Annotated in this window: 37 protein-coding genes and 1 riboswitch (2 of these 38 cut by a window edge); of the genes, 7 read left to right on the top strand and 30 right to left on the bottom strand. The window is 43.7% G+C overall.

All coding sequences use genetic code 11. The annotated features are described in order from the left end of the window. Positions 1 to 458: the 3' portion of a Crp/Fnr family transcriptional regulator gene (locus AC1DRQ_RS05130; RefSeq protein ID WP_477422622.1), read on the top strand. 82 nt of this gene lie to the left of the window's left edge; 458 of the gene's 540 nt are visible here — the last part of the coding sequence; its start codon lies off the left edge, out of view; it ends in the stop codon at positions 456 to 458. 130 nt (positions 459 to 588) lie between these two features. Beyond that, the gene (locus AC1DRQ_RS05125) at positions 589 to 1,554 is read left to right on the top strand and encodes a quinone oxidoreductase family protein (RefSeq protein ID WP_477422620.1); all 966 of its coding nucleotides are present in this window, start codon (positions 589 to 591) and stop codon (positions 1,552 to 1,554) included. A gap of 343 nt (positions 1,555 to 1,897) precedes the next feature. Here the strand turns inward: AC1DRQ_RS05125 and AC1DRQ_RS05120 are convergent, their stop codons facing one another. The 10 genes from AC1DRQ_RS05120 to AC1DRQ_RS05075 all read right to left on the bottom strand — a co-directional run bounded on the left by AC1DRQ_RS05120 (position 1,898) and on the right by AC1DRQ_RS05075 (position 17,458). Beyond that, positions 1,898 to 4,564, bottom strand: a complete 2,667-nt coding sequence (locus AC1DRQ_RS05120; RefSeq protein WP_477422618.1) for a glycoside hydrolase family 2 protein — start codon at positions 4,562 to 4,564, stop codon at positions 1,898 to 1,900. 10 nt (positions 4,565 to 4,574) lie between these two features. Next, a complete protein-coding gene (locus AC1DRQ_RS05115) occupies positions 4,575 to 5,429 on the bottom strand; it encodes an ROK family protein (protein WP_477422616.1) in 855 nt (284 codons plus the stop codon). Then, the gene (locus AC1DRQ_RS05110; protein ID WP_477422614.1) at positions 5,422 to 6,675 is read right to left on the bottom strand and encodes an MFS transporter; all 1,254 of its coding nucleotides are present in this window, start codon (positions 6,673 to 6,675) and stop codon (positions 5,422 to 5,424) included. Before AC1DRQ_RS05110 ends, AC1DRQ_RS05115 begins: the two co-directional genes overlap by 8 nt. A 217-nt stretch (positions 6,676 to 6,892) precedes the next feature. Further along, on the bottom strand, positions 6,893 to 8,749 hold the full coding sequence (locus AC1DRQ_RS05105; RefSeq protein ID WP_477422613.1) for a carbamoyltransferase family protein: 1,857 nt from the start codon (positions 8,747 to 8,749) through the stop codon (positions 6,893 to 6,895). A gap of 6 nt (positions 8,750 to 8,755) precedes the next feature. Beyond that, entirely contained in the window at positions 8,756 to 8,905 is a 150-nt protein-coding gene (locus AC1DRQ_RS05100) for a DUF5989 family protein (protein ID WP_429397066.1), read from the bottom strand. 12 nt (positions 8,906 to 8,917) lie between these two features. Further along, the gene (locus AC1DRQ_RS05095) at positions 8,918 to 9,316 is read right to left on the bottom strand and encodes a hypothetical protein (RefSeq protein WP_477422610.1); all 399 of its coding nucleotides are present in this window, start codon (positions 9,314 to 9,316) and stop codon (positions 8,918 to 8,920) included. Beyond that, positions 9,300 to 11,354: an SGNH/GDSL hydrolase family protein gene (locus AC1DRQ_RS05090; RefSeq protein WP_477422608.1), complete on the bottom strand. Its 2,055-nt coding sequence runs from the start codon at positions 11,352 to 11,354 to the stop codon at positions 9,300 to 9,302. The genes AC1DRQ_RS05095 and AC1DRQ_RS05090 overlap by 17 nt, the downstream gene beginning before the upstream one ends. 120 nt (positions 11,355 to 11,474) lie before the next feature. After that, entirely contained in the window at positions 11,475 to 12,758 is a 1,284-nt protein-coding gene (locus tag AC1DRQ_RS05085) for a glycoside hydrolase family 99 protein (RefSeq protein WP_477422607.1), read from the bottom strand. Positions 12,759 to 12,862: 104 nt separating this feature from the next. Continuing rightward, complete coding sequence (locus AC1DRQ_RS05080; RefSeq protein ID WP_477422605.1) at positions 12,863 to 14,392, bottom strand: RagB/SusD family nutrient uptake outer membrane protein; 1,530 nt, start codon at positions 14,390 to 14,392, stop codon at positions 12,863 to 12,865. Between the two features lie 39 nt (positions 14,393 to 14,431). Next, positions 14,432 to 17,458 carry a SusC/RagA family TonB-linked outer membrane protein gene (locus AC1DRQ_RS05075; protein WP_477422603.1) on the bottom strand — a complete coding sequence of 1,009 codons (3,027 nt, stop codon included), beginning with the start codon at positions 17,456 to 17,458 and terminating at the stop codon, positions 14,432 to 14,434. A 305-nt stretch (positions 17,459 to 17,763) separates the two neighbouring features. Here AC1DRQ_RS05075 and AC1DRQ_RS05070 point away from each other — a divergent pair, with 305 nt between their 5' ends. Next, the gene (locus tag AC1DRQ_RS05070) at positions 17,764 to 18,327 is read left to right on the top strand and encodes a Crp/Fnr family transcriptional regulator (RefSeq protein ID WP_477422601.1); all 564 of its coding nucleotides are present in this window, start codon (positions 17,764 to 17,766) and stop codon (positions 18,325 to 18,327) included. Between the two features lie 72 nt (positions 18,328 to 18,399). Then, complete coding sequence (locus tag AC1DRQ_RS05065; RefSeq protein WP_429397052.1) at positions 18,400 to 18,726, top strand: DMT family transporter; 327 nt, start codon at positions 18,400 to 18,402, stop codon at positions 18,724 to 18,726. 265 nt (positions 18,727 to 18,991) lie between these two features. Here the strand turns inward: AC1DRQ_RS05065 and AC1DRQ_RS05060 are convergent, their stop codons facing one another. Beyond that, positions 18,992 to 20,659 (bottom strand): hypothetical protein, encoded by a 1,668-nt coding sequence (locus AC1DRQ_RS05060; protein ID WP_477422599.1) that lies wholly within the window; start codon positions 20,657 to 20,659, stop codon positions 18,992 to 18,994. Positions 20,660 to 21,245: 586 nt separating this feature from the next. Between AC1DRQ_RS05060 and AC1DRQ_RS05055 the strand changes: the two genes are divergently transcribed. Further along, entirely contained in the window at positions 21,246 to 21,650 is a 405-nt protein-coding gene (locus tag AC1DRQ_RS05055) for a VOC family protein (protein ID WP_477422597.1), read from the top strand. An 832-nt stretch (positions 21,651 to 22,482) separates the two neighbouring features. Here the strand turns inward: AC1DRQ_RS05055 and AC1DRQ_RS05050 are convergent. The 12 genes from AC1DRQ_RS05050 to AC1DRQ_RS04995 all read right to left on the bottom strand — a co-directional run bounded on the left by AC1DRQ_RS05050 (position 22,483) and on the right by AC1DRQ_RS04995 (position 43,097). Continuing rightward, positions 22,483 to 23,889, bottom strand: coding sequence for an efflux transporter outer membrane subunit (locus tag AC1DRQ_RS05050; RefSeq protein ID WP_477422595.1), 1,407 nt, complete (start codon positions 23,887 to 23,889; stop codon positions 22,483 to 22,485). 23 nt (positions 23,890 to 23,912) lie between these two features. Further along, positions 23,913 to 27,080, bottom strand: a complete 3,168-nt coding sequence (locus AC1DRQ_RS05045; RefSeq protein WP_477422594.1) for an efflux RND transporter permease subunit — start codon at positions 27,078 to 27,080, stop codon at positions 23,913 to 23,915. A 37-nt stretch (positions 27,081 to 27,117) separates the two neighbouring features. Continuing rightward, positions 27,118 to 28,326, bottom strand: coding sequence for an efflux RND transporter periplasmic adaptor subunit (locus AC1DRQ_RS05040; RefSeq protein ID WP_477422592.1), 1,209 nt, complete (start codon positions 28,324 to 28,326; stop codon positions 27,118 to 27,120). A 151-nt stretch (positions 28,327 to 28,477) separates the two neighbouring features. Then, complete coding sequence (locus tag AC1DRQ_RS05035; protein ID WP_429397040.1) at positions 28,478 to 29,077, bottom strand: 2OG-Fe(II) oxygenase; 600 nt, start codon at positions 29,075 to 29,077, stop codon at positions 28,478 to 28,480. Between the two features lie 118 nt (positions 29,078 to 29,195). After that, a complete protein-coding gene (locus AC1DRQ_RS05030) occupies positions 29,196 to 31,181 on the bottom strand; it encodes a response regulator (protein ID WP_477422591.1) in 1,986 nt (661 codons plus the stop codon). Between the two features lie 291 nt (positions 31,182 to 31,472). Next, positions 31,473 to 32,615, bottom strand: a complete 1,143-nt coding sequence (locus AC1DRQ_RS05025; RefSeq protein WP_477422590.1) for a DUF5074 domain-containing protein — start codon at positions 32,613 to 32,615, stop codon at positions 31,473 to 31,475. Positions 32,616 to 32,656: 41 nt separating this feature from the next. Next, positions 32,657 to 33,595, bottom strand: a complete 939-nt coding sequence (locus tag AC1DRQ_RS05020) for a cell surface protein (protein WP_477422588.1) — start codon at positions 33,593 to 33,595, stop codon at positions 32,657 to 32,659. A gap of 30 nt (positions 33,596 to 33,625) precedes the next feature. Then, positions 33,626 to 34,768 (bottom strand): YncE family protein, encoded by a 1,143-nt coding sequence (locus tag AC1DRQ_RS05015; protein ID WP_477422586.1) that lies wholly within the window; start codon positions 34,766 to 34,768, stop codon positions 33,626 to 33,628. Positions 34,769 to 34,772: 4 nt separating this feature from the next. Further along, positions 34,773 to 36,806 (bottom strand): TonB-dependent receptor, encoded by a 2,034-nt coding sequence (locus AC1DRQ_RS05010; RefSeq protein WP_477422585.1) that lies wholly within the window; start codon positions 36,804 to 36,806, stop codon positions 34,773 to 34,775. A 144-nt stretch (positions 36,807 to 36,950) separates the two neighbouring features. Next, a riboswitch (cobalamin riboswitch) is annotated at positions 36,951 to 37,151 on the bottom strand. Positions 37,152 to 37,499: 348 nt separating this feature from the next. Further along, on the bottom strand, positions 37,500 to 38,444 hold the full coding sequence (locus AC1DRQ_RS05005) for a sugar phosphate isomerase/epimerase family protein (RefSeq protein WP_477422583.1): 945 nt from the start codon (positions 38,442 to 38,444) through the stop codon (positions 37,500 to 37,502). Between the two features lie 9 nt (positions 38,445 to 38,453). Then, a complete protein-coding gene (locus AC1DRQ_RS05000; protein ID WP_477422581.1) occupies positions 38,454 to 39,314 on the bottom strand; it encodes a sugar phosphate isomerase/epimerase family protein in 861 nt (286 codons plus the stop codon). Between the two features lie 342 nt (positions 39,315 to 39,656). Further along, positions 39,657 to 43,097 carry a ThuA domain-containing protein gene (locus AC1DRQ_RS04995; RefSeq protein WP_477422580.1) on the bottom strand — a complete coding sequence of 1,147 codons (3,441 nt, stop codon included), beginning with the start codon at positions 43,095 to 43,097 and terminating at the stop codon, positions 39,657 to 39,659. A 368-nt stretch (positions 43,098 to 43,465) separates the two neighbouring features. Here AC1DRQ_RS04995 and AC1DRQ_RS04990 point away from each other — a divergent pair, with 368 nt between their 5' ends. Beyond that, positions 43,466 to 45,361: an AAA domain-containing protein gene (locus tag AC1DRQ_RS04990; RefSeq protein ID WP_477422578.1), complete on the top strand. Its 1,896-nt coding sequence runs from the start codon at positions 43,466 to 43,468 to the stop codon at positions 45,359 to 45,361. A 162-nt stretch (positions 45,362 to 45,523) separates the two neighbouring features. After that, on the top strand, positions 45,524 to 46,558 hold the full coding sequence (fbp, locus tag AC1DRQ_RS04985; RefSeq protein WP_429397019.1) for a class 1 fructose-bisphosphatase: 1,035 nt from the start codon (positions 45,524 to 45,526) through the stop codon (positions 46,556 to 46,558). 388 nt (positions 46,559 to 46,946) lie between these two features. Here fbp and pckA read toward each other — a convergent pair whose 3' ends face one another. The 7 genes from pckA to AC1DRQ_RS04950 all read right to left on the bottom strand — a co-directional run. Then, positions 46,947 to 48,545, bottom strand: coding sequence for a phosphoenolpyruvate carboxykinase (ATP) (pckA, locus tag AC1DRQ_RS04980; RefSeq protein WP_477422576.1), 1,599 nt, complete (start codon positions 48,543 to 48,545; stop codon positions 46,947 to 46,949). Between the two features lie 281 nt (positions 48,546 to 48,826). Then, positions 48,827 to 50,932 carry a CehA/McbA family metallohydrolase domain-containing protein gene (locus tag AC1DRQ_RS04975; protein ID WP_477422575.1) on the bottom strand — a complete coding sequence of 702 codons (2,106 nt, stop codon included), beginning with the start codon at positions 50,930 to 50,932 and terminating at the stop codon, positions 48,827 to 48,829. An 18-nt stretch (positions 50,933 to 50,950) separates the two neighbouring features. Then, positions 50,951 to 52,027: a cellulase family glycosylhydrolase gene (locus AC1DRQ_RS04970; RefSeq protein ID WP_477422574.1), complete on the bottom strand. Its 1,077-nt coding sequence runs from the start codon at positions 52,025 to 52,027 to the stop codon at positions 50,951 to 50,953. Between the two features lie 3 nt (positions 52,028 to 52,030). Further along, entirely contained in the window at positions 52,031 to 53,218 is a 1,188-nt protein-coding gene (locus AC1DRQ_RS04965; RefSeq protein ID WP_477422572.1) for a sialidase family protein, read from the bottom strand. A 6-nt stretch (positions 53,219 to 53,224) separates the two neighbouring features. Continuing rightward, positions 53,225 to 54,262, bottom strand: a complete 1,038-nt coding sequence (locus AC1DRQ_RS04960) for a family 43 glycosylhydrolase (RefSeq protein ID WP_477422571.1) — start codon at positions 54,260 to 54,262, stop codon at positions 53,225 to 53,227. 29 nt (positions 54,263 to 54,291) lie between these two features. Continuing rightward, positions 54,292 to 56,295 carry a beta-L-arabinofuranosidase domain-containing protein gene (locus AC1DRQ_RS04955; protein ID WP_477422569.1) on the bottom strand — a complete coding sequence of 668 codons (2,004 nt, stop codon included), beginning with the start codon at positions 56,293 to 56,295 and terminating at the stop codon, positions 54,292 to 54,294. Positions 56,296 to 56,381: 86 nt separating this feature from the next. Continuing rightward, on the bottom strand, positions 56,382 to 57,671 hold the 3' portion of the coding sequence (locus AC1DRQ_RS04950) for a glycoside hydrolase family 2 protein (protein WP_477422568.1). It continues 552 nt past the right edge of the window; only the last 1,290 of its 1,842 coding nucleotides appear in the window; the start codon falls outside the window, past its right edge; the stop codon is at positions 56,382 to 56,384.

Below are 57,671 nucleotides of genomic sequence, written 5' to 3'. Positions count from 1 at the left end.
GCGACGTTTCAAAAAAAGCTTACTTTATTGAAAAAGGTTGTTTGAGGGCTTGGTTCAATAATAAAGGGAAGGATGTAACCTTTCAGTTCTTTTTTGAAAATGACAGTGTATCATCTATTGAAAGTTTCAGGAGAGGCAAGCCGAGTTTATGTACCATTGAATCCATAGAACCATGCATACTTCACTGGATCCATAAAAAAGACTTTGATAATATCATGAAAGAATTAAACGCAATCCCCGAAATTTGTGAGCAGCTATCAGATATATTTCTTGACCGGCAAATCAATTACATGAGCCATTTTTTGTCGTTCATCAGGGATACTCCGAAGGAACGTTACCTGAATTTATTGAAAGAAAAACCCCACATAATAAGACGAGTACCGCAACACTATATTGCCTCTTATTTAGGCATCACCTCGGTGTCCTTAAGCCGGATCCGTAACGCGGCAAATAAATGATTATTGAATTATTGAATTATAAAAATCAATAATTCAGTAATTCAATAAATAGTCTCCTGTTTCATTTATTAACAATTGTTATCGTGGCCTTGCCCGCAGMCACCGAACTTTGTTAAAAATTAAAAAAAAAATGAAAGCAGCAGTATTATACAAAGCAGGAGAAACTCCTCAATATGAAAATTTTACAGAACCAGTTCCTCAGGAAAATGAGCTGTTAATTCAAGTAAAAGCCGCCAGTATCAAAAACCTGGATAAGGGAAGGGCCAAAGGTGTTCATTATGATCAACACGAAAAATTCCCGGTGGTAGTTGGGGTTGATGGAGTTGGAGTATTAGCCGATGGGGTACGCGTTTATGCAGGGTCGCGCGCAGGTATGATGGCCGAAAAAGCCGTTATTAATAAAAACTGGTATGTTCCTGTGCCCAGCGGGATAGATGATGTAACCGCGGCAGCCATACCCAATCCCGCTATTTCGGCATGGCTATCATTGGTATATAAAGGAAAATTAAAAAGGGGCGATACCGTATTGATATCAGGCGCAACCGGCATCACCGGAAAACTGGCTGTTCAAATAGCACGCCACCTGGGTGCAGGCAGAATTATAGCTACAGGCCGTAATGAGGCTATCTTAAACACGCTTGACGCCGATCTGACCATCTCACTCAGCCAACCCCACGAAGCCATTAAACAGGCGCTTAAAGCCGAGGCATTTCAACATCCATTTGATATAGTGATTGATTATTTATGGGGCAAACCTGCCGAACTGGTTCTGGAAACGTTAACAGGCCACGACATCAATTTAACAGCCGATCATATAACCCGTTTTGTACAGGTTGGTTCAATGGCGGGCCCTGATATTAACCTGCCTGCAGCAACACTTCGCAGCGCACCTATTGAGCTTGTGGGTTCAGGCGGCGGAAGCATATCAAAAGAGATGATGGCTAAAATTCAAACAGAAATATTGCCTGAAGTATTTAAACTGGCCAGTGAAGGCAAACTCACCATAGATACTTTAGCCATCCCCTTAAAGGATGTTACCGAAGCCTGGGAACGCGAGGACACACAGGGTAAAAGAGTGGTTATTACAATGGAGTAACTAAGTGGCTGGAGTTATTCAGTTGCATGGCTCACAGTCGACTCACCCCGCCTGCGCTTCGCGTGGCACCCCTCTCTGCTGTGCAAAGAGGGGATACAAAACTCACCTGTCTACTCTAAGCGCCATTGCGATTGCGAAGCAAGGAGCCTCACCCAACCCTCTCCAAAGGAGAGGGCTTTAAAATGCTTTTAAAGTCTCCCCTTTTGGGGAGATTTAGAGGGGGCTTCGCAATGGCAATGGCGCTATTTTTAATTCCCTCTTTCCGCCGCAGGCGAAGAGAGGGTGATCGAGCATAGCGATGATCGGGTGAGTCTAATCGTCAACTTTGTTTAATGACATTGCTTTATTTGTCGGGTAACCCTTCCTCAAATCCCCCCTGCTGCTCGCTGCTGCTCTTTGCAGTATCCAGGTTCCAGGCCGAGGTAAGAAAATACGGGGTGGCATTCACCGCATCTTTATTGCTATAAGTGCAGGTTAACACCCTTTTTTCGCCGGGAGCCAATGATATATAGTTATCACTGAATATTACAGGCAGTATATCATCACCATCCTTGCCTTTTAAGGCACGCAGGTGTACAAAAAACGCTACCGATTTGCCCGTATTGGTTATGGTAACCATATGCGTGGTGCTATCGCCACTGGTAGTTTCTTGATTATGGCTAAGTTTAAGCGCTGTTTTGGGTATCTGTTGCAGGGCCGAATAATCTGCATAAACAGATTCAGGCGTGGTATACCAGTTTGATTTTTTCCAGTTCAGTACCTCAGCCCTTTGCGATAACCAATACCAGTTAATACTTTGCAGATCGCCCTTGTTATCAGAAAGCTGCAACCTTACAAAATATGTTGACGACAAGCCAGCAATTGGTGGCAGGGTAAGGAACATTTTAGAGGCATCAGCATCAATAGCAGCAGGTACGGTTTTAGTATATTTTACAGTGCCATCAATGTTGTATACCGTTGCCTTTATTTGCAGCCCTGTGAACTTTTTAAGATACGAATTGATGACACCTACCTCGTTCGATTTATAGGAGTACATGACATGTAGCGGCTCCATTGATTTTTTCATACCGAAGTAAGTGCCAGCCGGATATAGGTAATAATCATAGGTATGCCAAATGATGCCCGGCCATGGGTTACTCAGCATCCATTGCACTACGCCGGTGGCTGTATTGTATTTTTTTAAGCCATAGGCTTCCATCATAGCCCGGTGCGCCTCGTAGTTTTGGGCCTGTGCTTTGGCTACATAGTTTTTAATAGAGGTCGATTCACCATAACGCTCTGTTAATGCTTTATCAAAAACTTTTGTTGTGCCGAATGAGCCGGTACCGCAATGGTACAACCACGCAGGCGAAGTAGTGGACAGCGAATCTTTTGGAATAAATTTGATCAGGCTTTCATACGGTGGTATGGATGGCCCGGGCGATATTTCTGTAGCAAAACTCCAGGCGCCGCCAAATTTGTGTGTACTGTCCGTTTCCCAATAAATGGGTGGCACCCATTCATAAGGACCAAGCATTTTAACCCCGCTGTAGCCCGATACTTTTGATTTACGGCCGTCGGCTGTAGCGATAACCGGATTGGGCCATTTCAAAGCTTTTTCAATTTTCAGGTAATCGCGCTCAACTGAGGTATCGGTTGGTGGCATATCGCTCCCGTTGAGCCATACCATTAAACTGGCCTTATTACGCAGCCAGTACATCACGCTGCTGTCTGATGTCATAGCCACATTGCGTTCGGCTGCATCCCAGTGTTCGGGATGTTGCCATACGCCGCAGCACATCCAACCGGTCATGACCAGCATACCATACTGATCGCACAGGTCATAAAAATTATCATCTTCCATTTTACCTTCTGAGCGGATGATGTTCATATTCATATCACGTACCAGTTTAACTTCCTGCTCCTGTCTTTCGGCCGACCGGCGCTGAAAAATATCAGGCGACCATGCCGCTCCCCGAAGCAAAATGGGTTTACCATTTACTATAAACTCTCTTGACTCATTATCAAGCAGCCTGGAATCCATCTGGCGGATACCAAAATTTTCAGATAGCGTATTACTCACCTTGTCGCCCACCACTGCCGAAAGTTCAATACGGTTCAATTCGGGTTTGCCGTATTGCCATGGCCACCAAACCCGCGGGTTCTGTATGTTCAGTTGTTTAAAATTTTCGGGGGTAAACGTTATATTTTTTGATTCTTTAGGGAGTAAATGCACCTTTTGTTCAAAGGCGATATTGCTATTGATGTGGCCTTTTATAACGGCATCCTGCGCGGCGTTGGTATAGTTGGTTACCTGCGCGTCGACAGTTAAGTGGGCTATACTTAACGATGGCAGATCAAACCTGGTGGTAACCAATGGGTACTGCACTCCTACTTTATCATAGGTTTTTATTTCAACATTATTCACTATCCCGCCATTATAATCAGGCGGATAAGGTATCCAGTCGGCATAGTCAATAGCCAGATCACCTTTTGCTTTGTTGGGGGTAAATGGCCTCAGTATCTCCAGCGCAAGCACATTGTTACCGGTATAATTGACATGGCCGGTCACATCCAACTGAATGATCCGGAAAGGCCCTTTTACCTTTGTCGAATCGGCAATTTTAACCCCATTGAGCCATACGTTTGCCTTGTAATTGATGCCATGCAAGCGAAGGATTACGTTTTTCCCATTCTCCGATGTTGGCAAAGTAAACTCCCGCCTAAACCACCAGGGTTTATCCAGCCGGGCATCTTTTAGCTTTTGCAGGTTACGGCCCATAAAAGGATCAAAATCATACACTTTATTAGCCAGCAAACCCGCTATAAGCGTTGTTGGCACACTTACCTTATACCAGCTTTGTGTATCAAAATTCTCTTTGGATATTTTATCGGCAGGACTTACATCTGTTACCGCCGACTGCATTTTCCAATCATCTTTTAGAATCAATTGAAAATTTTCCTGCCTGGTCTGGCCAAATGCCTGGTAAAAGCACAAAGGCAGAATCATGATTAATATGAGTTTTTTCATGATATGAAATTTATAATTGACTATCATAATACAAAGCCGCAGCGCCAATAATACCACTGTTCTCCAGTTCAGATACTTCTACTCTGATTCGTTCTGCAGTTTTTGTATAGACAAATGTTTTGATCTCCTGCCACATGCTTTGCTGAAAAAATCCGTAGGCATGCCGAACAGAGCCGCCCAACACAATTAATTGCGGATCATAAGCATACATTACCTGCTTTATGGCATGGCCTATATGTGTACCCAGTTCCTTATATAGCCCTAATGCTTTGGCATCACCGTTTTTCGCATCATCAAACACCTGTACGCCATCAAGCCCGTACACATTATTAAAGAACGACCCGCTGCAATAATATTCCAAAATGTTATCGAGGTAAGGAAACAAGCCAAATTCGCCTGCACCACAGTTAAAACCAGGATATAAATGCTTATTGATCATGACACCGGCTCCCAAACCTGTCCCCAATGTTAAACCGATCATAGAATCAGCGTTACTGCCTTTGCCAAAATAGTATTCACCCACAGCAAAGCAATTAGCATCGTTATTCACATAAACCGGAATGTGGTAACGCGCCTCCATCAGTTGCTTTAAATGCACCTCTTTCCACGATGGTATGTACTGCACATCATATACAATACCTTCAGCTACATCAACCACACTGGGTACACCTATGCCTATGGCCGCTACTTTATCTGTTTGCAGTAAAGCATCAACAACCTTATAAATATCATTCAGTACATCCTCAACAGAGCCATCACTTTTTATTTTTTGCGACACGATATCAGATAAGGAGCTGCCGTGTACAATAGCACCCCGTATATTGGTTGCTCCCAGATCAATCCCTATAACTTTGGTATTATTCATGAGTTGATTTCTTTTTTATGTCGATGGTTTTATTGGTGATAAGGGGTTTTGCCCAAAAGCCCACGCTTAAAATGTAACCGAGGGTGATATACAAAAAGAACATTCCCGCCCGTAAGCCAAATGCATCACCCAGCAAGCCGATAACTGGTGGTATTATGGCGCCGCCAATGATGGCTGTAACCAGCAAACCGGCAAAAGAACCATGGTCTTTATTAACAGAATTAAGTGCCAGCGAGAATATAATAGGATACATAACCGAAGCAAAAAAACCCACCAACGGAAATGCCGCTAAGGCTACATTAGTTGGCCCGAACAAGCCTGCCGTTAAGCAAATCAAAGCCAGTATGGTAAAACTGATCAGCACTTTGCGGCTATCCATTATCTTCAATAAAAGCAATCCGAGGAGGCCTCCGGCAGTCATCAGGCCCCAAAAATAGGCAACGGTATCAGCACCTTTGGTTTGCGGATCCAGGCCATGATAAGTGCTTAAAAATTGTGAGATCCAATTGGCAATACCCTGTTCAGTACCTACATAACAAAACATAGCCACCAAAAACAGGATAACGATGGGTTGTTTAAATAGGGAGAAATGAGTTTTTAAAGAGCCCACTTGCTCATCTTCCTTCAATTCGACCTTAGGGAATTTTGTAAGCGCCAGCAAAATGACCATCGCGAGGCAAATTACCGTAAAGAGCCAGTAAAGCGAAATCCAGGGCAAATTATCAGGCACCAGAGAGTGCAATAGCCCCATTATTCCGCCGCTGTTATCTTCTTTTAAGGCTTTAACCATATAAGAGTAAACCAGTGGACTGAGGAAAGAGGCCAACCCGAATATCAGCTGGGCGAGTACGGAAGTAAAGGCATAATTCTCTTCGCCACCCGATGTTCTTAACAAAGGATTGATCACTACCTGCAGCATGGCCATGCCGCAGCCTATCAAAAATAACGACACTATGGCGCTTAGATAATTAGGAACCATAGCCAATAAAAGCGAGCCTAAAAAAGCGACAATAAATGCCGCTACCATTATCTTTTTCTCTTTAAAGGTTTCCAGCATAATAGCCGATGGAACTGACATAACGCCATAAGCGATAAAGAATGCCAGCGGCAACACACCTGCCATGGTATAACTGAGATTGAATACTTTAATAATATCGGGTATCAGCGGCCCTATTACATTGGTTAAAAACGAGATAACAAAAAAGATCAGCATGATCAATGCTACAATGTAGTAGTTACGTTTCATGGGCTATAATTAAAGGTTCATGATTTTGATTGCGTTAATATCCGTATTAAAATCATTTAAAAATGCAACTTATTTAAATTGTTACAATAACTTTTTAAATAATTTTATAAACTATAAATAGAGCTAAGACCCACCCTGAATGTCATTTCGAACAGAGAGAGAAATGACAGTTAATAAGCCTTAACAAATATACATGATGAATTATTCAACAGCCTGCTTAATCAGGAGCAAAGTTATTTTGCAGGGCTTTTGTAGGGCTGTATTTTTGAAGCCTTTTATCAAATAAATAATTGCCGAGCACCAAATAATCCATATCGGTACGCATAAAACCCAAATAAGCATCTTGTAATGAACATACTATAGGTTCACCCCGCACATTGAACGAAGTATTGATCAGCATACCACAACCTGTTAATGTTTTAAAATCGTTAAGGAGCTGCCAGAATTTAGGATTGGTTTCCCGGCTTACCGTTTGTATCCTGGCCGAATAATCAACATGGGTAATCGCGTTAAGGCCTGAGCGCTGGTGATATAAACGGTCGTAAATATGAAGTTGATCATAACCCGGAGGTTCGGGATACCGCAGCTCATCTTTAAGCGCCTCAATGAACAGCATATAGGGCGATGGCTGTGTTGTTTTGAAATACTGTTCTGCATCTTCCAGCAAAACACTGGGTGCAAAAGGGCGAAATTCCTCCCTGCCCTTTATTTTAAGGTTAATGCGTTTCTGCATTTCGGGGTTACGCGGATCGGCAATAATACTCCGATTCCCCAAAGCACGCGGACCAACCTCCATCCGACCCTGGAACCAGCCTACTACCTTACCATCAGCTATTATTTCACTCAATCCTTTTGTCAGTTCATCAAAACTGTCAAAATGGGTATAGGTGGCGTCGTATTTATATATCAATCCCAAAATATCCTGATCATGATACTCCGGCCCCAGGTATGCGCCCTGCATGGCATCACCGGCACCGATAAATCGCCTTTCTTCGCCATAAACAATATGATGTGCGGCAAAGGCCGCGCCAAGGGCTCCGCCGGCATCGCCTGCGGCCGGTTGTATCCATACCTCATCAAACAACATGGTTTGCCTTACCTTGCTGTTGGCAATACAGTTTAAGGCCACCCCGCCGGCCATAACCAGATTTTTGCAATTGGTGAGTTGATGTGCAGTGCGGGCCAACGCTATTACAACGTATTCTGTTACCCGCTGTATGGCAAATGCCAGGTTCATGTGCTGCTGACTGATCTCAGACTCAGGCAGCCTGCGGGGGAAACCAAAAAGCTTTGCCCAACGCTTATCATCGGTCATGGTTAGCCGGGTAGCAAACCTAAAATATTTCATGTTCAGGATAAAAGAGCCATCCTCCCTTACATCTATTAGTTCTTTTAGTATTTTCTGCTCAAACTCCAGGGTTTGTTGCACGGCAGCATGTCCGTAGGGCGCTAATCCCATCAGTTTATATTCGCCGCTGTTTACCTTAAAGCCCAGATAGTAGGTAAATGCCGAATATAAAAGGCCCAGTGAATGCGGAAAACGGAGCTCTTTTAAGATCCTGATATCTTTGCCTTGTCCGTGACAAATGGTGGTGGTTGCCCACTCCCCTACACCATCAATGGTTAATATAGCAGCCTCATTAAATGGTGATGGATAATAGGCACTTGCCGCGTGCGACAGGTGGTGTGCAGGAAACAGCAGTGGAATATTACCATTACCCAACTGCTTTAATTGCTTACGCAGCAGTTTCTTCATAAAAAGCTTTTCCTTTATCCAAACAGGAATTGCAGATACAAAGCTGAGGACCCCGGCTGGGGCAAAAGCATGGTAGGTTTCTAAAAGTCGTTCAAATTTAAGCAGGGGTTTATCATAAAATGCTATCGCGGTTAAATCGTTTAGTTCGAGCCCTGCCTGTTGCAGCACAAACCGGACAGCATTTATGGGGAAACCTGCGTCATGTTTTTTACGGGTAAAGCGCTCTTCCTGCGCGGCGGCTATAATTTTACCGTTCACGATAATTGCCGCCGCGCTGTCATGATAATAAGCGGATATGCCAAGTATAGCCGTGCGCACCTTATACTAAAATAAGGCGTAAATAAATGGCCCTATGGCCGGTACACTGCTCAGGATAATGAGTACTGAAAACAGCAGCAAAATCACAATAAGCGGAACCAGCCAAAACTTTTTCCTGGTTCGTATAAAAAGCCACAGTTCGGTTAAAAATTCCATATACTTTTCCTGTTAAAAGGTATGCAAAAGATCGGTTTTGGTGTAAGTATGGTTTATATCGGTCATTACAGATTGCCTGCCTTTTTTAAATTGCTTTAACTGCAGGGTATCCCGGACTGTCATCCGTCTGAATAAACCAACCGGGGTTACCACTACAAAAAACAAGATAAGCATAATAAGCCACGAGCTAATAAAACTCACCCGGCTGATAATGACAAACCAGATCACAGTGAAGGGATAAAAAACAAATGGCCACAAAATAATTAGCAGCGTGGCTATCAATGCCGCCACAAAAAAGTACCGCTCTTTAAAATGCAAGCCGGCATATATAGTTGCCAGTACAACCAGCAAGCCAAATTCAAGGCATTGCCGTTTGGTAACCTGTGTAAATATTTTATTGATGCCTGCCATTGTTTATCTGTTTAGTTTTGATCTGCGCCAGCAGTATCAGGGCTTCGCTATTTTTACTATCGGCTTTCAATACTTCTTCGGCATACTTATATGCACCATCGGTATTGTCCATTTTATAATAAGTTTGGGCAATGCGGTTTAAAATGGGTATTGCCAAAGGACTTGCCGTATAGGCTTCTTTAAGGTGGATGATCTGTTGGGTGTAGTCCTTAACTGCCTGCAGGTTAAAGCGGCTTGTGTTGTTACTAATGGCGTAATCAATATAAGGGAGTGCATCCGTTGGCCTGTCCAGTTTTAAACAGAGCACAAACAGATACCGGGCTTTATCAAATGATGGCGACAGGTCAAATGCTTTTTTAAAGTAAAACACGGCATCGTTATAATCCTTAATTTCACCACTGAGCATGGCAATTCTTTCATAAAGCGCGGTATCCATAGGATTTTCCAAAACCAGCGTTTCCAGCACTTTTTTGGCGCTTACCAGCTGACGGCTATTAAAGTAAACATCAAATAATTTACCCATAGTTTGGGGCCAGCTTACGTTTTTAAATACGTTACCGGCAGCCAATTTTTCCTCAGCAGTAATTGTATCAATAGCGGTGTCGGTGGTATCATTATAGGGCCAGCGCTTTTTAAGATTTTTGATCCGATATGTGCCCGCAAGGGAGTCAACCCGGGTTACCGGCATATCCTGTAAAAGCTGTTTAAAGTCCATTGCTTTGGTTTTATCTACYGTGATCAGGTGATTGCTCACTATTGATCTGTAAAACGCATCGGCCATGAGCGCATAACCCATCAGGTTAGGGTGCACATGATCAACCAGCAGTTCATTACCAATGATATGATCGGTTGTATAGGCTTCAAATGCGGCTTTAGTATCAACCAAATGTGTACCGGGATATTTACTGCATAGCTCAGTGATGATCTGGTTAAACTGATCGGGCGCCCTGAACCTTAATCCATCCAGATCCTTTGCCTTTGAAAAAAACCGCCGGGCCTGTTTAAGATCACCCTCCTTATCAAAAACTGCCCCAAGGTAAAAGTTGCAAAGTGCATGGCCATCAAACAGCTCATTAGCCGCGCTAAAGTATTTTTCGGCAACGGACAAATTATTAACGTTAAAAGCATTTAATCCCGTTGCATAATTTTTTTGAAATAGGGGATATTTTAAACTCCCCGGTTCCAGACTTATAAATGGTTTAAGATCTTTTTGGTTGCTTACCAGGTTGCTTAAATAAAGTGGGATCTGTTTTTTGCTGAACAAACTTACCACTTCTTCCATATTGGTGGCAAACTGCTTCAGCCCTTTTTGGTACAGATCAGACTGGTAGGGTATTTCCTGATCTCCTACCATCAGTTGCATCCTGCTTGCGCCTAATCGTTCATGGGTGTCAAAGGCCTTATGAATGCCTCCATATACATTGGTAAGYAGCTGCCATATTTTAAACTGGCGTAAATATAATACCAGCTTAACGGTACGCGGGTTGCTGCCTATATTTTGGGTTGAACCAACACCCAACGCCCCATAATATTCATTATGCCCGGTGTATATAAACACGGCATCGGGCTCATAATTAACTACTTCTTTAGCAAAACCCGCTACTGTGTATGAATTAACCGCTGTTAGTGAAAGATTAATGATCTCGAGCTTTTTATCGGGCAGTTCGTGCATTAGCCGGTATTGCAGCCACCTGTGGAATGATCCGTTATGGAAAAACGGGTATCCGATAGTGGTTGATTCGCCCAATACAAAGATCCTTAGCGTATTTGCATCTTTTTGCTTTTTAAAGGGTTCGCTGTTGCCGGTTGTGGCAATATCCTCATCGGTAAAATACCTCTTTGATGCATCGGGGTTAAAAACGAGGTAATTGCTATTGCTTTTGTAATCAACAAACAGGTTAAGGTTATGTCCGTAATGCACCAGTCTTAATACCATCTCCAATAAAAATAAAACCAATAAAGGTATCAGTATGATACTGATACCCTTAAACAACATGATCCTGCTTTTTGAAGGTGCTATGTTTTGAGTTGAAGACATTGTTTAAAAAAGGTTTTTCGGGCTTGTGCGATGGATGGGTGTGTTCTTTTCAAACTTATAACACACCCCTGCCACTTCACAACTCTCCGCGCCCCCTCTCAAGAGGGGAATTTTTTATTACTAATTACCACGTACAGGCAGTGTATAGCTTAATGGCTTTTCATTCCTGAGCATTTTTGCAGCTTCGCCGGTTAACCATAAGTAATGATCACTGGGTTTGCCATCCATATCAATAAATTTGGCGCTATTACTTACTGGTGGTTTATCGGTCACTTTAAAGATAGCTGTTCCTTCGTTAACCTCATCAAACATGGCTACATAAAGCATTTGTGCACCGGCCTGCAGGGCAGTTGAAATTTGCTGCCAGTAAAAACGCCCACCCTGCCGGGGTATGGATGCCACCGGTTTTACATCATCAGGAAATTCATAGGTACTCAGGTTATGCCAGCTAAAACCCGGATAAACGCAGGGTACATACTCCACATGATTGGTTTTGCACCATTGCATATCGCCAATCAGCAAATCGCGGTAACGATCCATATCATTATGCAACAACGGCGAAAAACGCTGTACTGTCCAGGGTAAAACAATATCGGCTTGTTTTATAACTTCATGTAAAAAGGGATCATTCAGGCAATCTGAATTCAGATCACGCCAAAATGTAGGTACACCCAGCATTACCGCACAGCCACCATAAACAGGGTCGTTCTTTAAAAAATCTATCAGTTTTAAGATACCAATGTTGCGGGTATTATACGGCCTGTCAGGAAAACCAAGTCCCCAGATAGCCACAACAGGTTTATTATTGTTGTTTAAATAGGTTTTAGTCCCCGGCTGGTTGGTTACTTTTAATGAATCAACCAAATATTTCCAATCGTTGATGATAGCAGAGCAATCCTCGCCTGATGCGTTAAGGCCCGACAGGTCATACATGATGGCTATTGCCCTGTCGTATTTTGAAGCGGCTTCCAACGCGTTTTTAATGACTACACCTGTTCCCCTGCGCGCACGGTCGCTTTTAATAGATCCCATAAAGCGCTGCATAAAAACCCCGTCGACCCCATACTCCTGCATCCATTTAAAATGCAGGTCGACAGTGCTTTTGTCATAGGAACTAAACAATTTTGCATTACTGCCATCGGCCAGTTTAAAAGGTGTTGTATAGGTGTTTTTATACTCACTTACATCAGGCCAGGCATCAACCCCGCAGCGAGTTTCGCTGGCAAAATAATGACTAAAGCCCGATTTTGTGCCATCACCCTCGGCCCGGAACCAACCCTGGTAACCGGCCATAACCAAACCATGATAGGTTGGGTATTTTGTAACCTTTGAATGTTTATTTTGAGCGTTAACAGCTACACTTAACATTAAAAAACACATTATGGAAAAGTGTATTTTTTTCATAATCGCATGGGTATATTTTATAGGTTTTTAATTAATACTAAAGAAAGCCTGACCATGCTTACACATGGCCGGGCAATTCTTTAATTGTGACAAGGATTGTTTTTTTAGTATCCCGGATTTTGCGTCCAGGCCGGGTTACGGTACATTTCATTTTGCGGAATGGGTGCAATGTACCTTTGACTTATATCACCCGTGAAGTTTATAGGGTTTTCCTTATTGCCACGGGCGGCAATTATCTCGGGTAGCATTTGCAGGCGTACAATGTCAAACCATCGTATACCAAATTCGCCGGCAAACTCATAACCACGTTCATTCACTACGGCTTTTTGAAAATTGGTTGCCGACAGGCCAGGTGTTAAATTTGGCAATCCGGCGCGTGTACGTACTTGATTAACAGCAATATAAGCAGCAGCGGATGGACCACCTGTTGCCATAGCCGATGCTTCGGCATAATCCAGCAGTACAAGCGGGTAACGGATAATATCGGTTGTTTTGTTGGTGCTTGGATTAATGGTTTGGATAGTTGTCGCGGTTTCAATAACACCATCATTAAGCCCCGCTCTGAATTTTTTATAGTATGGATGGCCGGCATGTGTTTCGCTGGAATTCCATGGCACCAGTTTAAAGCTTTTATCGGCCTGTATTAATTTAAGGGTTGTATAAAAAGTGGCGTCAGTACGGGCGCATTTTGGAGCATTCAGGAAAAAATTGATCTCAGGGTAATAATCATCCCAACCGCTTGAGCCATTGCTGGCAACCTCATCAAGCGGAACACTTGACGATCCGAAGGTACGGTTTGGCGATCCACCGCCTACATTAAACTGTATAGCAAAAACCGACTCTGAATTATTGTTGGTTGTAAAAACCGCGGCATAATCATTCATCAGGCTATAGGTACCTGTTTTAATTACCGAATCGGCCTCGGCAGCTGCTAAGGCATAGTTTTCCGTTTTTTTAAGCGGCCAGCCTGCCATAGTTAAATACACATCGGCCAGCATAGCTCTTGCCGCCATTTGGTTTGCCCGGCCCGGCTGACCGGGAAACGAAGTTGGCAAAAGACGTTTGGCAATTTTAAGATCATTAACTATTAAACCATACACACTGCTTACATCACTGCGCGCGGGCCTGTCATCTACCGGTATTACTTTATCAATAAGTGGTACCGGACCAAACGTTCTTACAAGGTTGTAATAGCCCCAGGCCCTTAAAAAATATGCCTGGCCAACCGATTGATTTTTTAAAGTTTCGGTTGAGTTAACCTGATTGTAATTGGTAATTACATTATTAGCCTGGTATATGGCTGTCCAGGGGCCGTTCCACTCAGCGTTCATGCTGCTATTGGAGCTGCTACMGTTTAACTGGTCAAACGCCCGCATATCGCCCTTATTTAGTCCGGGATCTGTTGTAAGGTCATCGGCCCCAAAGTATGATGTACTTTTACTGGTAAAGGCATATGCCCCATCTACCGCGTACATGGCATAAATTGAAGTTACCGCAGCGTCAAGATCAGCCTGTGTTTTTAAATAATTCACTGGTGTTAAGTTTCCCTTAGGATCCTCGGTAAGCTTTTTTTGACATCCAAAAAACGATGCCAGTACAATGAATGCTAATGGTATAGAATATCTTGTTTTCATCTTTTTATCTTTTATATAGAAAGCAAATAATTTTATGATTTATAAAGTGGCTCTTAATCCAACGGTATAAGTTTTAGGATTCGGGATAACGCCCGTTTCTAAACCCTGGGTAATGGCATTGGTTGAATTGGAAACTTCGGGATCATAACCAGGGTATTTGGTAATGGTCCAGATGTTTTGCCCGCTTACATAAACCTCCAAACTGCGGATCTTTGCCCGGCTTAAAATGCCTGTTGGAATAGTGTAGGCCAATGAAAGGTTTTTAAGCTTAATGTAACTTGCATTATATACAAAGCGACTGCTGTTTATAAAATTCTGGCTGGTACTGCTAAAAGTTGGATTGTTGGTTTCGTTGGTTGGTGTCCAGATGTTTAAGGCAGTGGTTGAAGTAGCATTACGTGCATCGCCTAAACCGCCAAGGGTATAAGGGATGGTTCCGCTATAGATCTGGTTGCCATGGGTGCCCTGGAACATAAAGCTTAGTGTAAAGTTACCATAGCTCACATCATTGATAAACCCAAAGCTGTATTTAGGCGATCCGTTGCCAATAGGCATCAGGTCGGCACCGGTATATTTATGGTCGCCATCAACATCGGTGTATTTGGCATCGCCTGGTTTCATACCAAATAACGCGGCCTGCGCGGCTTCGCTTGTTTTCCAGGTACCTAAAAACTGGTAGCCGTAAAATTCGCCAAGCGGTCTGCCAACCTTTAATATAGCAACACCAGTTTGTGCTGATCCAATATTGTTTACAACAACATTATCCAAACCGCCCAGATCCACTACCCTGTTTTTGTTAAACGAGATAGTAAAATTAGTGTTCCACCGTACCTTACCCGCTAAAGGAGTTCCGCCTAATGCAAACTCAATTCCTTTATTATCAAGGCTGCCAATATTAACCTGGTATAAACCACCGCCTTGATAATATGGCGCCTGTTTATTGTACAATAAGTTGGAGATCTTTTTGTGATATGCGTCAACAGTAAACGTTAACCGGCCTTTAAGAAACGACATATCCAAACCGGCATCGGTAGTAGTTGTAGTTTCCCATTTGAGCGTATTTGATACCGGGGACCCTAATGGTGTACTTACAGATGGTGTAGAACCATCAAAATAGTATGCAGGTCCGCCGCTGGTATATTGCGGTATGGTTGCGTATGCGCCTACTGCCTGGTTGCCGGTTTTACCCCAGCTGGCACGAAGTTTTAAGTCAGAAAAAACATTCAGTCTTTCGATAAAACTTTCATGTCCCGCGTTCCACCCTACAGCTAATGATGGGAATGTGCTGTACTTTTCGGTTAAATGGGATGAACCGTCAGAACGTATACTGGCAGTTAACAGGTATTTATCTTTATAAGAATAATTAACCCTGCCCATAAATGATTGTAAAGCATCCTGCCAATAGCCGGATGTGGTAAGCTGGGTTTTGCCCAAACCTAAATTGTAATAACCAAGCGCGTATGACGACAGGTTTTTAGCCTGCGCGTTTACATTGGTATTTTGCCGGCTTTGAAACTCGTACAACGCGGTTACCGTTAATGAATGATCGCCCAGCTTTTTCTTATAGGTAAGGAAATCACTTGTTTGGTATGAGCGGTATTTGCTGTTACCAATAGAGGCATAATCGCCGCCAACCTGACCTAAGCCCGTTTCAAGGCCGTACAATGTTTGCGTCATTTGCGATTGTGTTTCGTAGGTGTTATTTGATGTAAGGGTCAGATCATCAAGGATGCGATAAGTGAATATACCTGTACCTGTTATGTTTGTAGTACTCACATCAACCTGCTGGTTATTAGCCTGCGCTACCGGGTTAACCTGATTAGAGGCATATTTAGATTTTAAAATATACTTTCCGCTTGCATCCTTAATAGGCGAGGTGGGGTCCCACTGAAATGCCTGAGCAAACGGATCGGTAATATCACCAGAGTAACCAGTATTGCGGCTTTGAGGCAACAGGGTTGTCAGGTTAACCTTAATGTCCATCCTGTCATTTAATTTGATGCCCAGGTTTGCCCTAAGTGTGGATCTTTTATAATACTGATTTAAAATTAAACCGGGCTGATCAAGATGATTAAATGATACCAGGTAGTTAACGTTTTCTGATCCGCCCGAAACATCGGCCTGATAGTTTCTGATCCAGGGCTTTTGTTGAACAGCTTTTTGCCAGTCGGTTCCCGGATTATTTTTAAAATTAGCCAGCTCGGCATCTGTAAACGCGGCCGGATTGCCTGTTGTGGCAAACTGGGCATTTACCGTGCGGGCAAAATCATAAGCATTCATTAAATCAAGCTGTTTTGGTACGCTTGCTTTACTGAACCAGGTACTGATATTCACGACCGGTTTGCCGGTTTTCCCGGTTTTAGTGGTAATAAGCACTACGCCATTTGCACCTCTTGAACCATATATCGCTGTTGCTGATGCATCCTTCAAAATCTCCAGTGACTGGATATCGCCCGGGCTTATTGATTCAATATTACCACCTATGTACCCATCAATAACATACAAAGGGTCATTGGAACCTGTAATAGAGTTTGCCCCCCTGATACGCACGCTTAAACCAGCACCCGGCTGACCGCTGTTACTGGAAACCGTAACACCAGCCGTTGTACCCTGTAAGGCTTGCTCAACCCGTACTAATGGCCTTTTCGCGATCTCTTTAGCGGTTACCGTGCTGGTGGCCCCGGTTACATCCCGCTTTTGCTGTATACCGTAACCAACAGCAACTACTTCGTTTAGTCCGATGGTTTTTTCAACCATGGTTACATCAAGGGTGGTTTGCCCGCTCAGGGTTATTTTTTGATCCTCAAAGCCTACGTAGGTAAATATAAGTGTAGCGCCGGCCGGTGCATCCAGCTTAAATACGCCATTTATATCTGTAAGGGCAACAGTAGTGCTTCCCAGTACTTTTACCGAGACCCCGGCCAGCGGAATGCCTTTATCGTCTTTAACTTTCCCGGTTACCTGGGCTGCAAACCGGACGTTTTTATGCACTTTTAAATGTGTAGTACCTGCATAACCAGTTAATGTTATACAGCATGCTAACAACATAAATAGAAATCTTTTCATGCTTTATTAAATTAGGGTTTATTAAAAATTGGTTCGTTTATAAAACAGGAGTAAAAAAATGAGGAATTATTAATAAATTCTTAATAACAGATTAATGCGCAAATAATTAACAATTAATAAAAACAAGCATTTGACTATCAACACATTGGATAATCACTATGTATAACTTTTGTGCACTAAAACGCGTACTTTATGCATAAACAGGTATGCGTTTTTATCAAAAAAGTGCCGTAATTTTCCTTTATTATTGCTAAAATGAGCGGGTTTAACGCGAAAATGCGCGTTAAAATAACAAATCAGTTAAGGTGGAAATCGAACAAATCATTAATCAGATCTATACCATCCCTGAAACATCGGGATTAAAATTACAGCAGGTAATTGAGGAGATCACTTTGCCCAAAGGGCATATTTTGTTCGAGGCCAACAAAATTGGCAGAAGCGTTTATTTTATAAAAAAGGGTATCGTACGGGCTTACTTATTTCAGCACGATACCGAGGTAACCTTTTGGTTTGGCCGGGAGGGCGATACCATTATCTCCATGAAAAACTATGTGGAAAATAAACCCGGCTACGAGAATATTGAGCTTTTAGAAGATTGCATACTGTACCGCATCAAAAACCGCGACCTTCAAAAGCTGTTTACCCAAGACATACACATTGCCAACTGGGGCCGGAGGTTTGCCGAGACCGAGCTGATAAAAGTGGAGGAAAGACTAATCTCCAGGCAATTCAGTATGGCTGCAGACCGGTATAAGGAATTACTTACCCATAGCCCCGACCTGATCCAGAGGGTACAACTGTTTCATATTGCCTCCTACCTGGGCATTACGCAGGTTAGCCTAAGCCGCATAAGATCAGAAATCAGATAGCGCCATTATTTATCCTATGTTAATTTTTAGGCTGTTTATCCTCGCCACCTTTACAGTCAAATAATTATCATTATGAATTGGATCATATTAATCATCGCAGGTTTATGCGAGGTGGCATTTGCCTCCTGTTTGGGCAAAGCAAAAGATACCACAGGTACCGAAATGTACCTTTGGTATGGCGGTTTTTTGGTGACCATGACGCTCAGCATGGTACTGCTTCTTAAAGCCGCCCAAACTTTACCCATTGGAACAGCTTATGCCGTTTGGACAGGGATAGGCGCCGTGGGTACCGTATTAGTTGGCATCCTGGTGTTTAAAGACCCGGCCAACTTTTGGCGGCTGTTTTTCCTGAGTACTTTGATCGTCTCTATTGTTGGGATCAAGTTTGTTTCTGAATAACTATAAAACAGAACCGGCGATCTGGTATGGCCGCCGGTTCTGTTAAACGTGGTCCGGGATAAGAAATGAGTAGCATATACAACAAAAACCATGTCATTTCGAACGAGGTACGAGGAGAAATCTTATACAATACTTTATTATGAATAACATTGAGTATAAGATTTCTCCTCACCCCACCACTTTACCCGGCACTGTTCGTCGAAATGACATTTTGAGTTTAGTTTCTTACTCTTAACTCCCATTACTGACCATCAGACCTAAAGCCTTATTGATTTATCCTGAACGATTCTGTAGCGGTTATGGTAGAACGTGTACAGGTCATGGCCTGGGTTCCTCCTTCGCTCGAAACGTATTTCCCGTTGTTCCCTCTGAATGAAATGGTTCCGTCTGCATTGAAAACCCAGTCGAACTGCTCCCAGGGACCAATTGCGGTGCGGTTACAGTTAATGGCCTGTGTTCCGTTTTCTGAGGATACATATTTGCTGGAATTTAACAAGGCTACTTTTCCGCTTCCCGCGTTAACAACAGCAAACTGCTCCCATCCCTGTGCTACCGGGCGATTACAGTTCATGGCCTGGGTACCATTTTCAGAACTTACATATTGGTTGTTTGAACCTTTTATGGTAACCGTTTGTCCGAAGGGCACCGTGCCGGTACCACCTACTACCGGCGGGGTTGGCCGGGTGGCTGTTAATGCGATTTGCCCTTTGAGCATTTTACCACCGTCGCCGGTTAAGCGCAGGTAATAATCTGCCGAACATATGGTACCGTCCTCATCCAATGATAAAAAGTTGGAGCCTGCCGGAACAAATGAGGAGTTTTCAGTGGTTTTAGCGATCTGGTTCCCCTCGTTGTATTCATCAAACATAGAGATATACAAACCCTGGGCACCTCCCCTGATCAGGTTATAAAACTGGGTCCACATCAGGTCGCCATGCGCCCGTTGATGTAACTGCAGGTCACCTGGCAACACACAAGGCTGGTAGTCGATACCATTGGCATTACAATAGGTCTGGTCGCCGGCCTGATGATCGTTATAGAAGTTATTAGCTTCAGTTACATTACTTATTTTACCGATCATCCATGGCGATATCATATTCAGCGCAGTAGCAGTTGGTAAAAAGTTGGGCTGTATATCAGTCGCATTGGTATCGCGCCATGAGGCCGGTACCCCACCTATCACATAACAACCCTGGGCTTTAAACCAATTGATCACATCTAAACAAACAGCCGAAGAAAATGGATGGTTAGCATCATTAAAACCCAGTCCCCAGATACATACTACCGGTTTCCCATTTTGTTTGGCATAGGCTGATGATGAGGTATATGCCGACATTTTATTAGTCCAATCAGTTTTGATCTCCGATTGCATATTCGTCCACCCGGTTATATCATACATGATATAAAATTTACGACCAGTAGCCTCGGCCGCAGTTTTTACCTTAGCGGTTATCGCGTCGCGCACCGGGCCTTCCCCACCAGTAGGATTAAAGCGTTGCAGGGCGGCACAATCTATATTGTTTTGCTGCATCCACTGAAACTGTACGTTTACGGTTTGGTCATTAAAAGATGAGAATAATTTTGCCGGACTTCCATTATTTAAATTAGCAAAACCTGTTTGATACGAACTGGTATACTCACGCATATCAGGCCATGATTTGATGCCTATATTATTTGTTGATGGGGCCTGGCCTGCATTCGGCGCCCAATGCCACCAGATGTTAATTGGCGAACCATCGCCTATGGCGGCAAACCAGCCCTGGTAGCCCACGGTTACCTTCCCTACCACATCACCCACCGGCGATGCAAATGTTTGTTTGTTTTTTCCATCGGGGGCTATTGATGAATTGCTTTTAAGATCTTTTTTTGAACAGCTGCTTATTATGGCAAATACGGCTAATAAAAATATAGCTTTAATACTTTTCAGATTCATAATTTAAATGTTTAATAATTGGTTTGATGTTGGTTAATACTCCGGAATAGACGCATTTAACCCTAAGGGGGTACAAAAACATAAATTTTCATAGTTAATAGTTAAATAAAACCTAAAGCTTTTTTGAGGACAAAGCTTCTCAGTTACAATTGGTTATTAACTATAAATTAAGCGCGTTGCTATTAAAAAAAACTTAATAATTGCTTAATGGATAAGTATTATTCAATTTATAATTAATCAGCAAGCTGATTTTTAAGCTTATTAAAAAAATTTAATATGTTATTGTAATAATATAGGAGATAACATAATACCGATAGATTCAGCGCCGACTGATGGCTCAATTACTTAACAATCAGACATTTTTGGTTTACGTGGATAAAATTTAAAATTGCCACCAGCACAAATAAAAGATTTGAAAACAGATTTGGTAATGTCCAAAAATAGATGGAAATTGCTCAAAAGGTTGTGCATAAAGAAACACTTAACTGGCGTTAAATATTCTTTTAAAAAGAATGATTGTCAATATAATACACAACTTTTTCTTCCATTTTTATATCAATTTTTAATCGTACAACACATTTTAAATATGAAAAAAGTAACGGGCCTTGGCGGCGTATTTTTTAAATGCAATGATCCGAAAGGTATGAACGAGTGGTACGCCAAAAATCTTGGATTGGCTACCAGTGAATACGGAACAACGTTTGAGTGGCGGCAGGACGATGATCCGTCAAAAAAAGGATCCACATCCTGGTGCACGTTTCCGCAGGATACCAAATATTTCAATCCGTCGGCAAAGCCTTTTATGATCAATTACCGGGTAGAAAACCTCCTTGCGCTGGTTGACGAGCTAAAAAAGGATAATGTGACCATTGTTGATGAGATTGCAGAATATGAATATGGCAAATTCGTCCATGTGCTTGATCCGGAAGGGAACATTATTGAGCTTTGGGAACCAACAGATGATTCGGATCAGGATAACGTAGCAGGGTAACCCGTAGGTAATATATTTTCCGGGTCGGCTTTTTAATCGCACAACGCTTTAAATAATTAAATAAGTCATGCCGAATTTATTTCGGCATCTCACTTGCAAAGCCGCTTTTTTGAACCTGCTGATGGGCGCTGAAACAAGTTACCCATGACTTGTTTGTTTTCATCAACAGCAAACCCCATCGGGGTATCGTGTTTATAGGATAATAATATCTGAGCATTAGCTCCATAGGAGCTTCCTGATCAAGTGTCAATAACATTAAAGGAAGCTCCTATGGAGCTGATATTTACTCAATATTTCTATTAACACGATGCCCCGATGGGGCGTGGATAAGCCTTTGCCCACTATGCTTCGACAGACAGCATGACGTATTTGTTTTTAGTTCCCCTCTTGAGAGGGGGCGCGTAGGAATCGAGGGTAGCAGGGGTGTGTTTATACGTGCGATGAAAAGCCCCCTCCACCCCTCTCAAGAGGGGAATAGCTCATCAAAAGACAGTCGAGTTATTTGGTAGATAAAATTCCCTCCTTGGGGAGGGGCGCGATGGTTTGTGTAATGGCAGGGAGGGGTTTATTCGTGATGTGGGTCGCATAAACCCCTCCCTACACCCTCCCGTCGGGAGGGAATCGCACAGGCCAACATTTTAAAATTTAATCTTATCAAACTTTGCGGAGAAATAGCACCACCCACAGTTAACTCACCCGGTCTACGCTTCACCGGACCACCCGCTCTCCAGCTTCGCCGCAAAGAGGGTAAAGGAAAAAAATGTTGTCACCCCTCTTTACGCTCCGCGTAAAGAGGGGTGACAAGCGCAGCGATGTCGGGGTGAGTCGATATTTACCTCCATCCGCCGCCCAGGGCGCGGTACAGGTTCACAATGGCCTGTAACTCCTGCAGCCTGTCGTTAACGCCGCTTAACTGGGCCGCTAACAGATTTTGTTCGGAGGTTAATACATCGGTATAATTGGTTGCCGAACTGTACCTTAATAGTTCCTGTGTAAAGTCAACAGATTTTTGCAGCGCTATGATCTGTTTGCTGCGGGCATCTTCTTTTTCAATGGCTGTTTGATGGGCATATAAGGCATTGGAAACCTCCTGCCCTGCCACCAGCAAGGTTTTTTGAAAACTATTCAGGGCTTCCTGCTGCTGTGCCTGCGCGGTACGCAAACGGGCCTTGTTTATCCCCTGGTTAAAAATGGGTTGGGTTAAACCCGCCGCTGCATTATAAAATATAGATTTATTAAAAAAGTCCTTTAAACTTAAAGTGGATAATCCGCCGGAAGCGGTTATTGTAAACGAAGGATAAAAGTAAGTGCGGGCCAGGTTGGTATTTTCAAACGCCGCCCTGAAAGCATATTCACTTTGCTGCACATCCGGGCGGTTGGTAAGCAACTGGGTTGGTATGCCAGCCTGCAGTTCATTCACCATTTTCTGATCGGCCAGGTTGCTGCGGCTAACGGGGCCTGGTGGACGTGAAAGCAGAATATCCAGCGCGTTTTCTGTTTCGCGGATGCTGCGTTTAATATCAGGAATGGTTACCTCGGCAGCATAGCGGTTAGCCTCGCTTTGTACTACGGCAGCGCCATTTACCACCGCGCCTTCTTTAAGCTTCTTCATGGTTTCCACATCCGTGATCCTGTTTTTCAGGGTTTGCTGGGTTATTTCCAGTTGCTTGTCTAAAGCCAGCAGCGAGAAGTAATTATTGGCAATATCCGCTATCAGCTGGGTTTGTACAGCTCTTTTGGCGGCATCGTTTTGTAAAAAGCCGGCAAGGGCCGCCCTTTTAGTGCTGCTCAGTTTACCCCATACATCAGCTTCCCATGAGGTGCTTAAACCAGCCTGGTAGGTAGTGGTAAGCGTGTTAATATTGATGCCCGGAGGGAAATTTAACCCTGCCTGTGATTGTTTTGACCGCGACACACTTGCATTACCGCTTAAGCTCGGCAAAAAGGTTGCTTTACTTTGTTGTAATGCTGCCTGTGCCTCCAGTATTTTTTGCACAGCGGTTTTCAGATCAAGGTTGTTATTCAGACCTTCCTGTATCAGCGATTTTAAAGTGGTATCTGCAAACAGGTTTTGCCAGGGCATGGAAGCAAGCGTTGCGGTATCTGTTGACTGCTGGTCACGATAAAGACCATTGGTATTTACATCGGGCCGCTTATAGCTTTTGGTTATTCTGCAGGATAGCAACGCCCCCGAAAGCAAGGCAAATAAAAATATATATTTTAAACAATCTCTGTTCATAATTGATCTTTTTAACTGATGAATTAATGAGCACCTTTTACTTCCATCGTGTCATCCTCATCATCTTCTTCGTCATGTTTTCGCTTCCCGCTTACTTTTTCCTGCAGGTGCTGGAAAATAATAAACAATATAGGGATCACAAACACCCCGAACACCGTTCCTACAAACATGCCCCCTACCGCGCCTGTACCAATGGAGCGGTTGCCATTTGCTCCGGCCCCGCTCGAAACCATGAGCGGCATAATACCAAATATAAAGGCAAAGGAGGTCATCAGGATAGGACGTAAACGGGCCTCGGCGCCCGCGATGGCCGCGGGTATCAGGTCCATCCCCGCCCTGCGTCTTTCCAAAGCAAACTCCACGATCAGGATAGCGTTTTTGGCCAGCAAACCGATGAGCATAATGAGCGAGATCTGTAAGTAAATATTACTGCCGATACCGAAGATCTTGGCAAACAGGTAAGTACCCGCTAAACCTACCGGTAACGAAAACAACACCGCGAACGGAAGGATATAACTCTCGTACTGCGCGCTTAACAGAAAGTAAACAAACACCAAACAAAGTAAAAATATGTAGGCAGATTGTGTACCGCTTGACAGTTCCTCGCGGGTTAAACCAGAGAATTCATAGCCATAGCCCGCGGGCAGGCTTTGCAAGGCAACCTCTTTGATAGCCTGGATAGCATCGCCTGAACTATAACCAGGATTAGGCTGACCGGAAACTGAAATGGCAGTAAATAAGTTAAAGCGGGATATAGACTCGGGGCCAAACACCCTTTTCAAAGAAATAAACGACGAGATTGGGGCCATGGTACCGGCGCTGTTCCGCACAAATATTTTGCTTAAGCCGGTTTCATTGGCCCGGTAATCATAATCGGCCTGCACCATTACACGGTATTGTTTACCAAACTGGTTAAAGTTTGATGCATATAAACCACCATAATAACCCTGTAAAGTATTCAACACCGAATTTACAGTTACGCCTGCCTCCTTACATTTAGCCACATTGATATCAACCTGAAACTGCGGAAAGTTGGGATTGAATGATGAGTTAAGATTTTGAATTTCCTTGCGCTTTCCAAGTGCCGCGATAAAATCGTTACTTACCTTAAATAATTCATTTACCGTGTGGCCGCCTTTATCCTGCAGCTGAAACTCAAAACCATCGCTATTACCAAAACCCTGTAACGTAGGCGGCGAAAAATAAAACACAGTAGCTTCCCTTAATCCACTGGTTTTGCCATAAAGCTCACCGATGATACTCTCCTGGCTATCTTTTTTATCTTTACGGTGCTCCCATGTTTTCAGCTTCATGATCACCATGGCATACGCGCTACCTGATCCCGCTATAAAGTTAAAGCCCACCAGTTTAAGCGTATTTTCTACAGCTGGAAAAGTGTGACCAATGCTATCAATCTTGTTGGCAACCGCATCTGTACGTTCCATTGACGATGCCGGGGGCAGGCTTATAGCGGCAAATACAACCCCCTGATCTTCATTAGGTACAAAGCTCGATGGAGTGGTTTTTATGAGATAAATAAGCGTGGCGGCAAACACTGCTATTACGGCAATGGCTATCCATTTTTTATGCGCCAGGAAATTTACCGACTTTTTATACTTACCACTTACCGCCTCAAAAGCAGTATTAAACACTACGTAAAAATGATTTATAAACCCATGTTTAGGGGTTCCTTTTTTGTGAGGCTTTAAAAACAAGGCACATAATGCCGGACTAAGCGTTAACGCGTTCACCGCCGAAAGCAAAATAGCTACAGCCAGTGTAATACCAAACTGTTTATAAAACACCCCGGTTGAGCCAGATATGAACGTTACCGGTAAAAACACCGCCGACATTACCAGCGTGATGGAAACAATAGCGCCAGATATTTCGCTCATGGCATCAATGGAAGCTTTACGTGCCGATTTATAGCCCATATCCAGCTTGGCATGCACAGCCTCCACCACCACAATGGCATCATCAACCACAATACCTATAGCCAGTACCAGCGCGAAGAGCGTAAGCAAATTAATAGTGAAACCAAACAGGTTGAGGAAGAAGAAAGTACCCACAATAGCCACCGGTACAGCAATGGCCGGGATCAGGGTCGACCTAAAATCCTGCAGGAAAACAAACACTACGATAAACACCAATATAAATGCCTCGATCAGGGTGCTGATCACCTTTTCGATAGAGGCATCCAAAAGCTCATTGGCATCAACCAGGTAAGTGATCTTCATCCCTTTTGGGAAGGTTTCTGACGCCGCATCCAGGATCTTTTTTGTTTCATTGATCACATTACGTGCATTTGAACCCGCCGTTTGACTGATAGCCACACCTACCGAAGGTAAACTGTTGGTAATAATGTGAAAAGAATAATCCAGCGAACCTAATTCAACCCTTGCCACATCACTTAAACGCAGCAATTGCCCGTTACCTACCGATTTAATGATCATGTTGCCAAACTCGGCCGCCGTTTGAAGCCGGCCCTTGTACCTGATCACATATTGAAAGGACTGGTTACTGTTTTCTCCAAATTTACCCGGGGCTGCTTCAATGTTCTGTTCATTCAATACGTCGGTAATATCGTCAGGGATCAAGCCATAGCGCGACATTACATCGGGCTTTAGCCAGATCCGCATGGAATAATCTCTTGATCCAAAAACCTGCGCATCGCCCACACCTGTAACGCGCTGTATTTGCGGTACCAGGTTTATCTTGGCATAATTTTGCAGAAATGTTTCGTCGTAAGTTTTGTTTTCGCTGTATAACGAAAATATGATGAGGTTACTGCTTTGACTTTTGGCTACCGTAACCCCAGATTGCGTTACCACCAGGGGCAGCAAACTGGTTGCCCGCGATACCCGATTCTGAACGTTTACCGCGGCCAGATCGGGGTTGGTACCTACTTTAAAATAAACGGTGATAGATGCCGAGCCGTCATTACTGGCAGAGGAGGTCATATAGGTCATGTTCTCCACACCGTTGATCTGTTCCTCCATGGGAATGATCACGCTTTTAAGCACAACATCGGCATTGGCGCCGTTATAAAAGGCCGATACCTGCACCGTTGGCGGCGCTATATCCGGGTATTGTGATACGGGCAGGTTAATGAGCCCCAATATGCCCAGTATCAGCAACAAAACCGAAATAACAGTTGATAGTACCGGGCGTTCTATAAATTTTTTAAGCATAATATTGCTTTTGCAGGATTGATAAATTAAAAATGAGCTATTTAAGGTTACCGTAAACAGATGCAGCGCTAACCTCGGTAGGTTTAATAGTTGTACTGTCTCTTAAATTATTGGAGCTTTCCAACACTATTTTATCGCCGGCATGCAGGCCTTCAGTTACTACATAAAACTGACCGGCGGTGTTATCCATTACCTTAATAGCTACGTTTTTTATTTTATTTTTACTGTCAACCACGTACACAAACCGTTTGTCCTGCAGTTCATAAGTAGCACTTTGCGGAACCAGCAATCCTGATTTGATGGTATTTGGTATTCTTACTGTCGCGCTGCTTCCGCTGCGGATAAGCCCTCTTGGATTGATAAACCCGGCCCTGACATTGGCCGCCCCGGTGGCTGTATTAATTAACCCGTTCACCGTTTCAACACGGCCGCTATATTCATAAGTTGTGCCATCGGGCAGTATAAGCGACACGTTAGGCAGCTTGCTTAATTTCGATTTAAAAGTGGTTGCGCCCGTACTATCCTTACTAAAATCAAGCAGTTGCTTCTCATTTAAGGCAAAGTAGGCGTAAATATTGGAGGTATTGTAAACTGTTGTTAAAGGATCAGTAGTGGTGCCGGTCACCAAACTACCCAGTTTATATGGCAACGCACCAATAACACCATTTACCGGACTTGTTATAGTAGTATAACCCAGGTTAACTTTGGCATTTACCAGGCTTGCTTTAGCCTGCGCCAAAGCCGCCGCTTTTGATTGCTGCGTGTATTGGGCCGATTCCAGTTCATAATGGCTGATGATATCTTTTTCGACCAGGGGCTTTACTTTGTTCACCTGCATGTTGGCCAGGCTCAGATCGGCCTCGGCGGTTTTAATACCGGCCTCGGCGGTACGAACTTCCTGTTCATACTGCGGCGCGTTTATTTTAAAAAGTAACTGCCCCTTGGCTACAATGGAGCCTTCATCAACAAATATTTTTTCTACATAACCATCAACCTTGGGCCTGATCTCAATATTTTGCTGGCCCTGTATACTTGCCGGATAATCAACGTTTAAAGTGGCAGGGCGTGGTTGCAATGTGAGCACTTTATAATCCAATACTTTTTCGGCCTGGCCATTAGCCGCCTGCGATTTATTATCGCCACAGGAAGCCAGCGCAGCTATTGATAAAATAGCGACAGAAAGCAGAATCAGGTTTTTAGGCAAAAGTATGTTATTGTTTTTGCAGGATATTTTTAAGGACATCATAGGTAAAATAATCGTGAAAAATATAGGGCATAGCACTACAAGCCGCTAAATACGGAATAAATTTTTAGTTAGACAGTTAAAAGTTGTTAATGTTACAGCCTATTTTTCAACGATATGGCCGATAAATGCGAGGCAATATGCATAAAAATAATTAAACAGACTTTACTTTTAGCCACCCGGTTATACTCATCCGGGGTTTGTTGGTACATAATACTTCATGTTCCATTTCGCTGCTTTTAAAAAAAACACTTTTTCTGTTTTCGGGCGATATATTTTGCAGCCCATTACTATGATGGATACATAATTCGCCACCATCGGCAGCTAACCAGCCGGGGTTTAAGTAAATGATCATGGAATACTTACGGTCGCCATTGTTCCTGAACTGATCAAGGTGCTTTTTGTAGAAACTGCCCGTATCATACATGGTATAATGAAATTCATAACCGGTAATGCCGGTATAACAGGTACTGTTTAAATGACTTACAAAGCTATCCATCAAATTAAAGAAATCATTTTCATGCGGATCGTTGTGCTTGCGGTCGAGCCAGTAAATGCTGTCGCCCCTTACTAATTTATTGTGTACCACCAATGTATCATTGCCTGTTCCCGCAGCCAGGAGCAGTTTTTGGTTATACAAGGCAAGCAGGTTTCCCTTCAGATCGGCAGCGAGAGCCGAGCTTAAAAAGTGGTTGGCTATGCCTACATTATTATCAATAAAGCTATCGATGAGTTCATTAAATATCTTTTGCAATTAGCTATAGTTTAGCAGCACGGTGAGTAGTATTTGGTGAAGATACCTTTAATTTATGGTTGATCTGCGAGAAGATATTTGAAAGCACCTTTAAGATTGCCGAAATGGGGAATATGACTTACGCATTAATTAAAAACGACATTATTTTTTGGTTCAGGTCCTGCGAGTCAAAAGGTTTGGCTATAAAATCATTCATGCCATAATCAATACATTTTTCCATTACCTCTCTGGTGGCATGAGCCGTTATAGCAATAATGGGAATGTTACTCTTTTCATCGCCACTATTCCTGATGGCTGCTGTGGCTTCATATCCGTTTAACTCCGGCATATCCAGATCCATCAGTATAATATCATAATTATTTTTGCTCAGCATTTCAAGCGCTATTTTGCCATTATCGGCTACATGCACCTGGTAGCCGCGTTTTTCTAAAACTTTAATAATGAGCAGCTGGTTCAGGTGGTTATCCTCAGCAACCAAAATACTGGCGCTTTTTCTTTCTTCTTTTAGGTGGAAACTACTATCAATATCGGTAAGCTGGTATTGACCCTCCAATATAGGCCCGTGTTTATAGAAAGGCAATAAGAACCTAAAGTCTGATCCTTCGGGAGTGCTTGATTTTATAAATATATCCCCGCCATGCAGGTCGACCAGGTTTTTAGCCATGCTGAGCCCCAACCCTATGCCGCCCAGTTCATGATTTTGCCTTAACTGATCAAGGCTTTCAAATATTTTACCATGTTTTTCAACAGGGACACCAATACCTGTATCCTGAATACTAAACCCTATCCATATAATATCCAGCGTGTCGTCAATAATATATGCCTCCACAAAAACAGAACCTACCGGCGTATATTTTACAGCGTTTGAGATCAGGTTTAATAAAATGTGGCTCAAACGCACCTCGTCCCCAAAAACCATTTTCGGAACATTAGTATCAATACGATGGCTTATTTGTAACGTTTTTTTGTTCACCTCCGGCTTTAACATGGATATGGCATTGTAAACAATATCGTGAATGTTGATGGGCTTTCTTTCCAGCTGTACGTTGCCGGCTTCTATTTTTGAAAGATCAAGGATGTTATTTAGCAAACCTTTCAAAAACTCGCCCGATTTTATAATAGCCCTGATATATTCACTCTGCTCATTATTCATTTCTGATTCTTCAAGCAGCCCGGCAAACCCAACAATGGCGTTCATGGGCGTTAAAATTTCATGGCTCATATTGGCAATAAAAACCTGTTTAATTTTTTCGGATGCCTCCGCCCTATCATTTTGTCTTCTCTCTTTTACCTGCGCATCTTTTAAAGCAGAGATGGTGTGCTCCAATTTATTGGTCATTTGGTTAAAGGCCATTGCCAAAACCCCTATCTCATCGCGCGAGTACACCTTTACGCGGGTATTAAATAATTCTTTCGATACCATTTCGGCCCCGATGATGATCTCTTTTAACCCCCTTTGAATACCCTGACTTATAGAAATGGCAATAAGTATTCCGATGGACTCAACGGTAATGGCAAGCATGATCAATATGTCAAGTACAAGATTTTCAAACCAGCGTGACCCTTCACCCAAACTATAGGAAAAACCATCCTCCATCGGTGTGATCTGGGCATCAATACTTTCCATATATTGCAGAAAGTGGCTGGTCTCTACCGGTGTTATTTTTCCTAAAATTACCTTACTGTGCAGTTGCTTGCTAACGGGGATCAGCTTCAGCATTATCCCCTCGGCTTTTTTCCAATAAAATATGGTTTGTTTTAAATATTTTATCTCGCTAAACCGAAGCATTAGTTTGATCATGCCATCAATATCATCAGGATGGTTACGGCCGGCCAAAAAACCTTTGCGGGCCATTTCATAATTGGGCGGCATTTTTTCAAGGGCGGTTCTTGCCGCGCCATCACCTAAAGGCACCTTTAAAAATTCCCGAAATTCCTGGTAGTCTTTTTCATCATGCGAGTAAGCATAGATACGCAAATGCGACAAGGCGTCCCTTTGCGCTTTTGACCAAAGTCCCTCGCCCCCAACATAGGAACGTACTGCAGAAAGTGTTTTTATGGCAAAACTAAGGGTGAATAATTCTACTATGATCAAAAAAGCCATTATACCAATGGTAAAGTATAACTTTCTTGCAATTGGAATGTCCTTAAACCATTTTACTAAAAAAAACGACTGCATTTTGCGGCTCAATATGTAAGTTTTTCAACCTTTAAAAATAATTCAAACCGCAGTGGTATTTCCGTTCATAAATTGATATAAAGTTCAATTTATTCACAACAGCATTCATTTGTTTTTATTGTTCAGTTTATAATAATAGAAAATACACAAAAAAAGGCCGCCCGCAGGCAGCCTTTTTTAATAACTATGTACTATTGCAATTATACTAAAACTAAATTAATGAAATACTGCTACAGCCGGAAAATAGTAACCGGTAAAGGCAATGTCATTTATTTGCGCTCCGGTTGCCGCGTTATAAAAAACAAGGTCGTTAAAGCTAAAGTTTGTAGTGAAGCCCGAGTGAACCGTATTAATGATCAATTGATTATGAATGCCATCATAACCCACTCCTGAACCGTATAACTCCCTGCCTGCAGGTACAGTTACAAACGGTGTTGTGAACGATGCACTGTTTGTTGCAGTATACTTATAAACCTGTGTACCGCCAGAGAACGTTGCGTTGCGGGCAATAAAAACTGCGTTTTCGGTAGTTGAAGCTGTTATGGAGCCTGGGTGCCACGCAGCCCATGAACCGTAGATAGAGAAAGGAACAGTTATCGTTTGTACTGCTAAAGTAGCCGGATCAATGCGAATAAGCTGAGTACCACCGGCGGCCCATACTGCGCCATCGGGCGTATGGGTAAATGCACACAGCATACCGGTGATGGTTTTAACAACCGCGTTGGTCGACGCGTTAAGCACTACAACCCCGTTTGATTGCGACAGCACAAATACATAATTGCCGGCCTTTATCATATCGCCAACCTGGCCGGTAACACCGCTTAGTTTTGTACCCAAGGCCAGCGTACTTAAATTAATTGGATAAATACCTGAACCGGTGCTCAGCAAGCCTTTTGTGGCATCAATACCTACAAACGCCCTAAAATCATTAGTGCTTTTGGCGGCAATGCGGGCAATTTCTTTTAAAGTATGTGAATCGGCTACTACAAAAGGGCCACCAACTTTACTCACCAGGTATAATCTGTCGTTAAAAATGGTGCCGTACTCCAGGGTACTGCTTGTGGGGTTAAGGTTTTTACCGGGATTTTCTTTAGTAAAAAGGCTATCAGAAATAACGCCTGTTCCAAAGTCATAAAAGCTTACGGTGCCGGTTCCGTGTCCGTACCAGCCTTCATTTATCAGGAAAAAGCCGTTGTCATATTTACCTACGGCCTGTACTTTAAGTGTTTTTCCCGTTGCCGAACTTACATCCGGCATAGGATTGACAGCATCCTTTTTACAGGAGCTCACCATGCCCATAAGCAGTACCGGAAAAGCATAAGGCAACAATTTCATAATGGTAGATTTTTTCGTGTTCATTTTTTTTAAGTTTTAAGATTATTGTTCAGATTATTTATGGTTTATTGATCGTCTAATTTCACAATGCTCAAATCGGCCACACCTGTAACCTCGGTCGATTGTTCGCCCAGCCAGCCCATGTCATACAGTACACCGGTTTGTATTTTGATAAAATCAACCCCCTTTAACTTTACGCTTACACCGTTTTTGTCAATAGCGTTAGAGATATCAACCTTATCGCCGCCTGAGGTGTTATCGGCATAACCAAAATCAAAAGAGCGGCTAATGATGTAGTCGGGATTACTGTCATCAATATTTGTGGATGGTAATAATGAGCCCTTAAGTGTGTAAGTACTCCCGGTAACCCATTTGGGGAAATATGGCTGCGTGTTGTATATGTTTCTTTTTATATAACCTCTGTTACCGTGATTATCTCTCCAGGGCACATCGCTGGTATCATTTTTAGGACGGGTATAAGTTACTGTGTAGTTACGCACGTAACCCTCCTGATTATACTTACTGCCTCTTAGCTCGTACCAGGTATCATCGGGTTTGCCATTACCGTTTTTATCATCCATAACCCATATTATCCCAGGCTCGGCAAAAAGATTGAAGGCATTACCAAACACGATAATATCGGGCTTGTTGTAGCCATTTAAAACCGTATGATCAAAACCATACACCACATAGCCACCCCAGGCTCCAAGTGTTAACAGGTTATCTTTCCCTTTTAAAATGGTTTTTGCTACTTCGGCGGTTCCAAAACCGGTGTTAATAAACTGGCCGGGGGCTGGTGTGTACTCAAAAAACTGGGTTACATAAGGGTTACTGCTTGCTGTTAACGGCCGTATAGGTGCTGTTGGGGTAACGGGAGTTACCGGTTTTTCTGGTTTTACAGGATCAGCCGCATCCTGATCTTTTTTACATGATGCCAGCATGGCGAGGCTAAGCAAAACCGCCATTGATAGCGTTTTGCTGTAGTTTAGGTTTGTTTTTATCATTTTATTAGTTTCTATTTTTATATAAAGTGTTTAATAAGCAAATGCAAAATGCGCGGGGATATCGCCCGCTGTTACCGACCATTTTTTCTTCCCGTTAACATCAAAGCAGTATAGCGTTCCGGGGGTTACATAATCTTTGGCATCGGTAACCAATACCTCTTTTGTAATAGGATTTACGGCGATACCATAGGGTACTTTGATCTGTGTTTCGGTTCCGTCGGTAATAAATTTGCGGTTAATAACGGTTTCGTCCTTCACGTTAAGCATGGAGTAGGTTGTTACATTTCCACCGGTTATATAGCTAAATTCATAACTATACATGTAGGCTATGTCATCATCTATCCACAGGTTGCTCACACCAAAATCAAATTCCTTTTTAACCTGGTCGGTTTTTGTATCGATCACAAACAGTTTGGATGGGATCTTATAATAATCGCCCCTTGAGGTTACATAGATATCGCCATACTTGTCGGCTTTTACACGGTCAAGGTTAATGGCTACGTCTATGCGTTTCAGTTCGGTAAATGTGGCCAGATCAACCACCGAAACGGTACGTTCATAATTCGGGGGACTGTATCCGCCCGAGTTGGCTACGTACAACTTTTCGCCCACTATAGCCATTTCTTCGGGCTGCCGGCCAACGGTAACTTTACGGGTGATCTGTAAACTCGCGGTATCAATTTCATCAACCGCGCCATTTGGGGCATTGGGGTCGCCCACTTTACCCAGATAGGCGCTCACATAAGCTTTACCATTATGGAAAGTAACGTAACGGCAATTAGCTATGGTGATAACTGATATACGCTTACCTGTACGCGCATTCAGGATCTCTACTTTGTTTGATACATTAACCACCACGTAAACTTTTGAGCCATATATGCCAATATCATTGCCCACATCGCCCAAACCTTTGGTTACCTCGGGGTTGGTTTGGTTATAGATATTCCGGCGGTACTCGCCCGTAGTATAATCCAGGTAATCAAGCGAAGCTTTATTCATGTTCATATTACCCTCGTTAAGCAGGTAAAAACCTTTTACCACACTTGCAGGATCAGCAGGCAGCAGTGTTTTAACCTCTTCAGGTATTGGTTGGGATGCCTTGCGGCATGAGCTGTAAATCAGGATCAGGCATCCCAACAACAAGCATTTGATAATATAATTTATGTTTTTCATAGGTTTAAAAAGTTGAACTTATAGTGAACCGGTAATTGCGCCCCGGCAACGGGAAATTGTATACTACATCATAGTACTGGTTAAGCAGGTTATTTACCTCGGCGGTAAGTTTTAGCCTATGCTTGTTGTACCTGGTTGTATAGGTAAGCCCTGCATCATGAGTGTACCAGGGCGGCATGTAGTTTGCCAGTTCATTAGCTTTTTGATTATACCTTTCGCCAGTATATATATAACTGTAGGTAAATGTCAGCTTGCGCCATTCGGCCGCTATCAACACAGAGCCGCTGTTAACCGGGGTATATGGGATCTGTTGATTATAGTTAAAATCGTTTTTATCGGTTACATCTACAGCCTTTTGGTAAGTGTAGGCGATGCCCGTATTAACAAATACATCATGTAATATTTGCCAGGTTGCCTGCGCGTTAATGTCTATTCCTTTAATATGAACCTTGCCTAAATTAATAATCGACCATCTGCCCAGGTCAGCACCCGGAACAGCTACGATCTTGTCCCTCACCTGGTTGTAATAAGCATCAGCCTGCAGCGCAAAATATACCAGCGTTTGCTGGTGCAGGGTTTTATTATAGGTAAACCCTACATCATACTGTTTATTAAATTCGGGCTTTACTGCGGCGTAGCCTACAAAAGTGTAGTACAGATCATTAAAGGTTGGCAGCCTGAAAATACTTTTATAAAACCCGCGTATCCTGAAGTCGGGGTTTTCAGTTGGTTGCCAGGAAAGCAGCAGCGCGGGTGTATATTCCTTCTTTTTGTCAGAATTACTTTCTATCGAAACCTTATCGTTAACAAAGGTGCCCAGTAAATTTACCTGCACATTAAGGCGTTTAAAATGCAGCTCAGAAGCCAGCGCGGTTAGCAGGGTATTGCGTACCGGAGGTGCAAAACCATATTTGGCCGAGTCATTTTCTGTGATGTGCAGCGTATTCCACTGGTAATCGGCAGCTAAGGCAACATCCCAGAATTTGTTGATCCGCAATTTGTTGGCAACAGAAAAGTAGAGCTCGTTCTCATAATATCGATCATTGAGCAAACCCGTGGTAGTAGTAATATCAGGGTTTACGTAATGGCTGTAGGTATTGGCATACTTGCCACTTAGCATTAAGCTATACCGATCACTGAATTTTTTATTGTATGACGACTGAACAAACACATCCCTGTCCCACAGCCGCTCATGCGAATCAAATTTGTTGGATACTATGGCAGCGGGCAATCCGCGTTCTGAGTTGTATAAATATCCCTTAACCGCCCATTTGCTGCTGTCTTTGAGCTTGCCATTTAAACCGGCCTCTACGCGTTGCGCGTCGATATCTCCGTTTTGCCTTACCGCGGTTGTATCATAAACCCCATTAGTGTACCTGAACTTATAGCGCCCGTTGGCATGCACAAGCTCTGTACTAAAGGTGCTGTAAACATTATCGCTCAGCTTATATTGCCAAAAGAACGAAGGATTTAACAGTCCGGATGAACCTGTTTTAAAACTGACTTTCCCGGTTGAGCTGCTGCCGGGCTCAAACCGGGGTTGCCTGGAAGTAAGGTAAATGGCACTTCCCGCCGAAAAACCTTTTGCCGATTGAAATATGGTGCCTTTTTGTGCATTATATAAAGCTATCTCTTCAATATTGTCAAGCGAGAACTTGCCAAGATCAACCTGCCCGTTCTGCGAGTTCCCAAACTCAACCCCATCATAAAAAACGGCTACGTGGTTACTGCCCAGACTACGCACGTTAATGGTTTTAAGGCCACCAATACCACCGTAATCTTTTAATTGTACCCCCGAAAAAAAGCGGATAGCATCGGCTACAGAAAAGCTGTTTAGTTTTTCTAACTCGGCGCCTTTTAATACCTGTAGCGGCGTGGCCGATGTATTGCGCGATGAGATCCTGCCTGCACGCACAGAAACCTCTTTAAGATGATGGTTTCTTAAAGTATCTTTTGATGATGAGCGGATGGTATCGGCATTTTGCGCCATTAAATTGCCGCAAAGTGAGCCTTGTATTGCTACAAGGCAAGCCGACACCAATAGAAGGCACAAATATTTGTACAGGCGTTGCAATATTTTCTGTTCGTAAAAAAATTAAACAAACAGCAAACAGGGTATAACAAATGGAAATACAACACACGTGAGGTATCCTCATTCCAGCTTCAATCCCCGAAAGCTATGAATACTTATAATGCAATGGCAGGTCTTCTGACTTACTCCCTGCTTATCCGGCCTTCCCATCCGCCCAAGGCGAACAGTGGCTAAAGAATGGATAGCGGTTAACGGAGCTTACAGCTGCGGGACAGTTCCGGAATTACACCGAATTCCCTTTTAATCCCTAAACAAATAAATGCTCAGGGAACCAAAAGCGACGCAAATATAGAATAAAAAATATGGGTAAATTTATTTATATATCCCCAAATGTGGGGAGGAAGAAAAGTAAAGTAAAGGCCTCGAACAGTACAAGAATTTCTCCACAGTTAGGAGCGTTTGGGTTCATTCCCCTTCAGAGTAATAGCCCATGATAAAACAGGATTAAATTTTAAAGTGTTGGCCTGTGCGATTCCCTCCCGACGGGAGGGTGTAGGGAGGGGTTTATGCGACCTACATCACGAATAAACCCCTCCCTGCCATTACACAAACCACCGCGCCCCTCCCCAAGGAGGGAATCTRATCTACCAAATAACCCAACTGTTATTGATGGGCTATTATTCTCTGGGGGTTAGGGTACTAAACCTTCGCCGCTATAGCCTTCATTTTGCTAAGCGCGGTTTTTGCCACCAGCAGGGCATCCTGCGCGTAATAACTTTTATTAAATACTTCGCACGATATAATAAGCGGCCTGTCGGGATTTTTAACCAATTGTAAAATACGTTTTACAGGGGCTACCCCATCGCCAACATACACCCTGTCGGGCTCAGATATTTGTTCAGGACTGATACCTGCGGGATAATCATTAACATGAAATATCTCTAATGCCTGTTTGCCCACAAACTGCAGACTCTCCACCGCCGATTGCCCTTTATATACATGAAATACATCCAGCAACATCCGCGCGTCGGGGTGCCCGCATTGGGTTACTACATACAATACCTGGCTTATGTGTTTTAAATTTGCCGATCCTCCCCACATTTCCAGTTGAGGTATCACACCGGTTTCGCGGCCCATTTTAAGGATGGTGTTATAGCGCTCCGTAACCGTATCCAGGTTAATAACCTCCGATTTTGTAGCTCCTGCCGGCGGAGCGGCTATTCTATGGCAGCCAATTTTGGCCAGCATTTCCATTTCGGCCTGTAGCTGGGTAAGCCCTTGTTTACGTATGGCATCATCGTCAACAATCCACTGTGCAAAGCCAATGGCGTTCTCCACCCTGATGCCCAAACCATCAATGATCTTTTTAGCCTCGGTTATTGAGCCACCATTTTTAAGATAGGTTTGCAGGGTATCTATCCATATCTCCACAGCGGTATAACCGGCTTTGGCAGCTACTTCAAGCTCCTTTATAAAGCCAAGGTTATGGCCCCGTATGGTGCTCATGTTTAAGGAGTACACAAAACCATGATCGTTTTTATCAACCTTAATTGCCGCTCCCGCGGGACCACCCAAAGCAGCGGCCCCTGCCGCCAAACCTAAAGTTTTTAACACCTGCCTTCTGTTTAATGAATTATCAGCCATGAAACGTTTTTAATAAGTTAAACTCTTGATATAAGCAATGGTTAGCGGTATCTGGGTACTGTATGACGGACTTTCATCCTCAATAAAATAATGTTTAATGCCCGCTTTTTTTGCCGCCTTTAATACCTCGGGGATATTGATCTGCCCGGTACCTAATGCTACATCATTTTTGGTATCAGTGCCGCCGGTAAGGTCGTTAGCAACGCCTTTCCTGATGTCTTTCAGGTGCATCAATTTCATACGCGACGGGTATTTATTGATCAGCTGTGCCGGATCCTGTCCGCCGTGGAACGACCACAGGATATCAATCTCGAACGATACATATTTAGGATCGGTGTTTTTGGCGATATAATCAAACAGGGTACCATCCTCATACTTACCAAATTCATACCCATGATTATGGTAGCAAAAGGTAAGTCCGCTTTCCTTTAATATTTTGCCAACACGGTTAAAATCAGCCGCGGCCTTTTTGGCATCTTCCAAAGTAAATTCCTTTTTATGGGGTATCCAGGCTACCATGACGTATGATGCACCCAATGTTTTAGCCAGCTTAATAACTGATTGAGGATCTTTAACAATATCATCATAACCTGCACCTATTGATGGTATTTTGATACCCCTTTCGTCGCAAAGTTTTTTAAATTCCTCTTTGGGCATATCCTTGGGCCCCTCTCCTTCCAATTCGGTTATGCCAAAGGATTTAATAGTATCCAGAACCGCTGCTGTGGCTTTAGGCATACTGCTGCGGAAAGTGTACGCCTGCACACCTATAGCATTGGTAAAAAGCGGCTTGCCGCTTTGGGCAAACCCCTGTGTGTGTCCCAAGGCCACAGCCATGCAAACACTAAAAAAAATCGAATATCTTTTCATAAAAACAGGATTATAGGTTACTTAATTATATTAACTATGAGTTCCCCTCTCAAGAGAGCAATAGCCCATCATATGACAGAAGGGTAGCCCACTACGGGGCACACCAAATTTTTACAATTATTTTCTACAAATATGTAGTCCCTACGGGACATGAAATACAGCCACATTTGCAGCTTAAATTATTGCTCTATGTCCCGTAGGGACTACATATTTGTAGAAATAAAACCAAAAGGTTTTTTGCCCCGTTAGGGGCTACACCTCTTGAATTAGCATAGATGCTGTCTTTTCATGGGCTATTACGCTCTCCAAAGGGGAATCGCAATTCCCCTGCCCAACTATTAATTACTGAAACTGAATATCTTTTAAACTAATAATGCCATCGCTTGGTTTGGTGCGTTTAATAGCAAAAAAGTAAATATCGTGCTTACCGGTTACCGGTTTCTGTACTTCACCGGTTAGCCAGGCCAGTTTCTTCCAGTCGCCGGTTCCGCTGTATGCCGTCGAGCTGATCACCGGACCAGCCTGTGAGTCAATACGTACCTCAATTTCGCCTGCAGCATCTTTTGACGCGTACTGGTAAGCAAACTTTGTAATACCCGACAGATCAACATCTCTGAACATGACATACGATTTATGGTTCCCTGCCGAAAGATCATCCTTAAAACGATTAAAACCTTTTAACTCATCGGCATAAACCGCCTTTACATTGGCATTGCGCAAAGTAACCACATCGGTACCCGTTAGCGGACCAACCACTTTGCCCCCATTATCCGTATATGATGCCAGTAGGGTGTACTCGCCACGTGGCTCGGCATCATTAAATTTAAGGTTAAGGACGCCATGCTGCGGTAAACGTATAGCCTTGTTCTTTTTATCAGTAAGTGAAAAAATATACCTTACAATTTCCTTGGTATCTGCATTTGATAGTTGTGGGTGGGCGCTCATTACATGCTCCGTTCCCCAGCTCCCGGCACCGCCCGCGATGATCTTTTTTGATAATTTATCTGTCGATCCCTTTTGAATTTTGTACCGGTTTGCAATAGCCGTAAAACTTGGACCTACCGCGGTTTTATTGATCAAATGGCACGATTTGCAATCGCTGGCGGCCATCAGCGCTTTACCCGGATAGTTTACCTCCGTGGCAGATAAGGCTGCCAGGTTCTTAACGGTTTTATTATCGGCAGATGGCTGCGGGTTATAGATATAGAAAAGCTTTACACGTTTAGGATCAATCACTTTATCCTCCTTATCCTTAACCACTACATTGTACTTAAATGGCTTACCCTTCCATATAAACGATTCATTATCGGCACTGGCTATCTTAACTATTGGCGCGGTATTACCCACTTTTACCATAATAGTATCCTTGCCAACCAATCCGGCCTTATCAGTTACTTTAAGTATAGCTCTGTAGGTGCCCGGTTTGGTGTAGGTATATTTTGCCGACGATGTAGTTGCTCCAACCGTTTTACCGTCAAACAGCCACTGGTAGGTTATTTTATCGTCGTCATCCAGATCTTTACTACCCTGTCCGTTAACACTTACGGTAAGCGGTACCTGCCCTGCTATCTCCTTTTTAACCGGCATGGTTTTAAGTTCGGCAGTTAAATATTTGGTATGCTGATACAGGGATTGCATAGCGGTATCTGTTATGCCTGCTTTGGCAATGGGCGCACGGTTACCGGTATTGTATTCTATTTTCACCAGGCGTGCATCCTCGTTTTGGGCACCATAAACCGAGCCGTACTCCAGCATATAAAATACGCCATCTGATCCAAACTCCATATCAATAGGCCGCCTGAAATCGCCTGCCGAAGGCATAAAAGCTTCGTTGCGCACGTAATTCTCTTTTTCGTCAAACCTCAGGTCAATCACCCAATTACGCATCCAATCGGCCACAAACAACGCGCCGTCATAGTACTCCGGAAACTTATTAGGATTTTTAACATTGGCATCATACTCGTAAAAATCACCACCGATGGCGCACCTGCCGCCCATACCCAGTTCCGGAAACTCGTCAGACGAGGCGTAAGGGTACCAGATCATGGCCGGTGTGGCTGGTGGCAATACATTTAAGCCGGTGTTGTTGGGCGAATTATTTACGGGAGCTTTAGGATCAAAATTAGGACCGGGGGTAGCGGTTACAAAATCCCAATGCGAATAGGCGAAGTTGTTGCCTACAAAATAGGGCCAGCCAAAGTTGCCTGCTTTTTTGGCCTGGTTAAATTCGTCATAGCCGCGTGGCCCGCGCGGTGAATCTTTACCGGCATCAGGGCCAATCTCGCCCCAGTACAATACCGATGTTTTAGGATTAACCGCTATACGATAAGGGTTACGGCAACCCATTACATAAATTTCGGGCTTTGTTTTAGCAGTTCCTTTAGGGAAGAGGTTCCCTTCGGGGATGGTATATGTACCGTCGGCTTCGGGATGGATCCTTAAGATCTTGCCTTTAAAATCGTTGGTATTACCGGCACTGCGCTGCGCATCAAGACTGTAATGCTCCTGTCCGGGGCGCTCATCCAATGGTGCATACCCATCAGATGGGAACGGACTTGAACTATCGCCGGTTGACAGGTAAAGGTTGCCCTCTTTATCCCAGGCCAGTGAACCGCCATGGTGCGCCCCGCTTACTTTTTGAACCGGAACTTTGAGTAATATTTTTTCGGATGCCAGGTCAAGCACGTTTTGCGGACTCAGCTTAAAGCGTGACAGTTGAAAGTTAAGCGGCTCTTCCGTTTGTCCGGCAGGCATATAATAAATGTAAACAAACTGGTTAGTTTCAAATTTAGGGTCGAGGGTTAAGCCTATAACCCCGGTACCGCCCTCATAGGTAATGGGGAATTTACGGATAACCTTAAACTGTTTGGTTTTGGTATTATACACAGAAAAATTGCCCATCAGCTGGGTAAAAAACACACGACCATCCTTAGCAACAGCCAGCTCCATAGGCGATGCGATATTGTTAACCAATACGGTTTTTACAAAGCGGCTTTGATCTGGCGCTACTTTGGAGTATGACTTACTGTAATCAAGCGGCTTGCCATTACCCATGGCATATTTAATACCACCCAGCAACTGCCCTAAAAACAGGGGGTCACTATAACTTTCGTCGGTATGGCCGCAACCGGTATAAAATGAGCGGCCACCATCAAACTCATGGTACCAGGTAATAGGATGGTCGGCGCCGTTGGTGCCGCCGTTATAGGTATTCTCGTCCAGACTGGCTAACACATGTATGCCGCTGTAAATAGATTTATAGTTATACCATTCGTCGGTACGCTCCCACCGGGCAGGCAGGTTCGCGGTTATAGGGTTTGTTCTGTCGGTAACATCAACGGTGGCCTTGCGGATGTTTGAATTATTGGGATGGCTTGAAAAGTACGCCCCAACCAATTTACCATACCAGGGCCAGTCGTACTCCGTATCGGCAGCCGAGTGTACGCCTGCATAGCCACCGCCTGCCTGTATGTAGCGTTCAAAGGAGGCTTGCTGTATGGCATTAAGCACATTGCCTGTAGTACAGTTAAATACCACGGCCTGATATTTTTTTAAATTATCGTCATTAAAATCATCGGCATTGGTGGTGGTATCAACCTCAAAGCCGTTCTCTTTACCCAGCTTTTGAATGGCCGCTATACCAAACGGGATACAGGAATGGTGCCAGCCCAGGGTTTTTGAAAATACTAAAATACGGGTTGCAGGAGCGGGCTTTTTAAACGAATACAGTAAAAAGCTAAGTCCGATCAATAAAACACAGGTAAGTTTTAATTTTAATGACATGGTGTGAGATTTAGTTGATATTTTTCATTCATCAACCGATATATCCATCATCATAAAACTGCTGTTTTATCGTGGCTTTTTACACAACGGTAAAAAAATACAACACTATGATAAAATACTACCGGCTTAATAATTGGCTATTACAATATTAGCATTTATTGTGTATTAAATACACTTATCTGTAATTCTTTAAATATTGTAAGTAAATTGTTACCTGAGTTGGGGACTTTTGGACGATGAGAACATCAGACTAAAGGATTTAAATGGGGAATTCTTTGATCAAACTTCACCCATCTTATTATCTCAAAATCCCATAGTCCAAAAGTCTTATAGTCTCAAAAAGCAAATTCGTATTACCTTTGCAGTTAATGGATTATTTTAAAAGACTCCTTGATCTGCTTAATAAAGAAAAAGATGAGGATCGCAACGCTTACTTAAAATTAACTGAAAATACAGCTGCAGCAGACAGGAGAACGCAGGGCCTGGCCTGGTACCCTATTGCCATCAGAGGTACAGAGCCTGGCCGGGGTGATTATATTAACCTTGAAGTAGAACGTACCACGCATAAGGATATGTCGCACCAGTTCAGGTTTGGCGTACCTGCGGCCTTATTCTCCAACCATGCCCCTAAGAGTGATCGCGTGGAAGGCATTATCACTTACCAAAGCGGCGACCGCCTGAAGATCACCTTATATACCGATGAACTGCCCGACTGGAGCCGGGATGGCAAACTGGGTATCGACCTGCTTTTTGACAACAATAGTTATGACGAAATGCAGAATGCCATCAAACAGGCATCGGCACTAAATAATAAGCCACAGGAAGGACGTTTGGTTAATATCCTCACCGGCGAAAAATCTCCCGCGTTTAATACCATATCTCCTGTATCCATTCCCCATTTAAATACTTCGCAGGTGGCGGCGGTTCAAAAAATAGTTTCGGCGCAGGATCTGGCTATTGTGCATGGGCCGCCGGGCACCGGTAAAACAACCACACTGGTACAGGCTATTAAAGCGCTCATACATCAAAATAAAAAACAAATACTGGTAGTTGCCCCAAGCAATACCGCGGTTGACTTGCTAACGGAAAAACTGACTGATGAGGGCCTTAATGTATTGCGCATAGGTAACCCGGCCCGCGTATCTGAAAAGTTATTTTCCCTAACCCTCGACAGTAAAATGGCCGAACACCGGGACAATAAAGAGGTACGGAAACTTAAGAAGCAGGCCGGCGCATTCAAAGACATGGCGCATAAATATAAGCGCAGTTTTGGCAAGGCCGAACGTGACCAGCGTAAAGCCCTGTTCCAGGAGGCACACCGGATTATGAAGGATGTTGCCGCCACCGAACAACATATTGTTGACGACCTGGTAGCCAAAGCCCAGGTGATCACCGCTACACTGGTTGGCGCCAATCATTATACCATACGCGATGTTAAGTTTGATACCGTAGTTATTGACGAGGCTGGCCAGGCCCTGGAACCAGCCTGCTGGATCCCCATATTAAAAGCACAAAAGGTAATTTTGGCTGGCGACCATTGCCAATTACCTCCTACTATTAAATCGGCCGAGGCTGCCAAAAACGGATTAAGTACTACCCTGCTCGAAAAATGCGTGGCCCTGCATCCCGAAGCTGTTGTATTATTGGATGAGCAGTACCGCATGCACGAAGCCATCATGGGCTTTTCATCGGGTGTGTTTTATCAGAACAAACTTAAGGCACATGCTTCAGTTGCCCATACATTGTTATTTCCGGGTGATATGCCCATTTCCTTTGTGGATACCGCAGGCTGTGGTTTTGATGAGCAGCAGGAAGGCACCAGTTTGGCCAACCCTGACGAAGCCGTATTTTTATTAAAGCATTTGAACCGGCTGATCAGCAGTTTGAATAACCCTGAAAGTTTCCCAACCATTGCTATTATTGCTCCTTATAAAGAGCAGATCAGGATACTGAAAGAACAATTGGCTGATAACCCCGAACTGCTTGCCTATAATAACTACATAGCTGTAAATACCGTGGATAGCTTTCAGGGCCAGGAACGTGATATAGTTTATATCAGCATGACACGCAGCAATAATGAAGGCGAGATCGGTTTTCTGTCTGATATCCGGCGGATGAATGTAGCCTTAACCCGGGCTAAAAAGAAACTGGTAGTTATTGGCGATAGCTCCACCCTTACCCGCCTGCCTTTTTATACCGATTTTATTGATTACACCGAACGCCTGAATGCTTACGAAAGCGCTTGGGCCTATGCCGGTGATTGAGATATAGCGATAGTGCCATTTTACCACATCAGTTACACGGTTATGTAAAAAGCGCAAACGTTACCGAAGAAAAATGTGCTATTTTTTCGAATTTTAGTGTTGTTTATAATTATCTTGTGAAAAACCAAAAGTAAATAATTACGTACGAAATACACTAAGATCATGACCCCTATCAAAACTTTAGGACAATTTATCATTGAAAAACAGGCAGATCATCCTTTTGCAAAGGGCGAACTTTCAAGACTGCTGCGCGATATAGGCATTGCCGCCAAAATAGTTAACCGCGAGGTGAACAAGGCTGGATTGATGGACATCCTGGGCCAGGCCGGCAGCACAAACATACAAGGCGAAAATCAGCAAAAGCTTGATATTTATGCAAACGAACAATTTATATCGGCCCTGAAAAGCGGCGGCGAATGCTGTATTGTAGCATCCGAAGAAAATGAAGAGATTGTAATGCTGGATACCGATGTATCATTAGATGCCAAGTACATTGTTGCTATTGACCCCCTTGACGGCTCTTCTAATATTGACGTTAATGTATCTGTGGGCACCATTTTTTCCATCTATCGCAGGCAAAGCACCGAAGGCAGGGCAACATTAGAGGATGTTTTGCAAAGAGGTGTTAAGCAGGTAGCTGCAGGGTATATCATATACGGCACATCAACCATGCTGGTTTATACAACAGGTAAAGGTGTTAACGGCTTTACACTCGACCCTTCTATAGGCGAATTTTGCCTGTCGCACCCTGAAATGCAGATCCCTAAAACAGGCCATATATATTCCATTAACGAGGGCTATTATGTGCATTTTCCGCAAGGTGTAAAATCATATATCAAGTATTGCCAGGTAGAGGATGAGGCTACCCATCGTCCTTACAGTTCGCGATACGTTGGCTCTATGATTGCCGATTTGCACCGCAGCATGATTAAGGGTGGTATTTTTATTTACCCGGTGACAGCGGCCACACCGGGCGGTAAACTGCGCCTGGTTTATGAATGTAACCCCATGTCATTTATTATTGAACAAGCCGGCGGGCGGGCCACCGACGGCAAAACCCGCATCCTGGAGCTGGAAGTTACCTCGCTGCACCAACGTACCCCCATTTTCATCGGATCGGAACAAATGGTACTAAAGGCAGAAGAATTTATGGCTGATGCAGTAGATGAACCAATAAGTATTGGTTTGGTTGGGTGATAAGAAGCCCCCTCTAAACGGCACAGCCATCATGAACACAAAAAATAATATAATAATGTGAATAATCTCCCCCTTTGGGGAGACTTTAAGAAGCATTTTAAAGCCCTCTTCTTTGGAGAGTAATAGCCCATGAAAAGACAGCATCTATACTAATTCAAGAAGTGTAGCCCCTAACGGGGCAAAAAACCTTTTGGTTCTATTTCTACAAATATGTAGTCCCTACGGGACATGAAATACAGCCACATTTGCAGCTTAAATTGTTGCTCTATGTCCCGTAGGGACTACATATTTGTAGAAAATAATTGTAAAAATTTGGTGTGCCCCGTAGCGGGCTACCCTTCTGTCATATGATGGGCTATTGCTCTTTGGAGAGGGTTGGGTGAGGCTTCTATCTTGCCTCTTCAACCACCGGCCCTACAGAACACAGCATTCCGTCAGAAAACCCTTTGTACTGACTACAGTTTTTACGGAAAAGCCCGGCCAAATGATGGGCAGTTTCTTCGTAACTGTATGGATTGGCCCAGGTATTTGCCGGGTTCAACATGGCCGATGGCACACCGGGGCACCATGCTGGTATCATCAGGTCAAATATGGGTAGCTTTTGGTATGGCCCATAATCCAGCTGACCATTAAGCGCGGCTTTGATCATGGCCCTGGTATAGCTCAATTTTATCCGCTCGCCCGTACCATATGAGCCGCCGGTCCAGCCGGTATTAACCAGCCACACGTTTAAAGGGTATTTATCCAGCTTTTCACCAAGCATTTCAGCATATTTTGTGGGATGTAATGGTAAAAATGCACGCCCAAAACAAGCCGAAAAAGTAGCTTCCGGCTCATTGATCCCGTATTCAGTGCCGGCAATTTTAGCGGTGTAACCCGATAAAAAGTAATACATAGCCTGTGCCCTGTTCAATTTGGCAATAGGCGGCAGCACACCAAAAGCATCAGCCGTAAGGAAAAATATATTCCGGGGCACGTCGCCCATGGCCGGGCTTACCGTATTGCTGATATAGTGCAACGGGTATGACAGCCTGATATTCTCGGTTTTTGACAGGTTATTAAAATCAACTGTTTTTGACAGCGGATAAAAACACGTGTTCTCTAAAAGCGAACCACGCTTCATGGCCTGGTATATCTGAGGCTCTTTTTCGGAGCTCAGGCCGGCTATCTTAGCATAACAGCCTCCTTCAAAATTAAAAACCGAATTTTCGCCCCAGCCATGTTCATCGTCCCCGATCAATTGCCGGTCGGAGTCTGCAGAGAGCGTGGTTTTACCAGTACCCGATAAGCCAAAAAAGATGGCCGTATCCCCATTCTCTCCTTTATTTGCAGCACAATGCATAGGCAGAATATTGTGCTGAGGTAAAAGGAAGTTCAGTACGGTAAAAACAGATTTTTTTATTTCGCCGGTATAACCTGTGCCGCCTATCAGTATGATCTTACGGGTAAAGTTGAGCATTACAAAATTATGCTGCCGGGTTCCATCAATAACCGGATCGGCTTTAAATCCAGGAGCCGATATGACAGTCCATTCTGGATCGATAATACCTTCCGGACGCAGAAATAAGTTATAGGCAAATAGATTCTGGCTCGCCGTTTCCGTGATCACCCGCAAGGTTAAACGATTGCTTTCTTCCGCGCAAACCATAGCATCGCGCACAAAAACAACCTTGTTATGCAGGTAAGCTAATACCTTAGTGTACAGACTATCAAACACTTCTGGCCTGATAGCAATATTAACATCGCCCCACCAAACGGAATCTTTTGTAAGGTTATCGGTAACAATAAACCGGTCTTTGGGCGAGCGCCCTGTAAACTCACCGGTATCGATAGCTAACACATCTTGATCTGTTAAATAGGCCTCTCCACGCTCCAGAGCGGCTTTTCTTAATTCTTCGGGTGATAATTGATAATGGATTTCCAGAGCTTCACTAAGCTCTGGAAACCCCAATTGCATTACTGCTTTTTTATTAGTGATCTGTCCCATATCACATTAAAATTTATAATTGGTTAGGACAAAACTACTACTACAAAAATGTATTTCAAAATACAAAATGACTGACAATCAATTGTTTGTATTAGATACACTAAGTCATTTACCGCTATTAATCAAGGGGTTACCATATAATTTAACCATGATTTTTTATCGAAATATTTATAGCTGTATTATTGACGGAAATGGGTAAAAAAGGGCCATTATACATCATTTTTACATATTTTGTTCAGCTTATAATACCAATATTACAATATTTGCAAAACAACGGACAATTATTTAAACCAAACAGTTTGGGTAAAAGCACCATTAACCGCTGCATCCCAAATTTCTAAACGGGCCCAGGTCCTGCCCTTCAGGTCAACAGCGGCAGTAAATGTTTGCACACCAAAAGCTTTGGTATAATTGAGGTTGATATATTTGCGATAAACCTTTTTACCATCCCCCGAAACTATCTCTGCAAAATTCAGCGGGAATGTCCAGTCGGCTTTAAAACTGATGGTACTTTTGCCGTCAGCAGGAAGTTCAATGGTTTCGCCTGATTGATGACCATTCACTTTAAAATCGGCTATCAATATCTCGCCCGTGGTCGAGAAAAAACGCCCCTGCTGCAATACATCCAGCACAGGCTGCCAGCCATCTTTAAATCCGGGTTGTTTGTTTAGCCGCAGGTAGTTTACATTAAGATGCGCATACATTTCGTTCTCCGGCTCAATGGTAAACAGGTCGGCCTCTGAGAGCATTTTTTTCTGCAGACCCCAGTTATTCATATCGTCGAGCAGGTCGAGCGCCCGTTTGCCCAGCCGGGGTTGCGAAAGATCGGCAGGTATGGCCTTCCACGCTGCGCCTAAAAACCTGTCTGATTTGAAAAATGCTTCTTCTTTATAAGCATCAGGAAACCCGGTTGAACCCTTGGTACGTGCATGAGCGGTCCAGGCCAGACCATTTTCGGCTTTAAGCAGGGCGAGCATATCATTTTTATCCCCTATATGATAAACTTTACCGTGTTCGGCATCCGTGGTTACCAATGACGTGCCCGGTTTGCGCGACATGATCCAGTAAACCGGTTTTGGAAAAAATTCCAGCCAGTGGCCTCCAAAAAATTCATTAGGCTCCTCACCGGGTAACAATAAAAAGTTAGTTGATGACAATCGCCTGCATTGCTCAAACAATGATTTTAATTCCCGTAAACGTTGTTCATCCGGTCCTTTAGGGTGGGCGGTGTAATGAAACTCGGCGAGGTGAACAATATTTACACCCAATCTTTTAAAAACATCAACAAACGAGGGATTATCCGGAACAGGCTTACCAGCCAGTACCACGCTCATAATAAACTCATTATGAAAATGACTCGTCATGGTTTTATAACCAGACAAAGGCTTATAGCTGTCGTTATGGGTATATCGCTTAACATTAGCTAATAATCCTGCCGCGTCGCCTGTACTCAACAGGCAGAAAAAGTTTAGCCGCTGCTTTGTGCCCGGAGGCGCGTTAAACCAGGGTACATAACGCTTATCGCCAGTCAACTCCTGCCTTATGCCCAGTCCATAACCAGTAAGCATGTTGCGGTAATTATTCCCATACCAAACAAATTTGAGGTTAAAGGCTTCATCAAGCGGATAAAAATATTGATGCGGTGCAGGAAATACAGCAATGCTGCCACCTGCGTTTGAGCCAATGATGGTTCTGTATTTTACGGCGAGGTTTTTAGCGGTATCCGGCTGGTTGCTATTATCTGTTTGCAGGTGCTCATATACATCGCTCCAGCTTACTTTTTTTACCGGTTGTTGTTTCGCTACTAACCCGGCATCGTATAATATGGCGGTAGAATCGACCTGCGTAGTTATCACCGACGCTACGTTAAAAAGCGGCTGACCATTATAAAGAGTAATCTCCAGATCACCTTTAAAGTTTGGCGCTTCTATACCGGCTATCGTTATCGTAGTACGTGAACCGGATGTACTGACACTGACATCCTTTTTATTAAAATCAACTTTATACGAATGATGGGGCTTTGAGGGAACCTTATCAAAAAATATATTCCAGYCGTTTTGAGATACCAGGTCGCGCTTACCCACTGTAAGTATAAACTGCGGGGCAACATCGTTAATTATCTGCTTGTATATGCCGTTGCTGCTTAGCTGAACGCTTTGAAACAATGGAGCATCTTTACTCAAATTAAGCACCAGGCGGCCATTACTGTTACTACCCGCGGGCCAGGTAACCGTAACATGGTCATGATCTGTTTTTAAACTTACTCCTGATTTAGTGTTAAAGTTTTTCAGGTTGACGACCTGCGCATTAACCCTGTTTGTATTAAACAGGGTTAAAACCAGGCCGCCTGATATCAGCAGGAATAAATATTTGAGTTTAGTTTTCATAACCATCGGTATATGTACCTACTTTCCCCTGTTGGTTAAACTTTTTATAAGTTGTGTTTCTTCAGGTTTGTAAGGCGTGCCATCTTTATGAAAAATATCATGGAACCATAATTTAGGTTCGCTGCCATCGGGCATAGGGGTATCCCAGGCATAAATGGTATTGGTTTTACCCGATACAAAACCCCAGTTTATGGCACCCACATTTTCTTTTTTCAACATAGGCAGTACCGTGCTGAACAGGCTGTTGCGCGGACGGGCCATATACTCGGTACAGATCAGCGGGCGACCTATCATTTTCAGGAACTGCACCGTTTTTAAATGTTCCGGCTCGGGCGAGTAATCATGGTAGGTAATTATATCTGAGTTGGCTACCTGGTAGGCGTTTAAGTTTTCCAGCTTCCAGCTCCATACACCGGCGCTAATCGGCTGACTTGGGTTTATTGCTCTTGCCCATTTAAAAGTATTCTTTAACAGTGGTAATGATTTATCTCCCTTGTCTGAGTTACCAGGTTCGTTATATAAATCCCAAAGCAATATGCGCTTGTCGGTTGCAAAGCGCTTTAATACGTCTTTAACATATTTTTCAAGCGGTGGGAAATTGGCAGCGTTATCAGAAGCAGGCTGACCGGGGTCCTGCATCCAGCCAGAATTGTGGATGCCTGGTTTTGGCTCTGGCTGTTTGCCTGTTTTGGGCACTTTGTTCCAGCAATCGTCAAAAAATACAAACATGGTTTGGATGCCGTGCTTACTGGAAATGGCAAGGTATTGATCCATGCGTTTTTTAAAACCTTCAGGGTCCTGCTGCCAGGCCAGGTGATGCAGGAATACACGCATTACATTCATGCCGATGCCCTGCGCATAGCCAAGTTCTTTATCAATGGTTTTAGGATCGAAGCTATCGGCTTGCCACATTTCCAGCTGATTTATAGCTGTGCTGGGTATAAAATCGCTGCCTACCAGCCACTGGTGCTGGGCGTACCATGCTTTTGCTTTTTGTTGCGACCATACCTGTGCGGGCGCTTTTTGTTGAGCCGATAGTTGTACGCTGAACAGCATTAACAATGCCCCAGCCAATAATTTTAATTTAGTTTGCATGTATTAGTGGTTAGTAGTTTTATTAAGTTTTTTATTGGTTAACCGCCCCTTTATCATCCAAATGGCGGTGTAATTATTATAGGCATTGGTTGATGTCAGGGCTATTATGGTATCGTCATGAAGCACGCATAGTGAGTTCCACAATCCATGTTTGTTAACCGGGATTTTAAAAGGCGCACCCACTTGCACAAAATTTTCGCCGTTGCTATTGCCTACCGCCACCTGCATACAGGCCAGCTCCCAGTTACCGCTCCTGTTCATGGTACTTTGGTATGATAAAACAGTTTCACCACTATGCAGCTGGCGCAAATATGGACCACCGGCATAAACTGTGTCTGGCAGTTTGGGTGTTAGGGCATAAGTACGTTCATTATCATTGGGTCCAACCGTTTTTTGCCAGTTTTGACTAAAACTATTGCGGATGATGGAGGGTTTAAACTGGCCCTTAACATTATCTTCAATGGAAAAAAGTATCTCTTTTGTCCCGTTCAGAATAATAGGAACCGGCATCCCATCACGGTGACCGGGGGTGAAGGAAACTATCTCCGGTTGCTTTGTCCAGTTCAATCCATTATCTTTTGATCTGAAAATAGATATGTTTTGTTCGTTCGAACTGGTGTAGATCCCTTCATTTGAAAAATACAATTGTATTTCGCCTGATGGAAGCTGCAGCTGCGATGGCTCCCAGCAGCCGTTCTCAAACTGAGAGCCTGCCTGATATATCAGCCGTTCATCACCCCAGGTTTTACCCCCATCATAGCTTTTTTTAGTACAGATGGCAAAATGCTTTGTAGTATCCCAGCTACCATTTACTTTATGCGGCCGCGGATTATACGATGCCAGCAAGGAGCGATCCTTTAACTCCAGAATTTCGGGAACAGCCATGTTAATACCCGGAACCGCCTGAGCTATAATTACTGGGGTAAGCCATGTTTTGCCCAGGTTATTGCTCGTGATGCACTCCACACCTCCAGCGCTTTCATAAACGCATAACAAATGGCCATTGCTTAGCTGTATCATGCGGGCATAATTTGCACCAGCACTTCCCTGTAAAGGAGCAACTTGTTTTAGGGATGCCTGATCCCATATAATGTTAACAGACGATGGAATTTGTTTAATAGCAGATCCATGTTGTCCCATTACCAAATGCGGGGTCAATAAACAGAGTAACCATATCAATATCCTTTTCATCAGCAATTATTTATCATTCATATCATCAAGCCAAAAATTGAATGGTTTATCCCGGTCGCAGGTTAGTGTGCCGTTATTAAACTCCAGTTCGGCGGCGTGGATGGATGTGCGCTTGGTTGAATAGGAATAGCAGCCATCCTTATCCAATTCCCCACTATCCTGGTGCGTTTTGCGGCCGGGATGGGTAAAGTAAATGATATAAGCGTGATCACCGCTTACTACTACATCGGCATGAGCGCCGGTTGGGGTATCATCGCGGCGATGGCCGGGTGTATCCAGTACCAAACCCTGCTGCTCCCATGTTTGTGCATCTTTTGAACGGTAAACCCGCTGACCGTGCCACTCGTCGGTTATCATCCAGTAATAGTTTTTAAACCGGAAAATCTTGGGGCCTTCATGTGCCTTGCCGCCAATAGCGGGCTTATCATCAACCTTCCAGTTCACAAAGTCGGTACTTTGGGCGGTCATGGTGATACTGCCCAGTTTTTGGTCTTTGTACCACATATGCCATTTACCATCGGGCAATTTCATCAGGGTTGGGTCGATGATGTTGTGATCGGGCAGGTTTAACTTTCCCTCATACTTCCAGTTCCAGAGGTTTTTACTGGTATAATGTACCAGGTGTGCGTCGCCGCCCCATTGCGTGTAAACGCCAGGGATGTAAACTACAAACATGTGGTAAATGCCTCTATCGTAAATCACATCAGGCGCCCAAAAGGTATTTTGGCCTTGTTCAAACTCTAAATTCAAAGCTCCTTTATAAACCCAGCTATGCCCATGATCTTTCGAGGTAGCTACACCTATGGCCGAGCCATAACAATATGCCACACCCGGCGATTGCACATTTGCCCTGCGCTGGGTATACAACATCGTCCACTCCTTTTCGGCATGGTTATAGGCCAAAACAGGATCGGCCGCGCCATCATATATTGGGTCGCGGTAAAGCGGCGATGGCGGCTGATGGGTTATCGTTTCCGGAGTTTGCGCCTTTGCCTGTATATTACATAGCAGCAACAGGGTTAAACACGTGATAATACCTTTCAATTTTATTTAATTATAAGTTTAAAATCCATTTATTCGGCTACCGGAAATGAGGAGATCCTTAACCTTGCCCCTCCCATTGGAACGAGTGTTAACTGAGCTACAGGCTGATCGGTTTTTACCGGGCTTTGAGGTAATACGCCGCAAAGTCCATACTGATCAATTGTCCAGCCGGGAATTTTTTTGCCTTTTGCCTTGAGCTCTATCGGTGCATTGGCATTGGTAAAAGGATTATTGTCCTTTGGCCAGCTCTTGTGAATGATCTCAATAGAATTTTCAGGGTGCTGTTCATCGATCACTAAACCATAGTTCCAGGCCGAAGCAGGATGAATCTCATACGATGGCCATTTTCCCGGATCGGCAGTGGCTTGCCAGTGCGAATCGCCCTGGGTTGATTCTCTCCCATCTTTTTCGGTGTACTGCTCATCAATTTTCAGTGAATAAGTAAGCGGACCATAGTTTACGCTCACACTGTTTTTGTTGGCAGCCCATTGGCGTACTTTTAATTGCATAGGTAGATGCAGGGTTACTTTATCGCCGTTTTTCCAGGTTTTGGCCAGTTTTATATAATCGCCGGTGCCTGTATTTACTTGTATGGGTATGCCATTTACTTTTACAGTCGCACCTTTACACCATTCGGGTATACGCAGGTAAAGTGGAAAATTCACCGCCTTTGCAGTATTTACCGTAAAATTCACCTGATCCTCAAAAGGATATTTAGTGGTTTCGGTTAAAGTTACAGCTACTCCGTTGCCCACTTTGGCATTAACCTGCCCTTGTGTATAAAGCCCAGCCGCTAAGCCATTGTCGGGAGTGGCCATCCAGCTATTCTCGGCATAATAAACCCAGCCGGCGGCGTGGTTATGCTGGCAGCAGCGGCTGCTAAAGGGGTTCATCATTAAAAACGGACCTTCGTTAGCTATGCCCGGATTATGGTTTTTGCTATCGCTCACTACCATATTTGGCGCGGTTAAATAGCGCAATGACCGGTAATCGGGCATAAAAGCGGCGGAGAAAGTGTTAAATGCCACATCCTCACAATTCTCGGCCCAGGAGCGATCGCCGGTATTGGCCAGCAGCATTTGGTCTGATGTCATTTGCTCTACCATGCCACAGGTTTCAACAGCCTGGCGCGGGTCATCATATCCCTTACGTGCATTTTCATCAGCACCAAACATACCTCCCGGAACCTGGCCATATATGGTACGGATCAGTTTAAAATCGTTATAGGTAGCATCCAGGTCTTTTTGATCATGGCTTTGCAGATAAAACGTTGCCGGCTCCCTGAAACATTGGGCCACGTTTACATTATGCCAGTTGGGCAGGTCGTTGGCCTGGCGCCAATTGGCGGTATTTTTATCGAGCTTGGCAGCAAGGTCAAGCAGGAATTTATCGCCGGTGCGGTTGTACAGCCAGTATACACTGGTCATGTTATCGCCGCCACGACTATTTTCCCAATAATCTTCTAAAAACTTATTATCAGGTATGGATAGTTCATACTTAAAATATTTGGTCATGAAAGGGATCACCCGGGGATCTTTGGTGTACTCATAGTAAGATTGCAGGCACCATAACATGGGCATGTTTGTCCATAGGTCCCGGTTACCTTTATTTGTTCTGTCCGGACCAAAATCGCCCTTATCACGCTGGTTGTTTAGTACCGCGTCAATCCAAAACTTTGCTTCGGCAATCATCTTTTTATCACCCAGCATATAGCCTATGTTGGCATAACCCTTTAACCAATACGGCAGTTCCTCCCAGCCGTACTTGCCTTTACCTTCTTTATTCAGCCAGGCATTGTCTGTTTTAGATAGCCATACACTGATCTCACCTAAATTACCGGTAAGGCCATCGCGCTGCAGTTCCAGCGCTTTTTTTAACCAGCCACCGGCCTTTATACTCCCTACCGGCAATTTGGTAAAATATTGCTTTTGCAGCGGGGCACGATTATTCACATAAAAAGCATTTAACTGCTGGTTATTAACTTTGGTTACCGTGGTAGCTTTAACACCTGTTTGAGCAGTTGCAGCGTACATACCTGAACATGCAAAAGCTGTGATTAAGCAGATTCCTCTTTTAATGTGGCTTATTTTGTTTTTAAAATGCATAACTGGCTGGTGTATTATTTTACTAACGATGGATCATACAGTTTAACGTTCACCTTTTGTAACTGTTCAACAGGCATTTTAATTACCTTACGGTCATAGGTCATAAAACCGTTCACTTCGCCTTCCACGTCGGTGGTTTGGGTATATACCGCTGCAGACAGGCCTAATTTAATTAACTCCTGCAACCTGTCGGTAAAGGAGCTATACACTTTAAACAGATCATCAGCATTTTTGAAATTCCGGTAACCCCAGTTTTTATTGGCTTGCCAGGTATGCCCGTCAACAGGCCAGCCTAAGCCGCCAAATTCACCTAAAACTACAGCTTGTGTTTTACCAAATATTTCGGGCCGAGGCATGGCAGGGTGAGGGTAATTATGCAGGTCGACTATATGACCGGTAGTATAAAAGTTACCCCCACTGGCGCTGTTCACCAATCTCGACGGATCTTTTTTCATAGTCCATTCTGTGATCTCTACGGTTTTAAATTGTCCCCAGGCCTCGTTAAATGGTGTCCATACTACAATGCATGGGTAATTATACAATGCGTTGATAATAGCGTTCCACTCCTTACGGTAGTAGCCTTCAGATTCGGGTGTGCGTTGCTGATCTGTCGCTTTATCCAATACACCGGGTCTGTTTTCCCAATGGTTACCCAAATCGCCGCTGGGCATATCCTGCCATAGCAGCATACCTGTTTTATCGCAATAAGTGTAATAACGGGCAGGCTCAACCTTGATGTGCTTACGGATCATGTTAAAGCCCATGGCTTTCAGCTTATCAATGTCAAAGTTCATGGCCTCATCCGTTGGCGGGGTGTACAAACCATCGGGCCACCAACCCTGGTCAAGCGGACCGTATTCAAATACAAATTTATTGTTCAGCAACATGCGCTGTACACCATTAGCATCAGGACCCAATGATATTTTACGCATGGCGAAATAGCTTTTTACTTCATCAACCGGTTTATTATTTCTGATGACAGCTACCTGCAGATCATACAGGAAAGGACTGGTTGTTGACCACAGCTTCTGATCCTTAATATTCAGAACAGCTGTGCTGCCTGCGTCTATTATTTTTTCGTCAACCTGTGTTTTGCCATCCCATGCGGTGATCTTCAATTTATCGCCGGGTTGGCTATTGGTAACTTCGGCCGAAACCGTAAGTGTGTGATCGTCAATATTGGGAGTTTGTTTGGTGGCTTCAATATGCGTTTTTGCTACACCTTCCAGCCAAACGGTTTGCCAGATACCGGTAACCGGGGTGTACCAGATACCTTCGGGCTTTTTAACTTGTTTACCACGCGG

It is taken from the genome of Mucilaginibacter sp. P4_E8, assembly GCF_056401495.1.
This window is presented reverse-complemented; position numbering and strand designations above follow the sequence as displayed.

What these genes read in the sequence shown, in the direction of transcription:
- AC1DRQ_RS05125 (WP_477422620.1), top strand. Translation starts at nt 589, where the DNA reads ATGAAAGCAGCAGTATTATACAAAGCAGGAGAAACTCCTCAATATGAA.
- AC1DRQ_RS05120 (WP_477422618.1), bottom strand. Translation starts at nt 4,564, where the DNA reads ATGAAAAAACTCATATTAATCATGATTCTGCCTTTGTGCTTTTACCAG.
- AC1DRQ_RS05115 (WP_477422616.1), bottom strand. Translation starts at nt 5,429, where the DNA reads ATGAATAATACCAAAGTTATAGGGATTGATCTGGGAGCAACCAATATA.
- AC1DRQ_RS05110 (WP_477422614.1), bottom strand. Translation starts at nt 6,675, where the DNA reads ATGAAACGTAACTACTACATTGTAGCATTGATCATGCTGATCTTTTTT.
- AC1DRQ_RS05100 (WP_429397066.1), bottom strand. Translation starts at nt 8,905, where the DNA reads ATGGAATTTTTAACCGAACTGTGGCTTTTTATACGAACCAGGAAAAAG.
- AC1DRQ_RS05095 (WP_477422610.1), bottom strand. Translation starts at nt 9,316, where the DNA reads ATGGCAGGCATCAATAAAATATTTACACAGGTTACCAAACGGCAATGC.
- AC1DRQ_RS05085 (WP_477422607.1), bottom strand. Translation starts at nt 12,758, where the DNA reads ATGAAAAAAATACACTTTTCCATAATGTGTTTTTTAATGTTAAGTGTA.
- AC1DRQ_RS05075 (WP_477422603.1), bottom strand. Translation starts at nt 17,458, where the DNA reads ATGAAAAGATTTCTATTTATGTTGTTAGCATGCTGTATAACATTAACT.
- AC1DRQ_RS05065 (WP_429397052.1), top strand. Translation starts at nt 18,400, where the DNA reads ATGAATTGGATCATATTAATCATCGCAGGTTTATGCGAGGTGGCATTT.
- AC1DRQ_RS05060 (WP_477422599.1), bottom strand. Translation starts at nt 20,659, where the DNA reads ATGAATCTGAAAAGTATTAAAGCTATATTTTTATTAGCCGTATTTGCC.
- AC1DRQ_RS05055 (WP_477422597.1), top strand. Translation starts at nt 21,246, where the DNA reads ATGAAAAAAGTAACGGGCCTTGGCGGCGTATTTTTTAAATGCAATGAT.
- AC1DRQ_RS05050 (WP_477422595.1), bottom strand. Translation starts at nt 23,889, where the DNA reads ATGAACAGAGATTGTTTAAAATATATATTTTTATTTGCCTTGCTTTCG.
- AC1DRQ_RS05045 (WP_477422594.1), bottom strand. Translation starts at nt 27,080, where the DNA reads ATGCTTAAAAAATTTATAGAACGCCCGGTACTATCAACTGTTATTTCG.
- AC1DRQ_RS05040 (WP_477422592.1), bottom strand. Translation starts at nt 28,326, where the DNA reads ATGATGTCCTTAAAAATATCCTGCAAAAACAATAACATACTTTTGCCT.
- AC1DRQ_RS05030 (WP_477422591.1), bottom strand. Translation starts at nt 31,181, where the DNA reads ATGGCTTTTTTGATCATAGTAGAATTATTCACCCTTAGTTTTGCCATA.
- AC1DRQ_RS05025 (WP_477422590.1), bottom strand. Translation starts at nt 32,615, where the DNA reads ATGAACACGAAAAAATCTACCATTATGAAATTGTTGCCTTATGCTTTT.
- AC1DRQ_RS05020 (WP_477422588.1), bottom strand. Translation starts at nt 33,595, where the DNA reads ATGATAAAAACAAACCTAAACTACAGCAAAACGCTATCAATGGCGGTT.
- AC1DRQ_RS05015 (WP_477422586.1), bottom strand. Translation starts at nt 34,768, where the DNA reads ATGAAAAACATAAATTATATTATCAAATGCTTGTTGTTGGGATGCCTG.
- AC1DRQ_RS05005 (WP_477422583.1), bottom strand. Translation starts at nt 38,444, where the DNA reads ATGGCTGATAATTCATTAAACAGAAGGCAGGTGTTAAAAACTTTAGGT.
- AC1DRQ_RS05000 (WP_477422581.1), bottom strand. Translation starts at nt 39,314, where the DNA reads ATGAAAAGATATTCGATTTTTTTTAGTGTTTGCATGGCTGTGGCCTTG.
- AC1DRQ_RS04995 (WP_477422580.1), bottom strand. Translation starts at nt 43,097, where the DNA reads ATGTCATTAAAATTAAAACTTACCTGTGTTTTATTGATCGGACTTAGC.
- AC1DRQ_RS04990 (WP_477422578.1), top strand. Translation starts at nt 43,466, where the DNA reads ATGGATTATTTTAAAAGACTCCTTGATCTGCTTAATAAAGAAAAAGAT.
- fbp (WP_429397019.1), top strand. Translation starts at nt 45,524, where the DNA reads ATGACCCCTATCAAAACTTTAGGACAATTTATCATTGAAAAACAGGCA.
- pckA (WP_477422576.1), bottom strand. Translation starts at nt 48,545, where the DNA reads ATGGGACAGATCACTAATAAAAAAGCAGTAATGCAATTGGGGTTTCCA.
- AC1DRQ_RS04970 (WP_477422574.1), bottom strand. Translation starts at nt 52,027, where the DNA reads ATGCAAACTAAATTAAAATTATTGGCTGGGGCATTGTTAATGCTGTTC.
- AC1DRQ_RS04965 (WP_477422572.1), bottom strand. Translation starts at nt 53,218, where the DNA reads ATGAAAAGGATATTGATATGGTTACTCTGTTTATTGACCCCGCATTTG.
- AC1DRQ_RS04955 (WP_477422569.1), bottom strand. Translation starts at nt 56,295, where the DNA reads ATGTACGCTGCAACTGCTCAAACAGGTGTTAAAGCTACCACGGTAACC.